Source organism: Solimonas fluminis (assembly GCF_002930645.1).
In the GTDB taxonomy this organism is placed as follows: domain Bacteria; phylum Pseudomonadota; class Gammaproteobacteria; order Nevskiales; family Nevskiaceae; genus Solimonas_A; species Solimonas_A fluminis.
In genome coordinates this window covers 277283-334953 of the sequence record NZ_PSNW01000003.1, presented here as the reverse complement: position 1 = coordinate 334953, position 57671 = coordinate 277283, and the positions used below count along the sequence as shown (strand labels likewise).

Annotated in this window: 45 protein-coding genes and 1 tRNA gene (1 of these 46 cut by a window edge); 19 read left to right on the top strand and 27 right to left on the bottom strand. The window is 66.3% G+C overall.

Annotated elements, in window-relative coordinates; genetic code table 11:
* Positions 1-36 precede the first annotated feature (36 nt).
* A complete protein-coding gene (locus C3942_RS07915) occupies positions 37-684 on the bottom strand; it encodes a TetR/AcrR family transcriptional regulator (RefSeq protein WP_165797376.1) in 648 nt (215 codons plus the stop codon).
* Between the two features lie 121 nt (positions 685-805).
* On the opposite strand from C3942_RS07915, the gene roxC reads away from it, so the two are divergent.
* The 5 genes from roxC (at position 806) to C3942_RS07890 (ending at position 10151) form a co-directional block, all read left to right on the top strand.
* Positions 806-3202, top strand: a complete 2397-nt coding sequence (gene roxC, locus C3942_RS07910; RefSeq protein ID WP_104229833.1) for a putative rubber dioxygenase RoxC — start codon at positions 806-808, stop codon at positions 3200-3202.
* 51 nt (positions 3203-3253) lie between these two features.
* On the top strand, positions 3254-5659 hold the full coding sequence (locus tag C3942_RS07905) for a c-type cytochrome (RefSeq protein ID WP_104229832.1): 2406 nt from the start codon (positions 3254-3256) through the stop codon (positions 5657-5659).
* Complete coding sequence (locus C3942_RS07900) at positions 5656-6057, top strand: helix-turn-helix domain-containing protein (protein WP_104229831.1); 402 nt, start codon at positions 5656-5658, stop codon at positions 6055-6057. The genes C3942_RS07905 and C3942_RS07900 overlap by 4 nt, the downstream gene beginning before the upstream one ends.
* A gap of 150 nt (positions 6058-6207) precedes the next feature.
* Positions 6208-8766 (top strand): DUF1302 domain-containing protein, encoded by a 2559-nt coding sequence (locus tag C3942_RS07895; protein ID WP_243393541.1) that lies wholly within the window; start codon positions 6208-6210, stop codon positions 8764-8766.
* A gap of 32 nt (positions 8767-8798) precedes the next feature.
* Positions 8799-10151, top strand: coding sequence for a DUF1329 domain-containing protein (locus C3942_RS07890; RefSeq protein WP_104229830.1), 1353 nt, complete (start codon positions 8799-8801; stop codon positions 10149-10151).
* 1101 nt (positions 10152-11252) lie between these two features.
* Here the strand turns inward: C3942_RS07890 and C3942_RS07885 are convergent.
* From C3942_RS07885 to C3942_RS07865, 6 genes are all read right to left on the bottom strand, one after another.
* Positions 11253-11489 (bottom strand): hypothetical protein, encoded by a 237-nt coding sequence (locus C3942_RS07885; protein ID WP_104229829.1) that lies wholly within the window; start codon positions 11487-11489, stop codon positions 11253-11255.
* A gap of 106 nt (positions 11490-11595) precedes the next feature.
* Positions 11596-12126: an REP-associated tyrosine transposase gene (locus C3942_RS07880; protein WP_104229828.1), complete on the bottom strand. Its 531-nt coding sequence runs from the start codon at positions 12124-12126 to the stop codon at positions 11596-11598.
* 57 nt (positions 12127-12183) lie between these two features.
* Complete coding sequence (locus C3942_RS07875; RefSeq protein ID WP_104229827.1) at positions 12184-12726, bottom strand: hypothetical protein; 543 nt, start codon at positions 12724-12726, stop codon at positions 12184-12186.
* A gap of 54 nt (positions 12727-12780) precedes the next feature.
* Entirely contained in the window at positions 12781-13311 is a 531-nt protein-coding gene (locus C3942_RS07870) for an REP-associated tyrosine transposase (RefSeq protein ID WP_104229826.1), read from the bottom strand.
* Between the two features lie 498 nt (positions 13312-13809).
* Entirely contained in the window at positions 13810-14253 is a 444-nt protein-coding gene (locus C3942_RS22035; RefSeq protein ID WP_133164267.1) for a hypothetical protein, read from the bottom strand.
* The gene (locus C3942_RS07865; RefSeq protein ID WP_165797375.1) at positions 14250-18644 is read right to left on the bottom strand and encodes an RHS repeat protein; all 4395 of its coding nucleotides are present in this window, start codon (positions 18642-18644) and stop codon (positions 14250-14252) included. The genes C3942_RS22035 and C3942_RS07865 overlap by 4 nt, the downstream gene beginning before the upstream one ends.
* 166 nt (positions 18645-18810) lie before the next feature.
* Here C3942_RS07865 and argJ point away from each other — a divergent pair, with 166 nt between their 5' ends.
* Both argJ and C3942_RS07855 read left to right on the top strand, forming a co-directional pair.
* Positions 18811-20031, top strand: coding sequence for a bifunctional glutamate N-acetyltransferase/amino-acid acetyltransferase ArgJ (argJ, locus tag C3942_RS07860; RefSeq protein ID WP_104229824.1), 1221 nt, complete (start codon positions 18811-18813; stop codon positions 20029-20031).
* A gap of 160 nt (positions 20032-20191) precedes the next feature.
* Positions 20192-21121: a Nudix family hydrolase gene (locus tag C3942_RS07855; RefSeq protein ID WP_104229823.1), complete on the top strand. Its 930-nt coding sequence runs from the start codon at positions 20192-20194 to the stop codon at positions 21119-21121.
* 180 nt (positions 21122-21301) lie between these two features.
* Here C3942_RS07855 and C3942_RS07850 read toward each other — a convergent pair whose 3' ends face one another.
* The 8 genes from C3942_RS07850 to C3942_RS22840 form a co-directional block, all read right to left on the bottom strand.
* Positions 21302-21508, bottom strand: a complete 207-nt coding sequence (locus C3942_RS07850; RefSeq protein WP_207766011.1) for a DNA gyrase inhibitor YacG — start codon at positions 21506-21508, stop codon at positions 21302-21304.
* Complete coding sequence (gene zapD, locus C3942_RS07845) at positions 21505-22281, bottom strand: cell division protein ZapD (protein ID WP_104229821.1); 777 nt, start codon at positions 22279-22281, stop codon at positions 21505-21507. Before zapD ends, C3942_RS07850 begins: the two co-directional genes overlap by 4 nt.
* A gap of 35 nt (positions 22282-22316) precedes the next feature.
* The gene (gene coaE, locus C3942_RS07840; RefSeq protein WP_104229820.1) at positions 22317-22964 is read right to left on the bottom strand and encodes a dephospho-CoA kinase; all 648 of its coding nucleotides are present in this window, start codon (positions 22962-22964) and stop codon (positions 22317-22319) included.
* Positions 22964-23782 (bottom strand): prepilin peptidase, encoded by an 819-nt coding sequence (locus C3942_RS07835; protein ID WP_243393540.1) that lies wholly within the window; start codon positions 23780-23782, stop codon positions 22964-22966. Before C3942_RS07835 ends, coaE begins: the two co-directional genes overlap by 1 nt.
* 63 nt (positions 23783-23845) lie before the next feature.
* A complete protein-coding gene (locus tag C3942_RS07830) occupies positions 23846-25099 on the bottom strand; it encodes a type II secretion system F family protein (RefSeq protein WP_104229818.1) in 1254 nt (417 codons plus the stop codon).
* Between the two features lie 24 nt (positions 25100-25123).
* Positions 25124-26851 carry a type IV-A pilus assembly ATPase PilB gene (gene pilB / locus C3942_RS07825; RefSeq protein WP_207766020.1) on the bottom strand — a complete coding sequence of 576 codons (1728 nt, stop codon included), beginning with the start codon at positions 26849-26851 and terminating at the stop codon, positions 25124-25126.
* Positions 26852-26980: 129 nt separating this feature from the next.
* Positions 26981-27829 (bottom strand): pilus assembly protein, encoded by an 849-nt coding sequence (locus C3942_RS07820; RefSeq protein ID WP_104229817.1) that lies wholly within the window; start codon positions 27827-27829, stop codon positions 26981-26983.
* A 131-nt stretch (positions 27830-27960) separates the two neighbouring features.
* On the bottom strand, positions 27961-28389 hold the full coding sequence (locus tag C3942_RS22840; protein ID WP_104229816.1) for a pilin: 429 nt from the start codon (positions 28387-28389) through the stop codon (positions 27961-27963).
* Positions 28390-28675: 286 nt separating this feature from the next.
* Here C3942_RS22840 and leuS point away from each other — a divergent pair, with 286 nt between their 5' ends.
* A complete protein-coding gene (gene leuS, locus C3942_RS07810; RefSeq protein WP_104229815.1) occupies positions 28676-31276 on the top strand; it encodes a leucine--tRNA ligase in 2601 nt (866 codons plus the stop codon).
* A gap of 13 nt (positions 31277-31289) precedes the next feature.
* Positions 31290-31841, top strand: coding sequence for an LPS-assembly lipoprotein LptE (locus tag C3942_RS07805; protein WP_243393538.1), 552 nt, complete (start codon positions 31290-31292; stop codon positions 31839-31841).
* On the opposite strand, the gene C3942_RS07800 is transcribed toward C3942_RS07805, so the two are convergent.
* Positions 31762-33006 carry a (Fe-S)-binding protein gene (locus C3942_RS07800; protein WP_104229814.1) on the bottom strand — a complete coding sequence of 415 codons (1245 nt, stop codon included), beginning with the start codon at positions 33004-33006 and terminating at the stop codon, positions 31762-31764. The genes C3942_RS07805 and C3942_RS07800 overlap by 80 nt on opposite strands.
* 47 nt (positions 33007-33053) lie before the next feature.
* Between C3942_RS07800 and C3942_RS07795 the strand changes: the two genes are divergently transcribed.
* From C3942_RS07795 to def, 3 genes are read left to right on the top strand one after another with little or no spacing between them, the layout of a single operon-like run.
* A complete protein-coding gene (locus C3942_RS07795) occupies positions 33054-33770 on the top strand; it encodes a DUF481 domain-containing protein (RefSeq protein ID WP_104229813.1) in 717 nt (238 codons plus the stop codon).
* 45 nt (positions 33771-33815) lie between these two features.
* Positions 33816-34151 carry a (2Fe-2S) ferredoxin domain-containing protein gene (locus C3942_RS07790; RefSeq protein ID WP_104229812.1) on the top strand — a complete coding sequence of 112 codons (336 nt, stop codon included), beginning with the start codon at positions 33816-33818 and terminating at the stop codon, positions 34149-34151.
* Positions 34148-34678: a peptide deformylase gene (gene def, locus C3942_RS07785; RefSeq protein ID WP_104229811.1), complete on the top strand. Its 531-nt coding sequence runs from the start codon at positions 34148-34150 to the stop codon at positions 34676-34678. The genes C3942_RS07790 and def overlap by 4 nt, the downstream gene beginning before the upstream one ends.
* Positions 34679-34713: 35 nt before the next feature.
* Here the strand turns inward: def and mltF are convergent, their stop codons facing one another.
* Entirely contained in the window at positions 34714-36186 is a 1473-nt protein-coding gene (gene mltF, locus C3942_RS07780; RefSeq protein WP_104229810.1) for a membrane-bound lytic murein transglycosylase MltF, read from the bottom strand.
* A gap of 93 nt (positions 36187-36279) precedes the next feature.
* On the opposite strand from mltF, the gene C3942_RS07775 reads away from it, so the two are divergent.
* Positions 36280-36370, top strand: a tRNA-Ser gene (locus C3942_RS07775).
* A 341-nt stretch (positions 36371-36711) separates the two neighbouring features.
* Here C3942_RS07775 and C3942_RS07770 read toward each other — a convergent pair.
* The 7 genes from C3942_RS07770 to C3942_RS07740 all read right to left on the bottom strand — a co-directional run bounded on the left by C3942_RS07770 (position 36712) and on the right by C3942_RS07740 (position 49262).
* Positions 36712-37377, bottom strand: a complete 666-nt coding sequence (locus C3942_RS07770; protein WP_104229809.1) for a M23 family metallopeptidase — start codon at positions 37375-37377, stop codon at positions 36712-36714.
* A 16-nt stretch (positions 37378-37393) separates the two neighbouring features.
* Positions 37394-38371, bottom strand: coding sequence for a L,D-transpeptidase family protein (locus C3942_RS07765; protein WP_104229808.1), 978 nt, complete (start codon positions 38369-38371; stop codon positions 37394-37396).
* A 171-nt stretch (positions 38372-38542) separates the two neighbouring features.
* A complete protein-coding gene (locus C3942_RS07760) occupies positions 38543-39436 on the bottom strand; it encodes a hypothetical protein (protein WP_133164265.1) in 894 nt (297 codons plus the stop codon).
* Between the two features lie 62 nt (positions 39437-39498).
* On the bottom strand, positions 39499-44211 hold the full coding sequence (locus tag C3942_RS07755; RefSeq protein ID WP_104229806.1) for a DUF5675 family protein: 4713 nt from the start codon (positions 44209-44211) through the stop codon (positions 39499-39501).
* 56 nt (positions 44212-44267) lie between these two features.
* On the bottom strand, positions 44268-45470 hold the full coding sequence (locus tag C3942_RS07750) for an OmpA family protein (RefSeq protein WP_133164264.1): 1203 nt from the start codon (positions 45468-45470) through the stop codon (positions 44268-44270).
* A gap of 46 nt (positions 45471-45516) precedes the next feature.
* A complete protein-coding gene (locus C3942_RS07745; protein WP_243393537.1) occupies positions 45517-45882 on the bottom strand; it encodes a hypothetical protein in 366 nt (121 codons plus the stop codon).
* Positions 45883-46187: 305 nt separating this feature from the next.
* The gene (locus tag C3942_RS07740) at positions 46188-49262 is read right to left on the bottom strand and encodes a parallel beta-helix domain-containing protein (protein WP_104229803.1); all 3075 of its coding nucleotides are present in this window, start codon (positions 49260-49262) and stop codon (positions 46188-46190) included.
* A gap of 426 nt (positions 49263-49688) precedes the next feature.
* On the opposite strand from C3942_RS07740, the gene C3942_RS07735 reads away from it, so the two are divergent.
* The 6 genes from C3942_RS07735 (at position 49689) to C3942_RS22245 (ending at position 55460) form a co-directional block, all read left to right on the top strand.
* Positions 49689-50405 (top strand): hypothetical protein, encoded by a 717-nt coding sequence (locus tag C3942_RS07735; RefSeq protein ID WP_104229802.1) that lies wholly within the window; start codon positions 49689-49691, stop codon positions 50403-50405.
* A 96-nt stretch (positions 50406-50501) separates the two neighbouring features.
* A complete protein-coding gene (locus C3942_RS07730) occupies positions 50502-52787 on the top strand; it encodes a TonB-dependent receptor (RefSeq protein ID WP_104229801.1) in 2286 nt (761 codons plus the stop codon).
* A 10-nt stretch (positions 52788-52797) separates the two neighbouring features.
* Positions 52798-53130 carry a hypothetical protein gene (locus C3942_RS07725; RefSeq protein ID WP_104229800.1) on the top strand — a complete coding sequence of 111 codons (333 nt, stop codon included), beginning with the start codon at positions 52798-52800 and terminating at the stop codon, positions 53128-53130.
* The gene (locus tag C3942_RS07720) at positions 53123-54130 is read left to right on the top strand and encodes a pyridoxamine 5'-phosphate oxidase family protein (RefSeq protein ID WP_104229799.1); all 1008 of its coding nucleotides are present in this window, start codon (positions 53123-53125) and stop codon (positions 54128-54130) included. The genes C3942_RS07725 and C3942_RS07720 overlap by 8 nt, the downstream gene beginning before the upstream one ends.
* On the top strand, positions 54130-55296 hold the full coding sequence (locus C3942_RS07715; protein WP_104229798.1) for a PepSY-associated TM helix domain-containing protein: 1167 nt from the start codon (positions 54130-54132) through the stop codon (positions 55294-55296). The genes C3942_RS07720 and C3942_RS07715 overlap by 1 nt, the downstream gene beginning before the upstream one ends.
* Entirely contained in the window at positions 55293-55460 is a 168-nt protein-coding gene (locus tag C3942_RS22245; protein ID WP_165797374.1) for a hypothetical protein, read from the top strand. Before C3942_RS07715 ends, C3942_RS22245 begins: the two co-directional genes overlap by 4 nt.
* 109 nt (positions 55461-55569) lie before the next feature.
* Here C3942_RS22245 and C3942_RS07710 read toward each other — a convergent pair whose 3' ends face one another.
* The 3 genes from C3942_RS07710 to C3942_RS07700 all read right to left on the bottom strand — a co-directional run.
* The gene (locus tag C3942_RS07710; protein ID WP_104229797.1) at positions 55570-56085 is read right to left on the bottom strand and encodes a CinA family protein; all 516 of its coding nucleotides are present in this window, start codon (positions 56083-56085) and stop codon (positions 55570-55572) included.
* Between the two features lie 48 nt (positions 56086-56133).
* A complete protein-coding gene (locus C3942_RS07705; protein ID WP_104229796.1) occupies positions 56134-57249 on the bottom strand; it encodes an endonuclease/exonuclease/phosphatase family protein in 1116 nt (371 codons plus the stop codon).
* A gap of 133 nt (positions 57250-57382) precedes the next feature.
* Positions 57383-57671, bottom strand: partial view of a helix-turn-helix transcriptional regulator gene (locus C3942_RS07700; protein ID WP_165797373.1) — the end only. Its footprint extends 512 nt past the window's final position; 289 of the gene's 801 nt are visible here — the last part of the coding sequence; its start codon lies beyond the right edge, outside the window; its stop codon occupies positions 57383-57385.

Here is a 57671-nt window from a genome sequence, read left to right as displayed (position 1 = left end):
TTCCGCAGGACGTGCGCCGATGCACGCGGCTTGCAGTCAGCGCAGCGCCAGCCCCAGCCGCTTCGCCAGGAAGGCCAGCATCACGTCCGCGCCCGCCTGCGTGTACTCCGGCGTCATGCGTCCGTGCAGGAAATAGCTCATGCGGAAGCTCGCCGTGCCGAACTCCACCGCCAGCGCCGCGATGTCGGGCGAGTCCTCGGGCACCGCGATACCGCGCTGCGCGAACAGCGTGCGCGTCAGCGTGCCGAGGCGGGCGATGGTGTATTCCAGCGCGCGGAAGCTGGCATCGGATATGGGTCCGGTCAGCAGCACCACCTGCGCCGCAGGGTGTCGGCTGTAGTAGTCGGCGGCGGCGTGGATCATGCGCGTCACCATCTCCTGCCAGTCGCTGGCCTGCGCGATGCTTTCCGCGTAGGCCGCCAGGTGCTCCTCCAGCGCCGCCAGCTGGCGCTCCGCCAGCTCGTTGAGCAGGGCATAGGGGGTGGGAAAGAACTTGTAGATCGTCGCCCGCGGGAACTCCAGGCGCTCCGCCAGCGTGGGGATCGAGAAGCCCGACAGCCCCGCCTCCAGCAGCAATTCCTCCGCCGCCGCCAGCACCAGGTCCACGCGGTCCTTGGCGCGCTGCTGCTGCGGCTTGCGGGCCACGAAAGCGGGGTTGTGCGGGGGTTTGACTGCTTCGTTCACGATTCATCCTTGACGCCAAACGGCAACTAATGTTACCTATTACAAAAGGCAACAAATGCCCCTTTTATAAGAATAGCGGGACCGGAGGAGAGGAATGCAGCATCAAGCGATGAGGAGGGCCGTGCTCGGCCCATGGGCGCTGGCCCTGTCCGTACTGCTGCTGGCGGCCTGCGCGCCCGGGCGCAGCGACCCGGTCCCGGGCGGCGGCACCGCCGCGCGCAGCCTGGACGAGCACTTCAGCCGCAACGTCCAGCCCGGCCTCGACTTCTGCCGCACCTGCCACGTGCCCGGCGCGCCAGGCGACGTGGAGAACGGCCATGACTTCATGCTGTCCGGCGACAAGTCGCAGGACATGGCCCACCTCAAGGCCAGCTGGGAGCGCCTGGGCCGGAACAACCCCACCTCGCGCATCCTGCTGATGTCCTCCGGACAGGAGACGCCGCACAGCGGCGGCGCGCCCTGGCCGCTGGGCAGCGCGCCGTACAAGAACATGGAGATCCTGCTGAAGTGCTTCGAGAATCCCTCGGGCTGCAGCCTCAGCGGCGGGATCGACGCGGGCGAACTGCTGCCGCTGCTCGGCAGCACGCACGCCAAGACCGTCTGGGAGACCTACTGCGCGAACCGGCCGGACGATGCCGAGCTGCCCATCGACCCGCGCACGATGATCCGGCCGGGCGTCAACGAGAACCGCGCCGTCTACTTCAACGCCTGGTACCAGGACTGCCACGCGAACCTGCCGGAGAAGGAGCGGGCGCCGAAGACCTGCGGTGCCTATCGCGAGCGCCGCGAGCGCGGGCGCATGGCCTTCATCGACACGCTGGCCGCGGGCTCGCAAACCGCCGAGGACTACAACGACAGCTGGAAGAAGTGGGGCCTGGACCAGCGCCCGGCCAACTTCGACGAGCTCTATACCCTGCGCTACGGCTACAACCACGCGCCCTTCCGCAATCCCTACCCGCTGCCGGGCGAGGACCCGAATGCCAGCGACGGCGGTTCCGGCCAGCTGCCGCTGGGCAAGCGCCAGCTCAAGGACGCGCAGGGCAAATGGACCGGCGTGATCGGCGAGGTGGCCTGCTTCGGCTGCCACGGCGGACAGATCGGCGACGCCAGCGACGGCGGCAGCAGGATCACGATGAAGAACCTGGGCCTGGGCAACAACAACGCCGACACCGGCATGCAGGCCACCGACGGCGGCAGCGCCTACGGCGTCTCCATCGGCGTGCCGCTGCTGCTCAATCCCTTCGCGCTGGGCGGCGACCAGCGCGGCCAGAACAACGCCGTGGCCGGCTTCGAGCTGCTGTTCATGCTGCTGGACTACGACAGCCTGGGCCTCAACCCCAACGCGCTGAAGCTGGCGCAGAACTCGGCGCAACCGCATCCCACCGCCGAGCAGCAGGACACGCCGGCCTGGTGGAACTACGGCCACCGCGCGCGCAAGTTCTTCGACGGCAGCCAGTCGATCGACAGCACGCGCATCGTGATGGCGGCGGGCGTGGGCGAACTGGCCGCCGTGATCACGGTGGACGGCAAGGCCTACCGCGATCGCATCGAGGAGTTCGACCAGGACCTGGCGGCCTTCTTCCTGTCGCTGGAGTCGCCGGTCTATCCGGGCGACATCGATACGAAGCTGGCGGAGCAGGGCGCGGTGCTGTTCCACAGCAAGGACCTCTGGGGCGGCGGCGCCAATGCCGGCAAGCCCAAGCCGGCCGGCGGCAACGGCTCCTGCGCGAGCTGCCACGGCGCCTACTCGCCGCGCTACGTCCACGATCCGGCTTTCCTGGAAGACCCGGTGCTGGGCGGCATGGCGGCGCACCTGATGCCGCTGGAAGTGATCCGCACCGACTCCGCGCGTGCCGACGAGCTTTCGCCCTATCTGCGCGAGGCCTACGGCACCACCTTCTGGGGTTACCCCGACGGCGTGGAGGGCTGGACGGCGCCGGATGCGAAGAACCTGGCGGCGGAGTTGGCCGACGATGGCCTGCCGCTGTCGATGCGTCCGCAAGGCGTCTGCGGCTGGGAGCGCGAGATCATCGGCTACCAGGCCCCGCCGCTGCACGGCACCTGGGCCACCGCCCCGTACTTCCACAACGGCTCGGTGCCCACCATCGAGCAGGTGCTGAAGTCCTCGGATCGGCCCGCCATCTGGCGCCGGCAGCTGCAGACCATCGACGAGATCAGCGGCTTCGACCAGAGCCTCGGCCGCGCCTATGACTTCCAGCGCCTGGGCTGGAAGCACGAGGTGCTGGCCTGCGGTGACCTGCCGGGCAACCCGCTGTTCAACTGCAACCCGGTAGCGCCGGAGCAGCCCTCCGTCACGCAGACCGTGATGAACCTGCTGTATTCCGGCTTCAACTGGTCGGCGCTGGTGGTGCTGCCCGACCTGGTCCCGGGAGGTGCCGACAAGCGCTTCGTCTACGACACGCGCAAGCTCGGCAACGGCAACGGCGGGCATGACTTCTCCGACGTGCTGACCGAGCAGGAACGCAAGGCGGTCATCGAATACCTGAAGACGCTGTAGCGAAAAACAGAAACAGCCCCGGCCCCAGGCCGGGGCATCGAGGAGAGCGGCATGAAGATTCGGCATTCCGGCAAGGCCGGCCTGTGGCTGCTGGCGCTGGCGCTGGGGGGCTGCGGCGAGTACGGCGGGCGCAGCGACGGCCTGCAGGGCGGCGGCAGCGTGGCGGCGCGCAGCCTGGAGGAGCACTTCAGCGGCAAGGTGCAGCCGCAGCTCGACTTCTGCCGCACCTGCCACGTGCCCGGCGCGCCGGGCGACGTGGAGAACGGCCATGACTTCATGCTGGCCAAGGATCGCTCGCGTGACCTGGACAACCTCCGGGCCAGCTGGGAGCGCCTGGGACGCAACAATCCTACTTCGCGCATCCTGCGGATGTCCTCCGGCCAGGAGACGCCGCACAGCGGCGGTGCGCCCTGGCCGGTGGGCAGCGCGCCGTACAAGAACATGGAGATCCTGCTCAAGTGCTTCGAGAACGGTGCCGGCTGCGCGGCGCTGCTCGCGGGCGGCGTCGATGCCGGCACGCTGTTGCCGCTGCTGGCGGAAGGCCACCGCGGCGGCCACGCCTGGTCGCGCTACTGCGAGGGCAAGGACGACGCCGCGGCGCTGCCGGTGAGCCCGGTGGCGCTGGTGAAGCCGGGCGTGAACGCCGGCAAGGCGGTGTACTTCAACGCGTACTACAAGAACTGCCATGTCGATGCGGCGCCGGAGGACGCGGCGCCCAGGACCTGCGGCGATTGGCGCGGGCGCATCGAGCGCGGCGGCGTCATCATGAAAGGCAATGGCGTGCAGGGCGCCGCCGGCAACTTCATCGGCAACTATCCGGCGGCGGCGGTGATTCCGGGCTTCCATCTGACGGCGGATGCCTACAACAACATGTGGCGCTCCTGGGGGCTGAGCAAGCGGCCCGAAAACTACGACCAGTTGCTGGCCGCGCGCTGGGGCGTGGTGCTGGGGCCGGAGCGCAATCCCTATCCACTGCCGGGCGAAGACCCCAACCAGACCGATGGCGGCTCGGGCCAGTTGCCGACCGCGTGGACGCAGCTGCGCGAGGCGGACGGGCGCTGGAGCGGCAAGCTGGCGAGCACCTGCCACGCCTGCCACAGCGGCCAGGTCGGCTTGCCGGGTGAAGCGGGCCTGCCGGGTGCGATCTACGGCACCAACAGCCTCAGCGACATCGGCGTGATCGGGAGGGACACCCTGTTCGCGGGATATGCGATCGGGCCGGCGCTGACGGCCTTCACGCAGGTGCGCGGCCTCGGCAACATCACCAATTTCCAGATCTTCAATGCCATCTCGGCCCTGGTCACGCCGGCCAACCTGCTGCCCTACCTGCTGATGCAGACCTCGGGCGGTACCGGCAGCGAGGATCCGCCGGTCTGGTGGAACTACGGGCACCGGCCGCTGAAGTTCTTCGACGGCGGCATGTCCTCCGATGCGCAGCGCATCCTGGTCTCCGCGTTCACGCCGCTGGGCGCCGCCAATCCCATCCCGCTCAATGTCAACGCGGCCTTCGAGTGGATCGAGCAGCATGACCAGGATGCCGCGGCCTGGGTCCTCGACCGGCGCTCGCCGAAGTATCCGGAGCCGGTGGATGTACCGCTGGCGGAGCAGGGGGCGGTGCTGTTCCACAGCAAGGACCTGTTCGCTCTGCCGGCGAATGCGGGGCGCGAGCGGCCCAAGGGCGGCAACGGCTCCTGCGCGAGCTGCCACGGCGCCTACTCGCCGCGCTTCGTGCACGACCCCCACTACCTCGAGACGCCGGAGCTGGAGGGCATCGCCGGCTACATCGTGCCGCGCGACCTGATCGGCACCGATCCGCGCCGAGTGGACGGCAACGACCAGGAAGTGTCGCGGACCTTCGAAAAGGACTGGTTCGGCTACCCCGAGCAGCGCGGCACGGAGAACGATTGCGGCGACCAGAACCTGGACCGCATCCGCGGCGACCGGGAGAACGGCTACCTGGCGCCACCGCTGTACGGGGTCTGGGCGACGGCGCCGTATTTCCACAACGGTTCGGTGCCCAATGCCTGGGAGGTGCTGAAGTCCTCGGACCGCAAGCCGATCTGGCGGCGCGTCTCGGCACCCAATGAGACCGGGCTCGACGTGGTAATGGGCTTCGACCCCAGCTTCCGGCGGGCCTACGACCGGCAGAAGCTGGGCTGGAAGTACGAGGAGATTCCCTGTGGCGTCGGCGGCGCCATGCCCTACCTGGAATGCGACCCCTCGGACCCGATGAAGAACCCGCTGCTGGAGCAGATCCTGTCGGTGATCTACGCCAACGGCGGCCTGGCCTGGAACATCCCCAACCTGCTGCAGACACCGCTGACGAACGCCCAGGTCGAGGAGCGCAAGATCTACAACACCCGGCTCTACAGCCAGGACAACGGCGGCCATACCTTCACCGACGCGCTGACCGATGCCGAGCGCAAGGCGATCATCGAATACCTGAAGACGCTATGAGCGCCGTGCCTGCATCCGGCGGCAAGCGCCTGCGCCGGTCCTGCGCGCAACTGCCGGAGCGGGTCCTGGCGGTGCTGGCGGCCGGCAAGGGGACCTGTCCCGGCCAGCGCGAGGTCGCGGAGCGGCTGTGCATGTCGCCCCGCACGCTCAAGCGCCAGCTGCGGCGCCAAGGCCTGCGCTTCCGCGACCTGCGCGAGCGTGTGCTGCGGCAGCGCGCTGAACAGTTGCTCGGCGGCACGCGCCTGCCGGTGGACCAGGTGGCGCTGCAAGTGGGCTACAGCAGCGGCGCCAACTTCTCGCGGGCCTTCAACCGCTGGCAGGGCCAGGCGCCGGGCCGGTTCCGGCAGCGGCTCGGCGCGGTGGGGGAGAGCCCGATACCTGTCGGAACGGCACCCTGAGGCGTGCCGCTGGCATGGTCACCAATCTCAACACCTTGTCCGCAATTCTCATTACCGCCGGACAGGAGCGGGAGCATGCTCCGCAGAATGCCGGGCGCAGATCCGGCAGGCGTGACGACTACAACTAGAGATTCACGAGGGCCCCCTGCGATGATGGAGAAGATCAAGCCCGCGGCTCGCGCCGCGGCGTTGCTGCTGTCGCTGTTCAGCCTGCCGGCCTGGTCGCTGAGCTTCGACCTGGACGACAACGGCGAGTGGAATGCCGTGCTCAACACCACCATCACTGCCGGCGCCGCCTGGCGCATGCAGGATCGCGCCAGTGACCTGGTGGGCAAGTCCAACCTCGACCCGAACGTCTGCGGCCGTACCGCCGACGGGCGCATGCTCTACCAGGCCTGCCAGGGCCTGTTCCGCACCCAGACCTATCCCGCTCAGAAGCTGGCCAGCTCGCCGGGCCAGTTCACGGTGAATGCCGATGACGGCAACCTGAACTACGACAAGCACGACATCGTGCAGGCGCCGCTGAAGATCACCCAGGACTTCACGCTGACGCACGGCGACTGGGGCCTGTTCGTGAAGGGCCTGTACTTCTACGACTTCGTCAACAACGACTTCACCGAGAACCATCCCAACCGCATCACGCCGGAGAACATGCTCGACGTGGGTACGGTGTCGGTGCCGGGCCGCGAGGTGTTGCCGCTGCCCCTGGGCCTGCCCAACCTGCCGCTGACGCAGCGCAGCGATTCGGTGGCCTGCCCGCCCTCGCGCAACCCCGGCATCGGTCCCTGCGGCCTGGTCTACGGCCCCGGCGGCGTGGTGCGCAGCAAGCGCAGCGACAGCGAGACGCTGCGCCAGATCGGCACCGACCTGCAGCTGCTGGACGCCTTCGTCTACGGCAAGCTGCCGCTGTGGGGCGACAAGGAGCTGACCGTGAAGCTCGGCCGCCAGACCGTGAACTGGGGCGAGTCCACGCTGCTGGTGTTCGGCTCCATCAACCAGGTGAACCCGGTCAACGCCAACAACTTCTACCGCACCGGCTTCCTGGTGGAGGAAGTGTTCACGCCGGTGGGCATGTTCTACGCCTCCATGGAGCCCTTCGACGGCGCCACGCTGGAAGCCTTCTACCAGTACGAGTGGGAGCCGCTGGAAGCGCCCGCGCCCGGCTCCTACTTCGCCTTCCTCGACGTGGGCAGCAACAACGCCATCGACAACGTCAACCTGAGCTTCGGCGGCGCGGCGGAGGACCCGGAGGCCGTGGGGCGCCTGATCGACAACCCGCTGTCCGGCATCACCAACACCTCGCTGACCGCGCAGCGCCTGAAGGACAAGGAGCCGGACGGCGGCGGCCAGTACGGCCTGGCGCTGAAGTACTACTCCGAGGACTTCAACGCCGGCACCGAGTTCGGCTTCTACTTCATGAATTACCACGCGCGCAATCCCTACGTCAGCGTGATATCGGTGGACGAGAGCTGCGCCAAGGACGTGCGCAGCACGCTGGGCTTCATCGCCAGTTGCCCGGACGTGCCCCTGCTGCACACGGTGCTGCGGCCCAACGACCCCAACGGCGCCACCAGCAACGCCGTGCCCTTCGACACCCTGAAGGTCCAGCTGGAGTACCCGGAGGACATCAAGCTGTTCGGCCTGTCCTTCAACACCACGCTGGGCGACTTCTCGCTGCAGGGCGAGGTGGCCTACCGCCCGGACGAGCCGCTGCAGGTGGATCTGGAAGACCTGGTGTTCGCCGGCTTCGGCCCCACGCTGAGCAACTGCCACCTGCGCGACGAGCAGGGGCAGGGCTGCGCCGGCACCGGCTCGCTGACCGGCGCCCTGCTGGGCGGCATCCCGGCGCTGTCCGGCGTGGTGGACCGGCTGCTGCAGTTCTTCGGGGTGGACTTCCTGGGTGGCCTCGGCGCCATGCCGGACGGCAGCATCGGCCTGTACCCGGGCAGCGACTACGTGGTGGATGCCAACGGCACGCCGGGCGCCTACAGCGATACCTTCGACCTGCTGATCGGCCATGTGCCGGGTTCGGGCCGCGCCTTCCCGTCGTTCATCATTCCCTACCGCGGCGGAGTGGTGGGCAAGAACCCGGGCAACAGCTATATCCGCGGCTGGGAAGAATTCGACAGCTACCAGTTCAACCTGGGCGCCACCCACGTGGCCGGCGCCACCGACAACCCCTTCGGCGCCGACCAGGTCATCACCCTGCTGGAGCTGGGCGCCACCTGGGTGCCGGGCATGCCGGACCTGGACGAGCTGCAGCTGGAAGCGCCGGGCACCTACACCCACGCCAGCGCCGGCGCGGACGGCAGCGGCGCCGACCGCTCGCGCCAGGCCTGTTCCACCAACGAGGCTTGCTCCTGGGGGCCGGACGGCCTGCGCTTCAACCCCCACCAGCAGGACCTGGGGGGCTTTCCGGACAAGCTGTCCTGGGGCTACGTGATCATCAGCCAGATCAAGTACGAGTCCGTGCTGCCCGGCATCTCGCTGATGCCGCAGCTGACCTGGAAGCACGACGTGAAGGGCACCGCCCCGGGCCTGGCGACCAACTTCGTGGAAGGCCGCAAGAACGGCGACATCGGCCTGGAAATCCGCTACAAGTCCAGCCTGTCGTTGAATCTCGGCTACACCTGGTTCACGGGCGGCGGCTCCTACAACCTGTACCGCGACCGCGATACGGCACGCGCCTTTGTCCGACTGCAGTTCTGACGCACCCATACCTACAGATGAGGAGACGGAAGATGCACAGCAGGATCACGATCACGGCGGCGCTGGCGGCCGCGCTGTTCGCCGGGGCGGCCGGCGCCAAGGTGGGGCCCGACGAGGCCGCCAAGCTCGGCAAGGAACTGACGCCCGTGGGTGCCGAGAAGGTCGGCAACAAGGAAGGCACGATCCCGGAATGGACCCCGGGCAAGCAGCGCGGCAAGCTCAAGGGCGAGTACCCCAACAACCCCGAGACCGACGGCGACAAGCCGCTGTACACCATCACCAAGGGCAACATCGGCCAGTACGTGGGCAAGCTGAGCGAAGGCCACAAGAAGCTGCTCAACACCTACGACAGCTACAAGATGAACGTCTACCCGAGCAAGCGCGTCGTCGCCTGGCCGGACATCATCTACCAGGCCACCGCCGCCAATGCCACCACCTGCGAGATGGTGGGCACCGATACGCCGGACAACTGCAAGCTGGGCTTCCCCTTCCCGATTCCCAAGAGCGGCGCCGAGCCGGTCTGGAACCACAAGCTGAAGTTCCGCGGCGAGGCGGCCACGCGCTACAACAACCAGTTCATCGTGCAGCCCAACGGCGCCTACCAGCAGACCAAGATCATCGAGGACGTGACCTTCGGCTACGGCTCGATCAAGAAGCCGGTGCCGCTGACCACCACCTCCGGCGAGTTCCTGAAATACCTGTCCAAGACCGTGGAGCCGCCCCGCATGGCCGGCACCTACATCCTGGTGCACGAGAAGGCCGGCACCGGCGCCGCGGGCCGCGCCGCCTGGCTGTACTCGCCGGGCCTCAAGCGCATCCGCCGCGCCCCGACGGTCTGCTGCGACAACCCGTACGAAGGCACCGACGGCCACCAGTTCTACGACCAGGTGGACATGTTTAACGGCGTGCTGGAGCGCTACAACTGGAAGCTGGTGGGCAAGAAGGAAGTCTTCATCCCCTACAACTCCAACAAGATCGCCGGCAACACCATCAAGTACAAGGACCTGATCCGTCCCAAGCACATCAACCCCGAGTTGCCGCGCTACGAGCTGCACCGCGTCTGGGTGGTGGAGGCCACGCTGAAGGAAGGCACCAGCCACACCTTCAAGAAGCGCCGCTTCTACATCGACGAGGACAGCTGGAACATCGCGCTGGTGGACGACTACGACAACCGCGACCAGCTCTACCAGTTCCAGGAAGGCCACGTGGGCTTCGCCGCCAACGTGATGGCGAGCTTCACCGTGCCGGAAGTGATCTACCACTTCACCTCGGGCCGCTACTTCATCACCGCCGCCTTCAACGAAGACAAGCCGTATGACCTGACGGTGAGCTTCAGCGACGACTACTTCAGCGCCAGCTCGGTGCAGAAGATGACGACGAAGTAAGCGAGGCGATCGGCGAGAATTGCCGTTCGCCCTGAGCCTGTCGAAGGGTGAACGACCAACTCCCACCCCCTCTCCCCGCAGGCGGGGAGAGGGTAGGGGTGAGGGGCGATCCCGCGCTGCGGCGAAGCTTGAGGTCTCGAAGTGGTGACATAGCTACACTCAAATCCTCGTCTGCACTGGGTATCAGGTGCGACGTCTTTACGGAGCATGCCGGGGGGCTTGCTCCGTTTTTTTATTCTCAGCGCTACGCAAGCCGGCTGTAGAACCCTTCTCCCCTTGGCAGCAGGAGAGAGGTGGTGGGGGGAAGGCCTCGCGGGGTAGGCAATGCATGGATCAATGGCCCAGGAGCGACGAGAAATGATCAGCCGACCCGTTCGCCCTGAGCCCGTCGAAGGGTGAGCCGGGGCTGTCGTGGAGTGCCTTGAATGGCACTCCACGCCGGCGAACGCCCGGCCATGGATGGCCGGGCTGGGGCTCGATCAGGAAGTGAAGTCCGGCCACGGACGGCGCCCCCAAAAAACGGAACTCCGTTATGAGTTCCGCCTCTGCGCGCGTAGCATATTCCTCATCGACCCAGGCTCCACGTTGGAAAGCCCAACGACCGAAGCCCACGGCATACCGGGATCGATCTCACCCACCCGGCCCATGCCTCTCACGGCTCCAGAACTTCCCCGCAGTAGAACGATTGCCGGGCTAACCCAGTAGGGCTCTGCTAGCGCATCCGCGAACGAGTCCCGGGTCCGCCTGCTGTCGGTGCTCATTAACAACACGGTATTGCTGCCCGCCGGGCTGTCTCCACCAGGGGAGCCCGCGCAGCGTAACGGGCGTGCCTGGACGAGGCGCCCGCGGAGACAACGGCTGGCCGCAAGGCCAGGACTGGCACGTGGCGAGCGCCATCTCTCCGGAGACGGCCCGGCGGAGCAGGTTTCTTGATCTATTAGCGGCCTTCTCGACCAACCGAGTCGGAACTGTTCGCGACAAGCGGGTCAAGACCCGCCCTACGCTCGCTGTAATCCCGATGCCAGTTCTGGAACAACCCGCTTTCGGAATCAAAGTACTGCCCCGGATGCCTGAGGTTGTAGACAACCTACTTAATTCAAGCTACGGAATCGGCCCCCGCGAGATGAGTTGAAGGTCGGGCTCCGGATTCTCGTAGTGAATCAGTCCGTGAAGTGGAAAATTGATCACTACCCCTGTCTTCAAGTATTCCCACTCGGTTTTCGGATACGCATCGCAGTATTCCCCCGTGTCGATAGAGCACACAACGACACCGCCTGCGTCTTGGACGAGTTTGACCTTGTCGCCGAGCTTCACCTCTTGGCCGTCTAGATACTTCATCCCATGCTCCTTTTAGCAAGCGTAGGGTGGGCTTTAGCCCGCGCGAAGGCTCCCCTCCGAATTACCGCCCCAGCAAGCGTAGGGTGGGCTTTAGCCCACGCGAAGGCTACTCTCCAAACTTCTTGGCAGAGCCGGGATCAATGCCACCCCAGTCGGGCGCCAACATTCCCTGGCGAGCATATCGATGAAAGCTTGAATGTGGCCAATCGGCCACCTTGGCAACCAAGCCATGCTTGACGGGATTGTAGTGAATGTAGTCGATATGACGCTTCAAGTCTTCGGCGTCGCGTATCTGATGCTCCCAGAACCGGCGCTGCCAGATGCCCTTCTCGCGCTTGACCTGCTTGCTGGCGCTGCGGTTGGAGGAGACGGGCAGATGCCTGGAGAATCCACTCTTGATCGCGCTCCAGCACAGTGAATAGTCAGCATCGCCGGAAGGCAGTTCCAAAATCGCATGCAGGTGATCCGGCAATACGCAGATCGCAATGGTCTTGAACGGCATGCGTAGGGAGACGGACCTATAGGCGGCACGAAGGTTTTTAACCTGACTCGCCAACAGGGCGCTGTCTCGCTGCGCGAGCGCTACCGTGAAGAAGAAGGTGCCACCTGCGACTTTGGCGCGTCGATATCGAGACATGGCCTCATTGTGCGATGCCTCGCGTGGGCACGCTACGCTTTGCCCACCCTACGCTTGCTACGCTTCGAACGATGACGCGGGAGCATATTGATTTGTCACTCCTAGCTTCTCAGAGAATCGTTTCACCTTCTCCTTCGGATACTGAGAGAAACTTGCCGTGCGCAATGCATGGCATTCCTCAATTTCTGCCAGCGAACGGTCCTCTGTACAAACACCAAAAAGCTCCAAATGCCGCAAATTTTGCATAGACCGCAGCGGGGCTAAAGAACCCACCCGTTGAATTCGCCCTGCGGCGTCCCACGCCGGAGATGTTGCCAAGCTAAGCACTTCTAAATTCTGAAGCCGCCCCAGGGGGGAAAGATCAGTGATTTTCGGCAAGTGAAGCAGGCGCAGATAGCGCAGAGACCTAAGCTCCCCAATAACTTCCAGCGTCTCATCTGGAAATGAAGCAATGATCAGTTCCTCCAGCTTCTGAAACGCAGAGAGCGGGCTCAATGTGCGGTACTTGCAATGCCAAATTCGCATGCGAAGAACGCTGTCAGGTGTATCTACGATGGGGAATCTTTTGCTCGAATCCCTGACGAAGTCTAAGCGGCTCATTTAGTCTCCGAGACCCTGCAGCAAGCGTAGGGTGGGCTTTAGCCCACGCGAAGGCTACTCTCCAAACTTCTTGGCAGAGCCGGGATCAATGCCACCCCAGTCGGGCGCCAACATTCCCTGGCGAACATATCGATGAAAGCTTGAATGTGGCCAATCGGCCACCTTGGCAACCAGGCCATGCTTGACGGCATTGTAGTGAATGTAGTCGACATGACGCTTCAAGTCTTCGGCATCGCGTATCTGATGTTCCCAGAACCGGCGCTGCCAGATGCCCTTCTCGCGCTTGCCCTGCTTGCTGGTGCTGCGGTTGGAAGAGACGGGCAGATGCCTGGAGAACCCGCTCTTGATCGCGCTCCAGCGAAGCGAATAGTCAGCGTCGTCGGGAGGCAGTTCCCAAATCGCATGCAGGTGATCCGGCAATACGCAGATCGCAATGGTCTTGAACGGCATGCGTAGGGAGACGGACCTATAGGCGGCACGAAGGTTTTTAACCTGACTCGCCAAGAGGGCGCTGTCTCGCTGCGCGAGCGCTACCGTGAAGAAGAAGGTGCCACCTGCGACTTTGGCGCGTCGATATCGAGACATGGCCTCATTGTGCGATGCCTCGCGTGGGCACGCTACGCTTTGCCCACCCTACGCTTGCTTTCGGAGGTGTCGGAGGCGCAGCCTCTGACGCACCCCACGAGTGCCCGGCAGGGCCCTCGTATGTGGTGCCTGTCGTCGGGAGACGACGGGCCGGGCCCAGGCAAGAGCAGACCTTTCCGAGCGCCAGCGAGCCGGCCGGGCCGGGATGCCGGGCATGGGTCAGGCGGCAAGCCACGGCCAGGGGCCAGGCAACGGACCGCGGCGCCGGGCGGCGCGGCGGGCAGCAGACCAGGCGGCGGCTGAGAAGCGGCCGCACGACAGCAGGCAAGACAGACAGTGTCGCCCATACGTCCTCCGGTGAGGGGCGACACCTACTCTATGACACGCGATATCCCCGGTGCGCGAATGCGGCGCGGACCGAAAACCCGGCTACTCGGCGGCTAAGAAAAAGCCCGGCGCAGGGGCCGGGCTGGGATCATCGAGCAGCAGAAGGGTAGTTCAGTTCCGACCGGACGGAAACAATTCAACTGTCTTTATCTCGTATGGGCCGCGCGGATAAAACCGTCGCTGCGGAGAAAAATACTCCATGCCCACAAAGACACCTTCGGATAGAACGAAATGCACCTCTATCTCTGCGTCAGACTCAACAACCAAAGCCTTGGCTAGAAGCTCCTCTTTTGCAGCCCTGCCAGGAAAAGCCCTTGGAGGCTTTATCTGCTTTGCAGGCTGATAAAAAAGGGTTCTTCCCTGTCTAATGCGGTCATCTTCCTCATTGATTATTCGGTCAACCCTGGTGGCCTTCGAGAGCTGATCTTCAAAGATATCTAGCGACCCCGGGTCCATTTTTTCCTTGAGGTGCACAAGCAACCTTTCCTCGAAGAAAGTCAGGTTAAACATTCCTAGCATGTACTTTACAAACTGAAGTGGCGCAAGCTTTTTCATTGGCACTCACATGAGTTCATCGCAGCGGAGCCCGTGCCATATACGGCCGCTCCAGGCGTGTACGGTACGCGATTTGGCAATTGCCGCAGAGGAGAGAACGGGGGAGTCTTAGCGGCTTCCGCGACCGATTTTCCTACGCTGTTCGCCACGGGGTCGATTAGGTCGTGCATTTCCGGAGGGACATGATCGCCGTTTAGCCTGTTTCCGGTTTTGTTCAACCATCTGGCGAACGGATTGTTAAAGCGCTTTAGAACTGATCTCGGAACTAGCGTATGTGAGAAGTTCTGCCAGTTGTTCAGACTAGAAGCTTTGGCAACCGACTTCGTTCCCGCGAGGTAGCCGGTGGCAATGCTTCCGACAACGCCAGCAACCTCTCCATAGGCGTATGCGGACGAGCAGCGATCAACTGTTCCGATATCTGTTAGCTCACGGAACTGGGCCGTTAGGCCAAAAGTGAGTACGTCACCGGCACCTGCAGAAAAATCCACGAAACCCTGCGGCAGCAAGCCCTCCGGGTCGGTGAAGCTCAGCGGATTCTGATTGGCATAGGTATACGGCGACAAGCTACCGCCAAAAAGCCCCAGCGGATCGACCTCGGTGTACCTACCCAGTGGCGGGCTGTACTCCCGATGATGATTCTGATGCAGCCCCGTCTCCGAGTCGTAATACTGCCCCGGAAGCCGGAGGTTGTAGACGAATGCCGTCCCGGTCGCCAGCGGATCCTCATCCGGACTCGATCCGCCAAAGGTGATCGTGTCCCACACCCACACCGGATCGCCGGCCTGGTCGTTGATCTGCCGGGGGGTGTTCAGGTGGTCCGCATGCACGTAGTACGTGCCGGAGCCCTTGACCACCGCCAGGGGCGTATCGCCCATCCAGACCGTCTCCTGGATCGGGTTGCCGGTGGCGGCGTCGTACTCCCCCACCAGGTGGCCGGCCTCGTCGTAGGCGTAGACGGTGCCGGTGCCTGACGCGGTCTTGCTGACCCGCTGGCCCAGGCCGTTGTAGGCGTAGGCGGTGCTGCCGTCGACGCTGGTCAGCCGTCCGGTCTTGTCGTAGCCATAGGTATGGCTGCCGTCGGCGGTCAGGCTGCCGTTGGCGTCGTAGCTGAAGCCCTGGGTGGTGACGCCGTCGGTCAGGCTGTCCAGTCGGTTGCTGGTGGGGCTGGTCGTGTAGTCGGTGGTACCCGCCGTACCGGTCTGCTGGCTGCGGTTGCCGTTGGCGTCGTAGCCGTAGCCGATGTGGAAGCTGGCTCCCAGGTAGCTGGTCAGGCGGTCCAGGGCGTCGTAGCCGTAGGTCTTGGTGCCGGTCAGGTGGGACAGGCCGCCGTGGGTCAGGCCGGTGATGCGGTCGGCGGTGTCGTAGCCCAGGGTGCCCAGGCTGTGGGCGGTCATGCGGCCGGAGAGGTCGAAGCTCTTCTGCACCTGCTCGCCGTTGGCGAAGTCCCACTGCTTGATGGGGCCGAAGGGTTCGTCCTGGAGGTTGCTGGCCACGGGGTTGCCGTCCAGGGTGACGCTGGTCAGGCGGTTCAGGGTCCAGTGGTAGCCGACGACCTTGCCGGAGGGCAGGGTCTGGGTGGCCAGGCGGCCGGCGCTGTCGTAGCTGTAGCCGGTGACCAGCGTTCTGGCGCCGACCACCTGGGTCTGGCTGGCGACGCGGCCGTGGGGGGTGTAGGTCCAGGCCAGCGAGGCACCGGGGCCGTTGATGCCGGTGAGCCGGCCCTTGCCGTAGGGGCCGGCGTCGTAGCTGTAGCTGATGCTGGGGCCGCCGGTGTAGGCGGCCTGGGTCAGCCGGTTGAGGGCGTCGTAGCTGTAGGTGACGACTTGGCCCTTGGCGTCGGTGCGGGTCTTGAGGTTGCCGGCGCTGTCGTAGGTGGCGGTGCTGGTGCCGGTGTCCGGACTCTGCAGTTGGGTCACTTCGCCAAACGTATTGACGGTATAGGCAGTGGACAGGGTGCGCGGATCCGTGACGCTGGTGAGTTCGTCCCAGGCGCTGTAGCCGTACTGCGTGAGGCCCGAGGCAGGGTCGGTGATCCTGGTCAGGCGCTCGAGGGGGTCGTACTCATGAGTGGTTGTGCGGCTGTCGACGGTCTGGGTGAGCAGGTTGCCATTGCCGTCATAGGTGAAGGAGCGAATCTGTCCGTCGGCGCCCTGGATTTCCTTGAGGCGGCTCAGGCCATCGTAGATTCGAGTCTGGCTGCGCCGCAGGCTGTTGGCGGGGTCGTAGACTTTCTCGGCGGTGCGGTTGCCGGCCCAGTCCAGGGTGTACTCGATCCGGTTGCCGTCCGGGTCGGCGATGCCGGTCAGGCGGTGGGCGGCGTCGTAGCTGTAGGCCAGCCAGGCGCCGTCCGGGGTCGTGACCTTCTTGAGCTGGCCGACCTTGTCGTACTCAAGCGTGGTTGTTTCGCCGGCGGTGCTGGTGCTCAGCAATCGCTGGCGGGCATCGTAGGTCAGCAGGGTCTCGACCCCGTTGGGGTCCAGAATGCGCAGTGGCTGGCCGGAGGCGTTGTAGTGCGTGATCTGCGTGATCAGGTTTCCCGGGCGCGTGACCTGGGAGACGTTGCGCTGGCTGTCGTAGGTGAAGTTGGTGACGTCCGAGATATCGGTGCGCGGGCCGTTGATGGAGATCAGACGCCGGCTGGTGTCGTAGCCGAAGTTGGTTATGAGGCGGGAGCCGCCGGTGGTGGTGTAGTGGTAATCCTGCGTGATCTGGCCGAAGCCATTGTAAGAGCGATAGTGATAGCGGCCTGCCTGGACGACCTGTATCGGTTGCTGGAAGCCGTTTCGGCCGGTGCTGATGGTACGGCTGAGCGGGGTGTTCTTGGCCTCGGTACGGCTGATCTCATAGCCGTAGTTGGAGAAAATGTAGCCGGTGTTGATGCCGCGCCTGTCGAGCTTGTTGGTCAGCCACCCATTGCTGTCGTAGGTATAGCTTTCGGTGTTGCTCGCAAGGCTGCAATCTGGACATTGCGTATAAGCGATAGAGGTGACCCGGGGTCCCCTCTGCGAGGCTGGGGTGCCAAACGTGATTTCACGTTCGGTATAACGAGTGGCGTCAAAATATTCTCTAACCCGGGTGATAGCGGGGTCGATATAGTCGAAAGAGTGGCGACCCGCTCCGCCAGCGTGCTCGGAAAGAACGGTCCGGCCATGATTATCGTACGCGTAGGTCGCGAAGCGGTCCCCGTTTTCGTCGATGATGCCGGTGAGCGCCTTGAGATTAGCGCTGTCTTCATACAGGTACTGGCGGACGGGGTTGTCCGTGCTAACCAACGGAGTGTCGTCCGGGTACGTGACAGTGGCTAGTCGGCCCTGAACGTCCCAACTGTAGTAAATGCTGGCTCCCGCCGGATTGACGAACTCTGCGATTCGTCCGTTGGCGTCGAAAGCCATTTGGTAAACGTGACCGGTGGCGGAATGAGTATGGACTTGCGTTGTTCCCCCATAAGCATTGCTGGCATAGCCGACATCGAGTCGGCGCCCATCAACCTCAATGCGGGCGCTCAGGCGGCCAGTGCTGTCGAATTCGTACTTGCGCCCGGTGGCCGTCCTGAAGACCTGCTGACCATTGACCTGCAGCAATTCGCCGTCATCGATGCGGCTGCTGGTCCAGTTGGTTGCACCTGTGCTGCGCAGGAAGACGCGACGCCAATTGCCCAAGGTAAATACAGCAACGTCGTAGCTGAGCGTGGTGGTCACCGATAGCTGTGGCCTTGGGAAGCCCCAGCCCGCCGGATCGTTACTGGTCAGCCACTCGGTGCTGTAGCTGCGTTCCATCCGGAAGTCTGCATCAGCATAGTCCACTTCAGTTTGAATCTTGCGGCCGGTAGTGCAGTCGACCGGATTTCCAAACTCTTTCTGGCCGCCCTTTGCATTCTGCTCGCCTGTTACAGAACAGATATTGTTATTGGCGGATTGCCGTTCTTCGCGTACTGGTGGCGGAGCAGGACAAGCCGCACTACTGTTGGTGTTCCGGTCATAGATGCGCAAGGTGTCCTTGCTCCAGACCGCGCGATCACCCATCCAGACTTCACAGAAGTGATATCGAGCTAGGAAGTACGGCGGCCCTGATGATGGGCCGGACGGTCCCAAGCCGCCGGCCCCGTAGTAAGCGGAGCCGTCAGGCCCGACGCTGGTGTTGCAGAAGCCGTTTATGGGGTAGCCATGGGCGATGACAAAATCCCAGCAAGCCTGCCGGGCTAGATCTCTAGAGATCAGTTCGCTTCCGCATTGGCCGACGGTGGCGTAGTAGGGGGGTGAACTGGAAAGGAGTGTAGTGACGCTGGGGCAAGCATGCGAGGTTGGCGTATATCCCAGCATGCCCATTGCCAGCAGTAAAAGCAGGCAGGGCATCAAGATGGAACGCGGGAACCTCAGCAGTCCGTTGCGCATGGCAAGTCCGTTTGCAAGATGGCGGGCTTGCAGTAGAGCCGAGGGGGCGTTGCGCTGCAACGTGACGAGTGAGTCGGGTATTTCCACGGGCATGCCAGCCGCCCGAATCTGGCCGATACCCGCTAAAATCCGCCCCCAATCCCCTGCTTTCGTCCGGTACCCCGCCATGGCCGTCAACCTCCATCCCCCTGCCTCCCTGCTGCCGGTGGCCGGCGCCCGCCTGGGCAGCGCCGAGGCGGCGATCAAGAAGCCGGGTCGCAAGGACCTGTTGCTGGTGGAACTGGCGCCGGGCTCGCGGGTGGCGGGCGTGTTCACGCGCAATGCCTTCTGCGCCGCACCAGTGCAGCTCTGCCGCGAGGCGTTGGGCCAGGGCACGGCGATCCGGGGGCTGCTGATCAATTCGGGCAATGCCAACGCCGGCACCGGCACGGCGGGCCATGAGGCGGCGCGGGAGACGATGGCGGCGGCGGCGGCGCAGCTGGGTTGCGCGCCGGAGCAGGTGCTGCCGTTCTCCACCGGCGTGATCGGCCAGAAGCTGCCGGCGGACCGCGTGAAGGCGGCGCTGCCGGCCGCGAAGGCGGACCTGGCGACCGAGGGCTGGATGCAGGCCAGCCGCACGATCATGACCACCGACACGCTGCCCAAGGGCGCGAGCCGGCAGGTGCGGACTTCGCAGGGCCTGGTGACGGTGACAGGCATCTCCAAGGGCGCGGGCATGATCTGCCCGGACATGGCGACGCTGCTGGCTTTTGTCGGTACCGATGCGCGCCTGACGCCGGCGGCGACGCAAGCCTGCCTGGATGCGGCGGTGGGCAAATCCTTCAACTGCGTGACGGTGGACGGCGATACCTCCACCAACGATTCCTGCGTGTTCTTTGCCACCGCCCAGGTGGGTACGGCCGACGTGGACGAGCAGCACCCGGACTACGCGCTGATCGTGGCGGCGGTGACGGAGGTCTGCATCGAGCTGGCGCAGGCCATCGTGCGCGACGGCGAGGGGGCCACGCGCTTCATCACGATCGAGATCGCGCAGGCGAAGAGCGAGGCGGAGGCACGCCTGGCGGCCTACGCGCTGGCGCACTCGCCGCTGTTCAAGACGGCGGCCTTTGCCGGTGACGCCAACTGGGGCCGCATCCTGGCCGCGGTGGGACGCAGCGGCATCCCGGGGCTGGACGTGTCGCGCATCAGCGTGCGCATCGACGACGTAGAGCTGCTGGTGAACGGCGAGCCGCACCCGGACTACCGCGAGGAGCGCGGCGCGGCGGTGTTCGCCAAGCCGGAGTACCGCATCCGGATCGACCTGGGCCGCGGCGATGCCGGCGTGACGGTGTGGACCTGCGACTTCAGCTACGACTACGTGAAGATCAACGCGGAGTACCGGACTTGAATTCCGTGGTGGCGGGGGCAGCGGGTGATGGTTCTCGATTGACCCTTGTCCCTCACCTCGGCAACTGCTCCATGCGTTGCCCCACCTCGGGCATCCATGCCCTCGCCACTCCCCTCTCCCGGTGGGAGAGGGGAGTGGCGCCGCCGCGGCTCCTCGGCTGATGGACGCCATCAAGCCGGTGCTGGCGGTGGCCTGCGGGGTGCTGGTGCGTGGCGGGCGCGTGCTGCTGGCGCAGCGGCCGGCGGGCAAGGTGGCGGCGGGTTACTGGGAGTTTCCCGGCGGCAAGATCGAGCCGGGCGAGACGACGCGGCAGGCGCTGGAGCGCGAGCTGCACGAGGAGCTGGGTGTGGAGGTGCGCGCCGCGCGGCCGCTGATCCGCTTCCGCCATGAGTACACGAACCGCACGGTGCTGCTGGATACCTGGCTGATCGACGGCTTCGACGGCGAGCCCCACGGCCGCGAGGAGCAGGCGCTGGCCTGGGTGACGGCGGAGGAACTGGCGGCGCATCCGCAGGTATTGCCGACGGTGTTGCCCATCGCAGGCGCTCTGCGCCTGCCGGCCGACTATGTGTTCACGCCGGCCGACGCGGGTGGGGATTTCCTGCTGGAGCGCTTGCCGCGGCTGCCGGCGGGGGCGTTGTTGCGCCTGCGGCTGCCGGGGCTTGGCGACGAGGCCTATGCGGCGCTGGCACGGCGCCTGGCGCCGGCTGTGCGCGGGCAGGGGCTGCGGCTGGTGCTGGATCGCGATCCGGCGCTGTCGGCGGAGCTGGGCGCAGGCTGGCATGCGACGTCGGCGGTGCTCGCGGCGCTGGAACGCAGGCCCGAGGGCCTGGAGTGCCACGCCTCCTGCCATGCGCCGGAGGAACTGCAGCACGCGGCGCAGCTGGGCTTTGCGTCGGCGGTGCTGGGGCCGGTGCGGGCCACGGCGACGCATCCGGACGCGGCGCCGCTGGGTTGGGAGCGCTTTGCGGAGTGGACGGCGCCTCTGCAGCTGCCGGTGTACGCGCTGGGCGGCGTGGGGCCGGCGCAGAAGGACGAGGCCTTTGCCGCCTACGCGCAAGGCGTGGCGGGGATTACCGCTTACTGGTGAGCGGGGCTTTCCTGCAGGAGCCAGCTTGCTGGCGACTGCCAGTGGATGTCGCCAGCAAGCTGGCTCCTACAAGCGGCGGGGCGAGATGCGACCTGTCGGGGCTTGCAGGACCTCCGGGGCCGTTCATGCTTCGACAGGCTCAGCACGAACGGGGGCGATCTTTCCGCGCTGTTGCCCTGGCTACTGTGGCCGCGGGCTGTTCGGCGGCGGCAGGTCGGCGGCTTCGCTGAAGTCGTCCTGCGATTCGGCGGGGATGCTGTAGCGCTCGCCGAACCATTCGCCCAGGTCCAGCGTCTTGCAGCGCTCCGAGCAGAACGGGCGCCAGGGATTCGAGGGTTCCAGCAGGGCGGGCTTGCCGCACTGACGGCAGGCGTACTTGCGGGTCACAACGCGCAGCACTGGATCTGGAAGGGGACGTCGGTGGCGGCCTGGTGGCTGCGCGCGTTGACGTCGCCGGCCGACATGAAGCGCACCGTGAAGCGGTGCTTGCCGGCGCTAATCTCCGGATAGACGCGGGCGTCCACCGGGACCGTGACCCGAAGCAGCACGCAGGGCGCCTGCGGGGTCTGGATGTAGATGCCGCCGCGCGCCACGGCCTGCTGGGCCGGCACGCTGTTGCGCAGCAGCTTCAGGTACAGATTGATGGCCTGCTCGAAGGGGCGCAGGTCAGCGAACCAGGCGTCGAGGTCGGCACGGTTCTGCGACTCGGGGCGCGACAGCCAGTGGTGGTAGATCGGCAGGTCGAAGGCACAGGTGCCGCCGGGGATGCTGGCGCGGCTCAGGACCGTGGTCAGGAAGTCGTTGCCGCGCAGCAGGGAGTTGGCGAACTGCGTGGCCAGTTGCTGCATGCCGTTGACGGCCTGGGTGATCTCGGCGAGCACGCCCTTGAGCAGGGCCGGGTCCACGCCGGGCTTGCTGGCCAGGCGCGTCAGGTGGGCGTGCTGGTCGGTCAGTTCCTTGAGGATCTCGTTCTTGAGGTCCGAGCGGGAGATGACCACCAGGATGTCCAGCAGCGCATGCAGCGTGGCGCGCGCACCGAACGGGGTACCGTCAGCCCGGTGGTGCTGGTGCTGGGCGAACAGGAATTCCAGGCGCAGGAAGGTCCGGACCTTCTCGGTCAGCGGTTGTTCGAAGGTGACCAGCTCGGATGCGGGGGTCACGGCTCAGGGTTCGCCAGGGAAGGGGGAATTGTGTCCTAGATCACAGTACGGGGCAAACTCAGGCCGCGTGCGTAAATCTCGCCGGTACGGGCGATGGACAGGTAGTAGGCATGCAGTTCCTCCACGGCGGCTTTGGCGGCGGCCATGGAGCCGGTGTTGGCGATGACGTCATGGGCGGCGGCCAGGCGCTCGCGGCGCGAGGCCTGGGCCTGCAGCATGCGCTGGGCCAGGTCCTCGTTGATGCGGTCGCGGTCCTGCAGGCGCGCCAGCTGGGTCTCGGGGGCCACGTCCACCACCAGCACGCGGTCCACCAACTCGCGCATGCCGGATTCCACCAGGATGGCGACACTGAGGATGCAGTAGGCGGAGGCCTGGGCGTCACGCCACTGGGTCATGCGCTTGCGGATGTGGGGGTGGGTGATGTCCTCCAGCGTCTTGCGGGCCTCGGGCTCGGTGAAGACGCGTTCACGCATCTTGCGCCGGTCCAGCTGGCCGTCCGGCGCCAGGTACTGGCGGCCGAAGGTACGGGCGATCTCCAGCAGGGCGGGGGCGCCGGGGGCGACGACATCGCGCGCCACCTGGTCGGCATCCAGCACCGGGACGCCCAGTTCCATGAAGTAGTCCGCGATGAGGGACTTGCCGCTGGCAATGCCCCCCGTCAGGCCGACGGTGAGACGAGGCATCAGAGGGTTCCGAGATAGGCCGTGGTCAGGGTATCGCCCCAGAGCAGCCAGAGCCAACCGGCTGCCGCGAGGTAGGGACCGAAGGGAATGGGAAGCTGCCGGTCACGGCCCAGGGCCAGGATCAGGGTGATGCCCACCACGGCACCCACCACCGAGGACAGGAGGATGATGCCCGGCAGCGCGGCCCAGCCCAGCCAGGCGCCGAGCGCGGCCAGCAGCTTGAAGTCGCCATAGCCCATGCCCTCCTTGCCGGTGAGCAGGCGGAAGAGGTGGTAGACCGACCAGAGGCTGAGATAGCCCGCGGCGGCACCGATCACGGCGCTGCGCAGGTCGGTGAACACCGGCACCAGGGCCAGCAGCAGTCCGAGCCACATCAGCGGTAGGGTGATGGTGTCGGGCAGCAGCATGGTGCGCAGATCGATCACCGTGAGCGCCACCAGGGCCCAGGTCAGCACCAGGGTGCCGGCCAGCGGCAGGCCCCAGCCGAAGTGCCAGGCGCAGGCCAGCGACAGCAGGCCGGTGATGGCTTCCACCAGCGGATATTGCACCGAGATGGAGGTCTTGCACGAAGCGCAGCGCCCCCGAAGCATCAGCCAGCCCAGCACCGGGATGTTGTGCCAGGGCTTGATACCCGTACCGCAGGAGGGGCAGGTGGACGGCGGATGGGACAGCGTCAGCCTTTCGACCGGTTCCTCGGGCAGTTCCAGCACCTGCCGGGCTTCCTGCTTCCAGCCGATCTCCAGCATGCGCGGCAGGCGCAGGATCACCACGTTGAGGAAGCTGCCCACCATCAGGCCGAGCAGTGTGCAAAGGGACATCAAAAGAACGGGGCTGCCTTGCAGCCCCTCAGTGAGCGTCATGACGAAGTCTTGAGCTGGTTGTCAGATGGCCTGGCCGAGCTTGAAGATCGGCAGGTACATGGCGGTGACCAGTCCGCCCACCACCACGCCCAGGAAGGCCATGATCATGGGCTCCAGCAGGCTGGAGAGCGCGTCCACCATGGCGTCCACTTCGGCTTCGTAGAAGTCGGCCACCTTGGCGCACATCTCGTCCAGGGCGCCGGATTCCTCACCGATGGCGACCATCTGGACGGCCATGTTGGGGAACAGTCCGGACTGCTGCATGCTGAGCTGCAATTGCTGGCCTGTGGAGACGCGATCCCGCATCTGATAGATGGCTTCTTCGAAGACGATATTGCCCGATGCCTTCGCCACCGACTCCATCGCCTCCACCAGCGGCACGCCCGCTGCAAACATCGTGGAGAGGGTGCGGTTGAAGCGGGCGATCGCCGATTTGTAGAGAATCTCGCCAACAACCGGAATCTTGAGCATTACCCGGTCTAGGAATCGACGAAAATTTCGGGAGCGACGCTTCCCCTCGTAGAAGCCATAACCTGTCCCACCTACGATCCCGAGGATGAGCCACCACTTCGCCTGGATGAATTCTGACAGGCTGATCACCATCTTGGTGAAGGCCGGCAGGTCGGCTCCAAAGCTCTGGAACAGCTCGGCAAACGTAGGCACCACGAAGTACAGAAGAATGCCCGTCACGATGAAAGCGACGACGATGACTGCCGCCGGATAGGTGAGCGCCTTCTTTACCTTCTTCTTGATCGCCTCGGTCTTTTCCTTGTAAGTGGCAATCTTTTCCAGCAGTGTTTCCAAAGCGCCGGATTTTTCGCCAGCATCGACCAGGTTGACGAACAGATCATCAAAGTAGAGAGGATACTTTGCCAAGCTGAGAGCAAAGGAGTTGCCGCTCTCTACATGCGTCTTGATACCCAAGATCATTTCGGCCATGGACGGATTCTCGTGGCCGCGACCGACGATTTCCAGTGCCTGCACCAGAGGGACGCCAGCGGCCATCATCGTCGCCATCTGACGGGAGAAGATGGCGATGTCTACGGCTTTGATCGCTTTCTTTCGGGAGGCGGAGAATAGTTCGGACTGCTTTCGCACCGAAATAGGGTTGACACCCTGCTTGCGCAGTTGCGTCTTGATCATGCTCTCGCTGGGGCCCACACTTTGCCCCTTTACGCGCTGCCCCTTGCGATCCACGCCCTCCCACTTGAAGGTGTGTTCCTTGACGACCTCGACCTTGGCGGTCCTGGCCTTTGATGCTGCTGCTTGCGCCATGTAGAAGCTCCCCTCAGCCTGTCCTTAGTCGCCTGCGGTACAGGCATTGGCCTGCGCAAGATCTATGTGTCCGTCCCTGACCTTCTTGAGTGCCGACTGTCGCAGGTCCAGAACCCCTTCCTTGGCCGCCTGATCAGCAATGTCTATGGCGTTGCCGCCTTCCATGATGATGCGCCCCATGGCATCGCTGAAGGGCATGACCTGATAGATACCGGTACGCCCCTTGTAGCCGTTGTCGCACTGATCGCAACCCACTGCCTCGTAGATCGAAAAGCCTGGTGCGCCAATCTCGGCTTCCGTGAAGCCCTGCTTCAGCAGTTCGCTGTGCGGGATGCTGGCGGGGCGCTTGCAGACCTTGCAGAGGCGTCGAGCCAGACGCTGGGCGATGATCAGCGTTAGCGTGGAGGCCAGATTATACGCGGGCACGCCCATGTTCATCAGGCGGACGATGGTCTGGGGCGCGTCGTTGGTATGCAAGGTCGACAGCACCAGATGCCCGGTCTGGGCTGCCTTGATGGCGATCTCGGCAGTTTCCAGGTCGCGGATTTCACCGACCATGATCACGTCCGGATCCTGGCGCAGGAAGGCTTTCAGGGCGGCGGCGAAGGTCAGGCCGACCTTGGGTTGCACATTGACCTGGTTGATGCCCGGCAGGTTGATTTCTGCCGGATCCTCGGCGGTAGAGATGTTGATGTCCTCGGTGTTGAGGATGTTCAGGCCCGTGTAGAGCGACACGGTCTTGCCGGAGCCGGTGGGGCCGGTGACCAGGATCATGCCCTGGGGCTCCGCCAGCGCCTTCATGTAGGCAGCCTTCTGTTCCGGCTCGTAACCCAGCGCGTCGATGCCGAGCTGGGCACTGCTTGGGTCCAGGATACGGCAGCAGATTTTCTCGCCGAACAGCGTCGGACAAGTGCTGACGCGAAAATCGATGGCCTTGGTCTTGGACAGGTGCAGCTTGATGCGGCCGTCCTGTGGAACGCGTCGTTCCGCCAGGTCCAGGCGTGACATGACCTTGACGCGGGCGGCGATGCGCACGGCCTGGCTGCTGGGGGGCTGGGAGATCGTCTTGAGCTCGCCGTCCTTGCGGTAGCGGATGCGGTAGGTCTTTTCGTAAGGCTCGAAGTGAATGTCCGATGCGCCCTGATTGATGGCGTCGATCATGATCTTGTTGACGAACTTGACGATCGGGGCGTCTTCGGCGTCGGACCGGGTGACCTCTGTCCCCTTGTCCTCCTCTCCGTCGCTGATGTCGATGTCGGCGAGATCTTCGTCGTCCACCTTCATGTCCGAGGCGCTGAGCTGGTTGATCGCCTGCTCGATCGCCTTGGTCAGCTTATCTTCCTCCACCAAGATCGCTTCGGTCTGGTTGCCGGTGGCGAACTTGATTTCGTCCAGTGCCGCAAGATTGGTGGGGTCCGAGACGCAGACGTACATCTTCTTGCCGCGCTTGAAGATCGGCAGGGCGTTGGTCTTGCGCAGGACCTTTTCACTGACCTCCTTGTAAGCGGCAGCGTCGATTTCGATGGTCGAAAGGTCGACCAGCGGTACGCCGAACTCGGTGCTGGCTGCTTCGGCCACCCGGGCGGGGGTTGCCAGCTTGGAATCCACGACCAGGCGGACGAATGGGGTGTTCGACTTGATGGCTTGCTGCTGCAGCTCCCTGCCCTTGTCTTCGGTCAGCAAGCCGTCAGCCACCAGTCGGCGCGCCAAGCCGCCCAGGAACGTGCCGGGTGCCGTAGTCTGGGGGGTGATGGCCATAGGGAGTCTCCGTAACTCCTTGAAGACTATACGATGCGGATAGCGGAGATAAAGGCTTTTCCGCTACAGCGGAGCCAGGCGCGAATGATGGTTCGCCCGATGGACGGCCTTTCTTGGATTCCCTCAGGAGAGGCTGGCCGGAGAGCGCTGATCTGGCGGCCTTCGCGGCGCTTCAGCGGGAAGCTGTGCCCGCAGGAATCCGGCTACCTTCCCCCCAGGTGCCAGGATGATTAGCCAGCCGTCCTCGCGCGCGTCCAAGGAGAGGTAACGGCCCGTGGAGGGGGTGGCGCCCAGAGCTTCGAGCCTGCGCTCCAGGACGGTGCGGTCGTTCCCGGGCATCTCCAGCAGAGCATGGACCGGCTGGGCCTTGTTGAAGGCCTCCATGCGGGACTGGTCGTAAGCTTGCCAGAAGATCGGGCGTTGGCCGAGATCGTAACCACCGAGCGCAATTTCCAGGGCATGCAGCTGCTCATCGCCGGGCCTGGGTTGGCGCGTACCCAGCAGGAGGGGACCCGTCAGGGGCAGGGCGTGATAGCGGGATTGCGGGTCGGCCAGTTCCTGCAGGCGGACCTCATTGGCGGCGATGACCCGGAAGCGGTCTGTCTCGAAGACCAGCGCCACCGGGCGCGCTTCGAACAGCGTATGGATGCCGTAGCCCAGGGCGCCGAGTTGTATGGCGGCAATGACCGCGAGGTCGCGCGCCAGTTCCCGCCAGGCCTTGCGGCGATCGAAAACCACGGCGGTGAGGGTTGGACCCAGGACCACGTCGATGGCGCCGACCAGCAGCAGCAGGTCGAGTCCGCCGGAGTGCCTGCGGTAGTCACCGGGGTACCAGACCGCCAAGGCCAGGGTCATCATCAGCAGGGCGACCAGGGTGGAGCTGCAGAAATGGATCAGGAAGGCGACCCGGCGGGGCGCCCGGTTCAGTGCCTGGTCCAGCCAATTGCGCAGGGAAGTCAGTGAGAAAGGCATGCAAGTTGGCCAGCTATCGTCGGGCGTTCCGGGGTGCCGGAAATGGTGAGGCTCTCCAAAAAAAACGCCACCCGAAGGTGGCGTTTCCTGCTGCCGCCGAAGCGGCTGCAATCCAAATCACCCGAGGGTGATTAGCGGCACTGGGCCGGGACGTGCTTGGCAAGACCAGCGGTCTGGCCGCAAGTCCAATCAATCGGGTCTTCGAGAGCGGTCTGGTTCGGCGTGAGGGTGAGGACCGGATCGACCGTGGCGCCGGTCGCCGTGGTCGTCACGGTGATGACACCGGCATCACCGGCAGCGATCGACGCAACGAACTTTGTCGCAGCGCCGCCGCAGCCGGCGACGTCCGCAGCAACCAGGTCACCAACCACTTTGGCGTCGCCAACGGCGGTCTCGCTCACGCAGGTCTTGGCCTCAGCGGCCAGGCCGATGCCTTCGGAGACGCGGGCGCGGATGGTGTAGTCCTGGTAGGCCGGCAGCGCGATGGCGGCCAGGATGCCGATGATCGCCACCACGATCATCAGTTCGATCAGCGTGAAACCCTTCTGAATCTTTTGCATTGTATTCGACTCCTTGGATCCAATTGGAATGAGCTTGGGCTCGGGAGAAATGACGCAGGCTGTATGCCAGTCGGGATTTTGCGGTGCAACCTATAAATTTCAGTGGCTTGCCAAGTTGAAAGGGCTGACGGGGTGACAGATTTTGTCGAATGCTGACAAACTTTGGGCTGTCCGTAGGCTGGAGTGAACGCAATCTCCCTGGAACTTTGGAGAAGGCGGACCCCTCTCGGGCCAGGGGCGGCCGCTGGTAGACTACGCCCCCTTTTGAGTCCACCCCCTCCCTACGATGCAAGAGCAGTACGCCCCCGCCGAAGTCGAAAGCGCCGCCCAGGCGTTCTGGGCCGAGAACAAGTCCTTCGAGGTGAAGGAGGAGGCCGGCCGCGAGAAGTACTATTGCCTCTCGATGTTCCCGTACCCCTCGGGCAAGCTGCACATGGGGCATGTGCGCAACTATACGATCGGCGACGTGATCAGCCGCTACCAGCGCATGCTGGGCAAGAACGTGCTGCAGCCGATGGGCTTCGACGCCTTCGGCCTGCCGGCCGAGAACGCGGCGATCGCCAACAACACGCAGCCGGCGAAGTGGACCTATTCCAACATCGACTACATGAAGGCCCAGCTCAGGCGGCTGGGCTTTGCCTATGACTGGTCGCGCGAGCTGGCGACCTGCCGGCCGGAGTACTACCGCTGGGAGCAGCTGCTGTTCACCCGCCTGCTGAACAAGGGCCTGGTCTACCGCAAGAACGCGGTGGTGAACTGGGACCCCATCGAGCAGACGGTGCTGGCCAACGAGCAGGTGGTGGACGGCCGCGGCTGGCGTTCCGGCGCGCTGGTGGAGCGCCGCGAGATTCCGCAGTGGTTCCTGAAGATCACGGCCTATGCCCAGGAACTGCTGGATGACCTGGACCAGCTGGCCGGCTGGCCGGAAGCGGTCAAGACCATGCAGCGCAACTGGATCGGCCGCTCGGAAGGCCTGGAACTGCAGTTCGCGGTGGAGGGCGGCGGCGAGCCGCTGACGGTCTACACCACGCGCCCGGACACGCTGATGGGCGTGACCTACGTCGCCGTGGCGGCGGAGCACCCGCTGGCGCAGCGCGCCGCGGCGGGCAACCCGGAGCTGGCCGAATTCCTGAAGGATGCGTCCCGCTCGGGCGTGGCCGAGGCCGACGTGGAGACGATGGAGAAGAAGGGCATGCCGCTGGGCATCTCCGCGATCCATCCGATCTCCGGCGAGAAGGTGCCGGTCTGGGTCGCCAACTTCGTGCTGATGGGCTACGGCACCGGCGCGGTGATGGCGGTGCCGGGGCATGACGAGCGTGACTTCGCCTTTGCGCAGAAGTACGGCCTGCCGATCCGGCAGGTCATCACCGTGGGCGACGAGGCCTACGACGCCACGCGCTGGCAGGACTGGTATGCCGACAAGACCCATCCGCAGATGCGGGTGGTGAATTCCGGCCGCTTCGACGGGCTGGACTACGCGCAGGCCTTCGCGGCGATGGCGCAGCATTTCGAGCAGGCCGGCACGGGCCAGCGGCGCGTGAACTTCCGCCTGCGCGACTGGGGTGTTTCGCGCCAGCGCTACTGGGGCTGCCCGATTCCGGTGATCTACTGCGCGAAGTGCGACGCGGTGCCGGTGCCCGAGGACCAGCTGCCGGTGGTGCTGCCGGAGGACGTGGCCTTCACGGGCGTGAAGTCGCCGATCAAGGCCGACCCGGAATGGCGCAAGACGAGTTGCCCCTCCTGCGGCGGCCCGGCGGAGCGCGAGACGGATACCTTCGACACCTTCTTCGAGTCGAGCTGGTACTTCGCCCGCTATTCCTGCCCGGACAACATGCAGAAGATGCTGGATGAGCGCGCCGACTACTGGCTGCCGGTGGATCAGTACATCGGCGGCATCGAGCACGCGATCCTGCACCTGCTGTACGCACGCTTCTTCCACAAGCTGATGCGCGACGAGGGCATGGTGTCCAGCGACGAGCCCTTCACCAACCTGCTGACGCAGGGCATGGTGATCAAGGAGACCTACTACCGCGAGGACGCTTCCGGCAAGAAGACCTGGTACAGCCCGGCCGACGTGGACCTGGAGCTGGACGCCAAGGGCCAGCCGGTGAAGGCGATCCTGCGGGCCGATGGACAGCCGGTGGTGATCGGCGGCATCGAGAAGATGTCCAAGTCGAAGAACAACGGCGTGGATCCGCAGGCGCTGGTGGACGAGTACGGTGCCGACACCGCGCGCCTGTTCGCGATGTTCGCCGCCCCGCCGGAGCAGTCGCTGGAGTGGCGCGACGACGGCGTGGAGGGCGCGACGCGCTTCCTCAAGCGCCTGTGGCGCGGCGTGCAGCAGCATGCGCAGGGCGGCCCGGCCGCTGCGCTGGACAAGAATGCGCTGACAGCGCCGCAGAAGGCGCTGCGCCGCAAGCTGCACGAGACCATCGCCAAGGTGGGCGACGACTACGGCCGCCGCAAGACCTTCAACACGGCCATCGCGGCGGTGATGGAGTTGATGAACGAGGCGCTGAAGTTCGACGACGCCTCGCCCCAGGGCCGTGCGGTGTCGCAGGAGGTCTGGCAGAGCGTGGTGCTGATGCTGAACCCGGTGGTGCCGCACATCTGCCACGCGCTGTGGCAGGGCCTGACCGGCCGCGACGACCTGCTGGCGCAGCGCTGGCCGCAGGCCGATGCCGCCGCCCTGGTGCGCGACAGCATCGCCCTGGTGGTGCAGGTCAACGGCAAGCTGCGCGGCAACATCGAGGTTCCGGCGGGCGCCGGCCAGGACGAGATCGTGGCGGTTGCGCTGGCGGACGAGAACGTGCGCAAATTCACCGACGGGCAGGCGATCAAGAAGAAGATCGTGGTGCCGGGGAAACTGGTCAACTTCGTCGTCTGACACGGAAGAGCCCATGCCGAAGATGAGCCGCTGGATCGTGCTGAGTGCAGCCCTGCTGCTGGCGGGCTGCGGCTTCCACCTGGCCGGCAAGCGGCCGCTGCCGCCGGCGCTGTCCTCGGTCTACATCGACAGCGTGACGCCCTACCAGGTGTCGGAGCCGCCGCTGGAGACGGCGCTGCGTGCCGGCCTGCGCCGCCGCGGCGCGGACGTGGCGAGCGACATGGAGAAGGCCCGGACCGTGGTGCGCCTGAGCGAGCTGAAGGACCGCCGCGAGGTGCTGTCGGTGGGGCCGGACGGCAAGGCGATCGAGTACCTGCTGGTCAGCTCGGTGCGCTACGAGGTGATCAGCGGCGGACGTGCGCTGCTGCCGCCGGACACCCTCAGCGCCTCTCGAGACTACAGCTTCCAGCCGCAGCAGGTGTTGGCCAAGGAAGCCGAGGAGCAGCGCCTGCGCGAGTACATCCAGGGCGAGCTGGCGGAGCTGATCATGCTGCGCCTGGAGGCGAAGCTGGCCCGAGCTGGCGATCCAGCAGCGTCAGCGGATGTAGTACCTCCGGCGCCTTGAGGCCGGCGCGGCGCAGGCCCGCCGCGAGATGCAGCGAGCAGCCGATGTTGCTGCTGACGATGTAGTCCGGCCGCAGTGCCTGCGACGCTTCCAGCTTGGGCTGCAGCAGGCGGTCCGCGTCTTCCGGGTGGGTGATGAAATGGCTGCCTGCGGCGCCGCAGCAGGCCTGCCGCGGGTCCAGTTCCACCAGCTCGATCTCCGGGATCTTCCGCAGCAGGGCACGCAGCGCGTCGCCGCCGCCGGTGACGTTGCGCTGCGTGCAGGGCTCGTGCACGGCGACCCGCGCGCGCAGGGGCCTGGGGCGGAGTCCGGCGGGCCAGCGCTGCAGCAGGAAGCGGTGGATGTCCTGCACCTGGGCGCGCAGCGCGGCACCCTGGGGCTTGCCCAGCAGGTCCGGGGCGTCGAGCAGCGTGGCGCTGCAGCCGCTGGCGGTGGCCAGCACGGCAGGGTAGCCGGCGAAGGCCTCGGCGTTGTGCTGCATGCAGGCCCGGGCTTCCTCCGCGAGGCCGGCATGCTGGTAGACGGCGCCGCAGCAGCCCTGCTGCGGCGGCAGCGCTACCCGCAGGCCGAGGCGCTGCAGCAGGCGCTGCGCGGCGGCCAGGGAGTCCGAGTCCGCCAGGTCGCCGGCGCAGCCGGTGAAGAGGGCGGCGTCGGCGGGGCCGTCCACGCCGCGGGCGCGGACGCTGAAGGGCAGGGCGGGCAGCGGCGGCAGCAGGGAGTCCAGCCGGGCGAGGCGGCCGCCGCCGAGCAGCCCCAGGCGCCGCAGCAGCGCCTGCAGGCCGCAGGCCTGGTAGAGCCAGAGCAGCAGCCCCAGCGCGCGGCGCGATTCGCGGCCGGCGAGCGCGGCGCCGATCAGCCGCGGCAGCCGGCGCCGCTGCGGCAACCGCTCGTTGAGGGCGGCGCGGCCGGCGTCGATCAGGCGGCCGTAGGGAACTTTCGCGGGGCAGACGGACTCGCAGGAACGGCAGCCCAGGCAGCCGTCGAGATGGGTTTCCAGCTTCGGCGTCGCCGGGATGCTGCCCAGAGCCAGCCCCTGCATCAGCGCGATGCGCCCGCGCGGCGAGTCGCCCTCGTGCTGCGTCAGCCCGTAGGTCGGGCAATGGGGCAGGCAGAGCCCGCACTTCACGCACAGGTCGGCATCGGCGATCGGGAAGGAAGCGGCCATGTCACATAATAGGCGTTTGCCCGTCCCGAAAAATAAGGAACCCCCCCATGAACCGAGCCGTTCTCGCGCTTGCGCTGTCGTCCTGCTCCCTGGCCGCCCAGGCGGCTCCCTGGTCGGGCGAAGTGGGGCTGGGCTACCTCGGCACCAGCGGCAACAGCGAGACCACCTCGCTCAACGGCAAGCTGGCGCTGGACTATGTCGATGGCGCCTGGAAGAACGCCTTTGCCGCCTCGGCGATCAACTCCTCCTCGGACGACGAGGGCAGCACCGCGGAGCGCTACACCGTGGGCGACAAGCTCGACTGGGGATTCTCGGAGCGCGACTACGTGTTCGGCGTGGTGGAGTGGGAAAAGGACCTGTTCGGCGGCGTGCGCGAGCGCACCTCGGAGGCCGTGGGCTATGGCCGCCATGTCCTGACCGGGCCGGTGCACCTGCTGGATGCCGAGATCGGTGCCGGTGCGCGCCAGCTGCAGAACAACGACCCGGGCCGCACCCGCGAGGACGACCTGATCGGCCGCGCCTTCGCCAAGTACCAGTGGAAGCTGTCGGAAACCAGCGACTTCATCCAGAGCCTGAAGCTGGAATCCGGTGCCGACAATACCTTCACCGAGTCGGTGACCGAGCTGAAGCTGTCGGTGGTGGGGAACCTGTTCGCGTCGCTGAGCTACACCATCAAGAACAACAGCGAGGTGCCGGCCGGCACGGAGCAGACCGACACCTTCGCGGCGGTGAACCTGTCCTACGCCTTCGGCAAGGACGGGTAAGGGCGTAGAATCGCAGCCCAGCCGCGAGCCGGAGCCAGCCCAAGCATGAGCAGCTACTACCAGCACCACGTCTTCTTCTGCTGCAACCAGCGCAAGCCGGGCGAGCGCACCTGCTGCAACGACAAGGGCGCGACCCGCGTGCGCGACTACGCCAAGAAGCAGATCAAGAACCTGGGCCTGGCGGCGCCCGGCAAGGTGCGCATCAACATGGCCGGCTGCCTGGAGCGCTGCGAGGAAGGCCCCTGCATCGTGGTCTACCCGGAAGGCGTCTGGTACACCTACGTCGACGAGGACGACGTGGACGAGATCATCGAGCGCCATATCGGCAAGGGCGAGATCGTGGAGCGGCTGCGCCTGCCGGACGCGCCGCCGGGCGCATGATCCGCCAGGTGCTGCGCATGGGCGACCCGCGCCTGATGCGGGTGGCCCAGCCGGTGACGGAGTTCGGCACGCCGGCGCTGCGCGCGCTGGTGGAGGACATGTTCGACACGATGCGCGATCTCAGCGGCGCGGGGCTGGCGGCGCCGCAGATCGGCGTGGACTTGCGTGTGGTGATCTTCGGCTTCCAGTCCAGCCCGCGCTATCCGCAGGCCGAACCGGTGCCGGAGACGATCCTGATCAACCCGGTGCTGACGCCGCTGTCCGACGAGATGGAAGATGGCTGGGAGGGCTGCCTGTCCGTGCCCGGCCTGCGCGGCGTGGTGCCGCGCCATGCGCGCCTGCGCTACCAGGGGTTCGACCTGGAGGGCCGGCCGATCGACCGCAGCGTCGGCGGCTTCCATGCGCGGGTGGTGCAGCACGAGTGCGACCACCTGGACGGCATCCTCTACCCGATGCGCATTCGCGATTTCTCGAAATTCGGGTTCAACGAGGTCTTGTTTCCCGGGCAGAACATCGCGGACGACTGAGCTTCCACCCCTCTCCCGCTGGGAGAGGCGCAGGACTACAGCAGCGGGGAATTGATGTTGAGCGGGTCCTTCTGCGGCGGCGGTGCGGCCGGCTCCTCGGGCTTCTCGTCGAGGGTCGGCTCGCCGGTGAGGAAGCCCAGCATGTCGTAGTAGGTGCGGATGTTGCCGACATAGGTCATCGCCTCGTAGCCGCGGGCGTAGCCGTAGCGGGTCTGGCTGAACCAGCGCGGCTTGGTCAGCAGCGGCAGCGAAGCGCGCACGTCCACCCAGTGGTTGGGGTTGCCGCCGTTCTTCTGCGTCAGCACGCGGGCATCCAGCAGGTGGCCGATGCCGAGGTTGTAGGAGGCCAGCGCCATCCAGGTGCGGTCCGGCTGCTTGATCTCCGGCGGCAACTCGTCCATCAGCATGCGGAAGTAGGCGGCGCCGCCGCGGATGCTCTGCACCGGGTCTTCGCGGTTGGCCACCTTCATGCGTGCCGCCGTGCTGGTGGTGAGCTGCATCAGGCCGCGTACGCCGGTGGGGCTTACGGCATGGGGGTTCCACTGCGATTCCTGGTAGCCCATGGCGGCGAGCAGGCGCCAGTCGAGGTTGTGCTTGGCCGACCACTCCTCGAAGTGCCTGCGGTAGGTGGGCAGGCGCGTCTCGGTGTGCATGGCCAGCGTCAGCGCGCCGAAGCTGTTGACCTGCTCGATATGGCCGAAATGGCGCTCGCGGATGCGCGCCAGCTCGTCGCGGTCGAAGTTGCGCAGGTAGTCGCTGACCGGTGCGAACAGGCTGTCGTCATCGCCCAGCGGGAAGGCCCAGGCGATGTCCTCGGACACGGCGATGGGGAAGGCCACGCGCAGGTTGGGGTAGTAGCGCTGGTTGATGGCCAGCAGGTCGGAGTTGGCCACGGTATAGGCCAGTTGCTCGTTGGCCACGGCATAGAGCAGGTCTTCGGTCGACTGGTCCGCCACCTCGTCGAACACCAGGGCCGGGAAGACGGTTTTCTGCAGCTGCCGCAGGCGCTCGGCATGGACGCTGTCCTTGGCGACGCTGAGGTGGCCGCGCAGGGCGCCCAGGTCCTTGGGCTTGGGCTCGCCCATCCGGAAGACCAGCTGCGGCACCACCTTCTGCACCGGCGGGGTGAAGCGCACCAGGCGCTCGCGGCCTTCGCTGACGGTAACCGCCGCGGCGGCGAAGTGCGCCCGGCCGCTGCGCACCATCTCGATGGCCTGGGGGGCGGATTCCGCCAGCACCACCTCCAGCTTCAGCCCGAGCCGGTCGGCCAGGCTGCTGGCCAGGTCGTATTCATAGCCGGTGGCGCCATCGCCGCTGACGTAGTAGGTGGTCGGGCTGTTGGTCATGGCCACCCGCAGGATGCCCAGCCGCCGGGCCTGGTCCATGGCGGTCAGCCGGGGGGAGCAGGTGGACAGTGTCAGGTACCCCCCGACGACCAGCCCCAGCCCGATCCAGGCCAGGATCCGGCGAAAGGTCGAGGGAGGAGTAGGCGTTTCGGCTGGGTTCATTTAGAATTCGCGCCTTCGCGGCGTCTGGCCTTGGTCCGAACGCTAGCACAGGGCCTTGGATTCTCGCAGAAAACCAGCCCTGGAAGCCCCTCCGGAGAGGTGGCAGAGTGGTTTAATGTACCTGACTCGAAATCAGGCGTACGTTTATAGCGTACCGGGGGTTCGAATCCCTCCCTCTCCGCCAAAAAATGAAAAAGCCGACTCAATGTCGGCTTTTTTGTTTTTCAGGATCTGAAGAAAGAGGGAGGGATTCGAAGGCGCGGCAGCGCCCGGCCCGCAGGGGAATCCCTCCCTCTCCGCCAAAAAATGAAAAAGCCGACTCAATGTGGGCTTTTTTGTTTTCCGGGAGCAAAAAGGAGAGAGGGAACCCCCGGTATGGAGAGGGATCGCCCCTCGCCGTGCAGAAGCGACGGCGCAAGCGTGGCGAGCCTGCAGGGCAGCCGCCGCCAGTGATGGTGCGCCACCGCGAGGGGCGGGGCTTCGGCTTGCAGGAGCGCCCGGCGACGGCGGGATGGTTCGCGGCGTTCAGGGCCGCGGACCGCGCGAGGTCAGCAGGGGGTAGGGGTTGATCGCCGTCCCCTGCCACCAGTGCTTTTCCGGCCCGAGCATGAAGATCGCGAAGTGCAGGTGCGAAGACGCCGGGTCCGCGTTGCCGCTGGAGCCGACATGGCCGATCACATCGCCGCGGCGGACCTCCTGGCCTTCCGCCAGGCCGTCGGCATAACGCTGCAGGTGGGCGTAGTAATAGGCCAGGGTTTCGCCGCGGTCGAACTGGTAGATCGTCAGGCCGCCCGGCACGCTGGTGAAGAGCTTGACGATGCGTCCGTCCGCGGCCGCCAGTACCGGCGTACCCGCCGGCGCCAGGATGTCGATCGCTTCATGCACGCGCGTGCCGCCGCGGCCATCCGCGAAGCTGTCCTGGAGCTGTTCGGCGGCGATGCCCTCGACCGGAATCTGCAGCGCGGACGCCGCAGGCCTGTGCTCGGAGGCCAGGGAGCGTTCGGCGTCTATCGGGGTGTCGGGCGATTCCGGCTGGCGCGGGATGTCGGCCGGGGGCGGCGCGGCGGCCGGTGCGGCGGCGATGGCGGGTGTCGCCGTCCCGACCGAGGCTTCGGTCGGCGTCGTGGCCGACCACAGGGCCAGCATGCCGCCGACGATGAGGCCGGCGAGCAGTGTCCAGAAGATGCGCATGGGCGGGTGCTCCGGTTCAGCGCTGCAACAGGGCCGGCGTGCCGGGCTTCACGGCATCGGCCAGCAGGGCCGCATCCCAGTTGCTGAGGCGAATGCAGCCGTGCGACTGCGTCTTGCCGATCATGGCGGGCTCGGGTGTGCCATGGATGCCGTAATGGGGCTTGGAGAGGTCGATCCAGACGACGCCGACCGGGTTGTTGGGGCCAGGGGGAATCCTTGCCTTGGCGTGGCCCTCCTCCGCATCCCAGAACAGCTGCGGGTTGTAATGGAACGGCGGGTTGCGCGAGACGCCCTTGATCTTCCAGCGCCCCAGCGGCAGCGGATCGTGGCGGCTGCCGATGGTGGCGGGGAAGCGGGCGGCGGTGCGGCCCTGGTCGTCGATCAGCGAGACCGACAGGTCGGAGCGATCCACCACGATCCTGGATGCCGCAGGCAGGGCGGCACGCGAGACCTCGGGCACGACGATGTCCTCTCCGGCGCGGCTGAAGTCCTTCTCCGGGTTGAGCAGGCGCAGCAGCTCCGGGCTGACATGGAAGCGCTCGGCCAGAGCTTCCTCCGGCGAGGCATGGCCCAGTGCCGGCAGCCTGGACTTCTCCATCATGTCCTCGGGGATCGCCTGGAAGGGGCCGGCGACATCGGCTTCCGTTATGCGGTAGTTCACCAACACGGGCGCGTTGTCACGGACGAGAGCGTTCCAGCTGGGCGCATCGAGGCGGCCGGTCGGCTTCAGCAACTGCCGCCGCTGCCAGGCGGCCAGCGCCCGCTCCATGTTGGAGCCGAATTGCGCGTCGATCTCGCCCGTGGGGAAGCTGGCACGGTCGAGCAGCACCTGGGCGCGCAGCACCGGGAGGCCCTTGGCGCCGCGTGACAGCTCCGGCCTGCTGTCGAGGCTGTCCGGCGCAAACGTCGCATCCGGGGTCGGCAGGGCCGGGCTGCTGGCCAGCGTCAGGGCGCAGAACGCCGCCAGGAACCGTCCTGGTTGTCGTGAGGCCATGTCCCGTCCTTGGGAGCTGTTTCTTTCGCTTCGACCGATGTGTACGGCTGCAGGTTCAGGAAGCAGTGTCCGCTGTCTGGTAGATGAACGAACCCGCCTTCCGCTGCCGTACGCATCCCGGTGGCCGTCGGGTACGGCTGCTCGCCCATAGATCGAGGAAGGGAAGCGGTACTATCGGCAGTCCTTCATCCACGGAATTTCGAATGTGCCTTCGGCCGACTCCAGCACTTCGTCAAAGCGGAACTTGCCGAGGCGATTCCTGCCGCTCTGTTGGAAGCGGACACGTAGTTCACCATTGGTGGAGGTGGCTGGCAGCGGGGTCACGCTGCCCTTCCAGGCGAAGCACTCCTCCGGAGCGGCCTCGCATTCCTCCTTTCCCCTTTCGCAGGCCGAGATGAATCCATGGTCGCCCAGCATGGCGGTAATGCCACGTCGATGGATTTCGTACCATTCCTCCCACTCGGATGATGTGCCACCGATCGAGTAGGCTTGGTGGAAGCGCAGGGCCAGCCGGCCTTGGCCGAACTCAAGGACTTCAATGCCGGGGCCATTGCCGTAGCTGCCGCCGCCGGCAAATTCCTCGACACGTTTGACTCTCTTGTAGCCCTGCTCCGTCTTTTCCGCCACCAATAGCGTGTAGCTGGCACCGCAGGCATGGCAGTCGTTGGGCAGTTCACCGTCGTTCTCGTGTCGCTGCGTTTCCAGCACCAGCGCATGGAGTTCGGGGGCTCCCGTACCGAACTTAAGTGACAGGACCAAGCGCGTCTTGTCGCGTCCCCCGCCGTCCGACTCGGGGGCAGGCTGAAAATAGGCGCATTCGGGGTTCGCGAGACGCGGTTCGACGGCCTGGGCGATGCTGCAGTCGGGAGGCTGCTCCGTGGCAGTGGGTGGCGACGGCGCGACCGCCGGCTTGGTGGCTGGTGCTTCCGCTTTGCTGCAGGCTGCGAGAAAGACCAGCGGCAGGACGCTGCAGCAGACCGCATGCGCTAACGGCAGTGAGTTGCGGGAACTTGCCAGGAATTTCATTCGTTCTCTCCGGTATTTCTTCGTCAGCAGGATTGCCATGCCTCTTGCATCGGGCCGGAGCCCCGTGGCTTGCGATTCGGGGGCTCACCAATCCCGCGGGATCAGCTCCAGCCCGGCATGCCTCCACCGTCGATGTGGACGAGGATGGGGCGATCGTTGTTCTCGCCATAGAGGTTCCGGATGGACCTCAGCGCGCCAGCGGAGTCGATCGTTCTTCCCTTTTCCCCGCGGGAAATGCCAACCATGATGCAGCCCGTGGAGTTCAGTATCGTGTTGCCGATATGGAACTGGACGTGCTTCTGATCGCCGGTGTCCAGCAGTTCGATCCGCCAGGCGTTCTGGCCCCACTTGTTGTTGTCGTTGTCGGTTCGAACCTTGGCTCGATAGTCGCCGGCCGGGACCATGCTGTACTTGAGGCGCCACACGCGCCGCAGGCTTTCGAGTTGGGAGCCCTTGGCGCTTCTCAGGATGGCTTTGCGAACCTGGTCCAGTGCTGCCTCGACTTCCTCCTGATTGCGCCCTCCGCTATAGGGGTGCTCCAGAGTGTAGGCCAGGAAGGTCATCGGCGTGCCGACGGGGCCCGGCGCGCCCGCATAGAGTTCGCCGGTTACCCAATCGTTGTAGCCGAAAAGTGTAGCGAGGTTGCTATCGCGCCTCAGCGTGAGATGGAATGGCGCCAGGATCGAGGCGCTGGCCTGTGGCGACGCGGCATGGGCGGGCTGGCCAAGCAGGAGGCGCGATACGGCGCGCCTCATGCCGCTGCCGGACCTGACAGGAGGAGGGTCCGAGGGACCTGCTTCCGGCACAGCGGATCCACCGATGTCGATGGAGCTGTCGCCCCTGGCGACGCGGACACTCTCGCCACGGCGGCTGGCGGCATCAATGGCATTGCCGAGATTCGGGTTGTCCAGCAGCGGGTTACTGCGGGGATCGGCTGGCAGGTCGCTCAGCGCATCGTTCAGCTTGCTGAGAGAGCGTTGCGCCTGCTCGGGCGTGACGCGGCCCTTGGCGGCGTCCTTGTTGATGGAGCCTTTGATCTTCTCGGCATGGTCGATCAGCATTTTCTGGCCCATGAGCCCTGCGGCCATCTCGCCGAACTTGCCGGCGCCGTTGAAAGCACCTTCCAGGGCGCGGATCGCATTCTGCTGAGTACCCTCCAGTCCTGCCATGTCGCGGAAGGTTCCGCCCTGGCCCAGGACATCGAGGACCTTCGACAGCCCGCTGGGGTCGGGTGCGGAGGGCACGCCAGTCTGCACCTGGTTGATGATCGGCGCGGGGAACGACTTGGCCTCCATGTCCGGAGTCGTCTGTACCCGCGTGGCAGTGGAGGTGCTGTCGAGCGCGGGCAATTCGTCCGGCAGGGCCTGGTCCCAGAATTGCCTGCGCGATTCATCAACCCTCTCGCAGCTGTTGCAGCCGCCCATGACCGCTTCGGCAAATACACCCTTGGTGGGGATCGAGATGCGGATAGAGGGACTGATCACGGTGGGCCGGTACAGCGACAGCAGGTCGCCGGCTGAATCGGTCTCTCCCCCGGCGCCTCCTTCCTTGCCACACGGAAGATCGTCGCGGTAGCGGTCGAGGCGGATGCCGGAGGCCACAGGCATGACGAGGCTGTTGCCGACAATGGCAACGAGACGATTCTCGACCACGGAGGCGACGCTGCGCCCCCTCGAATGCGGCGCGAGGAAACCGTCGAGCAGCGTGAAGCGCCGGTCCGGATCCATCAGCCACCAGATCGACTTGTGGTAGTACTCGATATGCTCATTGAGGTGGCGAACCAGCCGGGACTGCGCCACGATGTCCTCCTTCTTCGGATCGCGGTTCTCGACGGCGTCGGTTGGTGTCAGCAGGAACGCGGTGTCGGGGCCGGCCGCGCCTGCTGCCTTTGCACGGATGCTGTTGTCCTCGGCGTCACGCTTTACCAGGACGTGGGACAGCCGTGCGGTACGGTACCGGACATGAATGGATTTCAGCAGGGTGTTGGCATTGGGTGGCGCCGGCTCGCTGCTCGAGACGGTGATCGAGCGGATCCGGCGGCGTTCGATGTCCAGCGGCGTGTCGGCGGTCTGGCGGATGCTGACCTGGTGGATGCCGCCGGCGGAATAGGGGCTCAGCAGGGCGGCTTCGAGGGCGAGATCCACTTCCTTGCCGTCGTCCAGCTTCGCGACGAACTTCAGCCGGGAAACAAAGCGCTGTGCCACATACGGCGCGACCTTTTGCTGAAACACGGCCTCGCGCGCGTTGCGATCGACGACGATGACGATCAGCGTGCGCCAGATATAGGCGAAGCTAGTCCACAGATAGGGCGCGTAGGCCTGCTCGATGTCCGCCGCGTAGGTGTCGCCGGCCAGGGCATCGGCGGGGCCTGGGAAGGAGAGCAGCAGCGACATCTCGCCCTCGAAGCCCAGTATCGGATCGGAGGAATAGGTGCCGCCTGGCGGATAGATCCCAGGATCCTTCGCACTCTCCACGAGTCGTTCACAGGCATCCAGTGCCGGTCCCAGTGCCGGTTTGCGCAGGGCCTCGGCGATCTGGCTGCGCCAGCGCAAGGCCTTGTCGCGATCGAAGATGGTCATGGGCAGCGGGATGAACAGGCACTCCTGTACCGAGGCCAGTTCATGTTCGACCCGGAAATGCCGCAGTACTTCGAAGTACTGCACGGTCATTGCATGGCAGGCATTGCGGTTGGCCACGCTCTCGGTAAGGTAGGTGGCTCGCTCGCCCTGCGTGCTCTGCTGGACGGAGGTAACGCGCTGGTTGCGCACCGCTGCGGCACTCTGCATCGTGCGCTCGCGGAGTTGGTGTATGGAATCGGTGGATAGCTGCTTGTTCGACTCCTGACTGGCGCTGGAGCTGGCACTGGACGAGCCCCCGAAGATTCCGCCGAACACTGCCCCGACAAAGAAGCCGATGCCGGCTCCGAAGCTGCTGGATCCGGCCCCGGAGCGTCCGCGCAGGGTCTCATTCAGCGTCGCCCTGACGATCTCGCTGATGTCACGCTCGCGTCCCCAGCGGTTCTCCAGCGCTTCGTCGTAATGCAGGGCCTCGGTGCGCTCGACCGCATCGCGGCGGTCCCAGTCGATGACGACGATGTTCTTCTTCTGCAGCGGGGCCAGGGGCAGCGAGTAGAGCAGGTCGCCGAGTGAGTATCCGTCGGCACGCCATACCTGCTTGATGCTGAGAATGCGGCCATGACTGATGGTTTGCGCCTCGGCGATCGTCGGCGGTTCGTCCCAGGCCACGGCGTTGCTGCGATCCAGCGGGGTCCGGAACAGGGCGTCCGCTCCGATGCTTTGGGGCTTCGAGTCGGATTCGTGATAGGCAACCGATTTTCGCACCACCAGCGGATCGGTGGTGCGAATGATGCTGTGGAAGGTGAATTCGTCCAGCGCGCGGTTGGGCTGATCGAAGGCAATGCCGCATCCGGCCTGACTTTCGTCGTCCAGCCATTGGATGGGTTTGGCGATGGTTCCGGCTTCCGGGGCCAGCAACACCTCTTCGATGGAAAGCAGCAGGGGTTCGGGAAAGCCGTGAGAGGCGGGTGCGTCGGGCAGCGTGCGGAGTTGCACCGCCACGGACGCGATCACTCCGGAAACGTTGATCAGGGCGCGGTCGCAACCCGCATTCTCCTGGGTCATGAGGTATTCGAAGGAGAAGTAGCCGCTGTCGTCGCTTTGGGCGACGGCGAGGGCGACGGGCACCTCGATTTCGGGCCTTGCCGGCAGCAGGGCCTCGTGGTCCGCGCAGCAAGACCCCGGGCCGCCGGGCCCCTGCTCGCGTGTGTCGGAAGGCAGCGCGCGAGGTCTTCGCGGCGGCAGATAAACTGCCAGCATGCGATCTGCAAGGGGCTTTCCGTTGGACAGGAAAATGCGGCCTCGCACGATCATGGAACGGGCGCTGGCCTGTGTTCCAGACGAGCAGTGCAGCGCTCCGGTCAGGTCCGGTGCGTAGGAGACGTCGAAAGGCTTGCTTCCGCCGTCCATCCAGTCTTCGAGGGATTCTCCGTCCAGCCATGCCGTGAACAGCTGGCCGCCGTCAGGGCCCAGGATGTCGAGCCGACCGCGCAGATAGCGTGCGTTGAGGAAGCAGGGGCCCGTGGCGTGGAAGCTGTAAATCTCCTTGGGGCCGTCCCGGTCGTGCTGCTCGGGATCGGCGAAGTCCAGCCAGCCGTGGAATTGCCTCAGCTCGACCTGGGGTTTGGCGACAGTCTTTTTGCCCTTGTCCTTCTTGCTCTCCTGCTCCTTCTCGCCGTCCTTGGCTGCGGGATCGCCAGTGTCACCCCGCTCCTTCCTGCGGTTCTGCCATTCCTCGGCGACGGTTTCGAAGAACCGGCGCCATTGCGCCGGCGAAAGACCTTCGGGGATATCGCTCTGGTCCAGCGATCGCAGGAAGCGGTTGAGGCGGCTGACCGTGGGATACCCCTGGTCGATCAGGGCGGCAGCCTCCTCGAAGGCCATCGTGACCTCGGCATCGGCCCGGCTTCGCAGGGTCTCCAGGGCCTGCAGCAGCAGCGTTCCGGCGGTTCCGGTTCCGGTGACCGCCTGGGACAGGAGCGGAACGAGCTTCATCAGGAGCTGTCCCAGCCCGCTCAGCAGGTTGTCGGCCTCTGCTTCCTCTTCGAAGCTGACGATGACGGGAAACCACCGGAGCGCTTCCTGCTCTGCGCCGCAGCGGGCTTTCAGGAAGTTCTGCTGCAGCGTCTGTATGGCGCTCTGCAGCGAAGGTGCGAGCGTAGCAGGGGCGGCATTCGGGTCGCCGCCGTCCGTCAACCGGCCGTGAACCGTCTTGAGCGTCGTCGTTGCATTGTTCATGTCGTGCTGCCCGTGATTCCTGCTGATGGATACGATCCCTGAGCCTGAGGCATCCGCTAGTGCTTGGCCGGCGTGATCCTGGTGTCGGCGGGGAGGCGGAGCGTGCCGTCGATGCCGATATCGACGCGCCGCATGGGTGATAGGCAACCGATGAGGTTACGCTGGTGTGCCGCCCTCAAGGCCAGTTCCCTGGCCTTGAGTCCGGCGGGATCTATCGGCGCGAGATACAGATCCGGGTAGGGTGGCGAGGGTTCGACGCTGCAGGTCCTGACCGGGGCTCCCTTCTGCCGCTGATTCGTCAGCGGACGCTCGGATGCGGGATGCCGCAGTTGGTGGCTGTCGAGGCAGTGATTCCACAAAGGCATTGCGGACTTCTCGGGATATCCCGCTTCCACGACGATGTCCGAAGCGAGCTCGATTTCGATAGCGCCGCGCTCTGCGAGCCTGCCAATGAGCGCACGCGCGACGTTCGCTCGCCGCTGCGACAGTTCCTCGTTATAGCAATAGCCGCCGATGGGATCGGAATAACCGCGGATGCTGGTCACCTTGATCTTGGAATAGCTGGACAGGCGCTGCTCCAGCGTATCCAGCGCACGCGCCTGCTGCAGTTCGCCGAGATCCGCGCGATCGTACTCGAACAGCACCTCGGAGGGGATCGAAACGATCGCCGGCGGCACTTGCACATCCACAGGCACGCGAACCACGTAGGGGATGCGCTCGACGAGAAGGGGTCGGTCGCAGGCGCCGCAATAGGCAAACCAGTACAGGGCAATGAGGCCCGCCAGAAGCAGGATGGCGACGATGGCGAGGTTCGCGACGTCCGCAAATCCTCCTTCGGCAAGGCGAGGGCGAGCCTGGGCCTCAGAAGGGGAATCGTTGCGAGGTCCAATCAGGATCGCCTGCAGCTCGCGCAAGGCCTCGAAGTCGGCGTCGCAGATCAGCCGGGCCTGTTCGGGCCAGCTTTCATAGATGTCCCTGCGCGGCATGTCGCAAGGGTTGTCGCGGAAGGCCGGCCAGAGCTTTCGTTCGATGCACTCCGGCCTCATCTGCATAAGGTGCAGGGGGCGAGCGCATTCACCCAGGGCCTTTGCGCATGCGGGCGTCAGGCCAAGGATGCAGGGATGCGGGCAAGGCGGCGGAGTTGGCGGCGGATCAGTCTGTTCGGGTGCGTCGTCACGGCGATTCAGCAGCCATCCCAGCAAATAGCCGATCCCCGCACCCAGCAGCAGCAGCCACAGCAGGCAGATGTATAGCGGCACTCCAGCCCCCTAGCGGGCCCCCGGCCCTTTCTGAAGCACCTGGATGTCAGGTCATCTTGTCGATCTTGACCATCCAGTACGGATTTTTCACAGAGTTCCTTTCGTGCAATTCGTTGCGGGCGACCGTGTACTGGAGCTCGCCGTAGTGCTCGATCTGATTTGCGAATTCAGCATCGCCGCATTGCGCGAGCTGCTTCTCCAGCGAGGCGAGCATCTCGAGTTCGCGATCTCCATCGGGGGCGCCGTTCCAGGCGAGTGTTTCGAGCAAGCCGCCGATGGCACGCACACCAATGCCAAGTGCGCCGCGCTGGCGGACGGCAACCCGGGAAAGGAATTCCTTGATCTGGAGGTCGCTGCCATTGAAGACGTGACAGTGCGCGTCAATCGTCAGTGGCGCACCCAGGCGGCTCACCAAGGGGGAACCGGGGCATATCGCTCTAGGGCGGCAACTCAGGAAGCAGCCCGGCAGCGCAAGGCCCGCGCCGGACGCAAGCGCTGCGCCCAGGAACGACCGACGGCTCATGCTTCCCCCGACGACGCCCATTCCCAGCCCCTTGATTTTTGCTGGTGACGGATTTTGGTACAGCCCCCTGGAACGGAGAATGCGCCGCTGCTTGGGGCGCTGCAACCTGATCGAACTGTCAGGTCCTTGCGGCAGGAAGAAAGAGAAAGGCCCGCTTGCGCGGGCCTTTCGGGACGGGAGTACCGCGATGCCGCTCAGTTCTCGCCGCAGCTCGACGAGCCCGGGTACTTGGCCTCGTCCACCACGACCACGTCGCGGATCCACTGGCTGACCAGGGCGTAGCCTTCCTCGTCGACCACGCTGCGCGCCAGCGGCGGCATGCGGGCGGCCGGGGTGGTCGCCGTCGGGCCGATGCGGAAGGGCAGGATCGAGTCGTCCAGGTTGCCCGGGTTGATGTCGTGGAAGCGGCGACCCTCATCGGTGCCTTCGCGGCCGGTGGCGGTCGGGCGCTTGCAGATGCCGTAGGTGCTGTCGACCTTGCGGATGGAGTCGAGGTACAGGCCGGTGCTGGCGGCGAAGCCGCGCACGTTGTGGCAGTGCTGGCAGTTCACTTCGATCCAGGCGCGGGCGCGGGCCTCGATGTCCTCTCCGGAGCCGGCCGGGTAGCCGGCGTCGCCGGGCTTGTTGAAGGCCGGGATGCGTTCCAGCTTGGTGGCGATCTGCGTCACCGGGTCCAGGCCGCGGTCGGAGGGGCAGCCGGCCAGCAGGCCGTTGCTGCACCACCAGTCGATCTGGTTGTGGCCGGTCACCGCATGCGGCGCCGACTTCACGAAGTTGGACTCCGGACGGTAGGGCTTGTTGAGGAAGCGCGCCTTCAGGCCGATCGGTGCGGCGCCCGGCTCGCCATCCTCGCGGGAGTGGCAGCTGAGGCACTGGTTGCCGTTCGGGATCAGGTAGCTCGGGGTCGAGCCGGTATGGGTCACGCCGGAATCGACATCGGTGGTCTTCCAGTGGACCGAGGCCGTGCCGCCGCCCAGCGCGAGCTTGGCGACGCGCTTGCCGTCCACGTCTTCCCAGATGTACGGCAGGCCCACCCAGCGCACGGCGCCCTTGGAGTTGACGCGCTTGATCAGCAGGCGCGTTTCCACCGGCACTTCGGTACCCGCGGCCTCGTCGGCGAAGGTGAAGGTCTTGGCGATCACCGTGCCCACGGGGAAGTCGAAGGTCATGTTGGCGCCGGTCACCGCGCCGCCTTCCTTGGCGTCATGGTAGGTGGCGGTCTTGCCTTCGGGGATGAAGACCTGGCGGTACTTCACCGAGTAGTCGGAGAACAGCTTGCTGTTCAGCGAGAACGGCGTGCCGCGGCCGTTGGGCGCGCTGCGCGGGTCCTGCGCGTTGGCGAACAGCTGGTACTGGTCCAGCGTCGGGCAGTTCACGCGCGCGGCGGCGGCGAAGTTCACGGTGCCGGCCTTGCCGGCGCCGCAGAGCTTGGCGGTCTCGGCGTCGCTCGGGGCCGGGTCGAACTGGCCGCTGCGCTTGAACTCGGAGATCACCACCGGCGGCAGCTTCTCCAGGTTCTTGCCGTAAGCCGTCACGCACTGGTGCGGCTTGATGTCGTAGCTGGAGGCCAGCTGGGTCAGGTCGGTGGCGGTCAGGCCCGTCAGCACGTTGCCGATCAGGCCGGCGGGGTTGCTGGGATCGGCGGTGGCGGCGGCGATCACCAGTTCCAAGCCCTTGAGGCCGTGGAAATTGGCGAAGCGGGCGCCGCGGCCCTCGAAGACGTTGTCGTCGTCGATGCAGGAGGCCCACCAGTCGGGGACGATGCGCTCGTGGCTTTCCTTGTCGAACTTGTACTGGTTGTAGTGGCACTCGGGGTTCGGGTGCTCGCTGCCCAACTGCGGCTTGCCGCGGTTGTCGGCCGGCACCTTGTTGCCGTTGGCATCCAGCGGGTAGGGGCAGTCGGACCAGGTGTCGAGCAGGCCGTCCCACATGATGTGGGCGCCGCGGTAGCCCAGCGCGCCGGCACCCAGGCAGTGCTGGAAGTTCAGCGGGTTCAAGCAGGCGGCGGTGTTCTTCAGGCCGATCAGCACCGGCAGCAGGCGCGCGACGTCGCCGTTGATCAGGTCGCCGACACTCGGCACGGGCAGCTTGTTGCCGTTCTCGCGGAAGGTGTTGCCCCAGATGTGGAGGCCTTCGGTGTACCAGTCGATGCGGTTTTCCACCGGACGGCCCAGGCCTTCCGGGAACAGCTCGTAGCTGGCGTGGATGATGCCGGCGGTGTTGTTCTTCTCGAAGACGTTGTTGAAGACGTCGATGCGGTCGTAGGACAGCGTGATCATGCCGCTGCCCGAGGGCACGTTGCCGACGAAGCCGCCCGAGGTGAAGTTGTAGGTGTTGTTCATGCGCGAGGTGTTCCCGTGCATGCGCGAGCTGTCGCCGTACTGGCGCAGGCCGTCGAGGTCGTAGATCAGGAAGCCGCCGGTGTTGCACTCGGCGAGGTTGGTGTCGTACTCGCCGCCGCGGACGTTCTCGATCTCGAAGCCGAAGACGTTGAAGGCGGCGCGGCTGTTGCGGATGATCGCGTTGTTGGTCTGGCCGACGTAGATGCCGGCGTCGGAAGCGCCGACCGATTCGGAGTCCTCGATCAGGATGTTCTCGGACGAGACCGGGTAGATGCCGTAGCGGCCGGACTTGGGGCTGACGGTGTAGTCCGGCGAGGTGGTATCGCCCAGCGGGGTGCCCGGGGGCTGGGTCGCAGGGTCGGTGCAGGGTACGTTCAGCAGCCGGGCCTCATTGGCGAAGGCGTTCTCGCCGGTGATCGGCGTGGGGCTCTCGCGGCCGCCGTTGGACGACCAGATGGCGCGCACGCGGCGCAGCGAGGCATGGTCCACGCCGCGCAGCTCGATGCCGTTGCCGCCGGTGTCGAGCACCGTCAGGTCCTGGATGAACAGGCCGTGGACATTGACGCCGAGGATGCCCTCCGGCGCGTTGTTGTGCTTGAACGACAGGACGGTCTTGTCCTTGCCGCAGCCCTTGACCATCACGTCTTCGGTGTCGGTCAGGTTCAGGGAGGAGCTCAGCTCGAAGTAGCCGCAGTCGAACTGGATGGTGTCGCCCGGGGCGGCCTGGACCATGGCGGCCACCATGTCGCGCGTGGCGTTCTCGCCCGGCTTGATCAGGAAGGTGCGGCCGTTGCGCGTGCCGATGTCCTCCTTGGGGCCGCCGCTGCTGCCGCCAGCGGAATCGCTGCGGCTGCCGCAACCGGCCAATAGGGTCAGGGCAAGGGCTGCGGCCAAGGCCGCGCGTACCTGGGGGGTTTTGAAAATCATCGTCATTTCCCTGGGTTACGGAACGAAAAGCGTTCCGTGAATATGGTTATGCACAGTCATTCTAGGCCTGCTCCGGGGAGGCCAACCAGGGTGTCGATGGTAAATGTGACTTAAGCATGACAGCGGGGGCGGCCCCCGCGGACGGGCCGTCCGCCGCGCAACCCTTGCTGGCGCCCGGTCATCGGCTGCGTCGCACCACGGCGGGAGTCCTTGCTACCGTGGATGCGGCAGGGGCGGGGCTTGTTCCGGGGTGTTCGGCGGCATGGTTCGGATGGGCGATTTGCAAGGCCGGCGCGGTGTGCGCCAGCGCGCGGAAACAGTGGTTCGCTTCCTGCATCGTAAGCATGCATGTCCCGCGAAGGGCGGGACGACGGGGGCTGTCATGGGGCATATCCGGGGGGCCGTGCAGCGCACGGCGGTGCGGGCTTGAGCGCGGGCATTTCGGGAGCCGTCGCCCTGCTGCTGGCGACGGTGCTGGAGGCCGCACTGCCGGCGCCAGCGGTGGACATCGCCGCGGCGGGGCCTGACCGCTACTCCCTGCGTGAATCGGCCGACGGCCGCAGCCTGGTCCTGAACTGGAACGGCACCGACACGGTGATCGGCAGCTGCGGCGAGCGCCTGCTGCAATGGGTGGACCTGCGCCGCGGCGGACTCAGCGCCTCGGTGGTGGAGCGCAACTGCGGCGCCACCGTGGACTATGCCACCCAGGTGGTGGTGGACAGCCCGGAGGGGCGCAGCACCGTGGCGGTGTTCCAGGGGCGCAGCCGCGTGACCCTCGCCTGGGACGGCCGGCGCCTGCAGGTGCGGCGGCCTAGGCTGCCGCCGGAGAAGGTGTTCCTGGAGCGGCGCGGCATGGCCGGCTTCGGTGTCGACTACGCCACGCTAGGGCTGGCCGCCCTGCCGACCTCGCAGCGCACGCTGGACGAATCCAACCGCGGCTGGGGCGCCCACGGCCGTTCCGTGGGGCTGCCGGAGGAAGTCCTGCTGCGCTGGGCCGGCTGGGCCCAGCAGGCTTCCGGCCTCTATCGCGCCGACTGGGGACGCTGGGACGGGCCGGCGCCGTATGGCGATGACCGCCAGGGCCGCGAACGCATCCGGGAGGGCATGCAGGACTACGCCAGCAACGGCGACTCGCCGGGTTGAGCCGCATTTCCCATGTATCCATGGAGGACAGGCCGCCTCCCGGACCCTCCACTCCGTTACAATTGAGACGCATTATCAATTGTAACGGGGGATTCCATGGGATCGAGCGTGCTGCGCTGCCTGCCTTGGGCGGCGCTGGTGATCACCGGCATGGCGCAGGCGCAGCCCGCCGGCGAGGCGGGCACCCTGCAGACGATCCCCCTGCAGCAGGAGCCCACGCCGGTTCCCGCGACTCCTGAGCCCCCGCCCGAGGCGGTCCGGCTGGAAACCATCGTGGTCACCGGCGAATTGCTGAAGCGCGAGGCCGAGCGCACCACCGCCAGCGTGGGCGTGAAGACCGGGGCGGAGATCGAGCGCAGCAGCGCACGCGATGTCTACGACGTGATCCGCTCCACTCCCAACGCCGGCTGGCATGACAGCGAACTGGGGCTCAGCACCGTCAGCATGCGCGGCATCGGCAGCTACGGTGCCAGCCTGGTCGGTGCCGGCACGATCTACGGTACCGCCACCACCATCGTGGTCGACGGCGTCGGCCTGCCGCGCGGGGCCATGGGCTTTGCGGACCTCTCGGCCTTCGATCTCGACCAGGTCGAGGTCTTCCGCGGTCCGCAATCCACCAGCCAGGGCCGCAACGCCATGGCGGGCGCGGTGGTCATCAACACCGTGGAGCCGCAGGTGGAGGGCCGCTTCATTCCCGAGTTCCGCGGGCGGCTGGGTGCCGGCAACGACAATACCCTGCAAGGCGCCGCGGCGTTCGGCGCCACCCTGTGGCCGGACCGGCTGGCGATCCGCCTGGTCACCGACTACCGCAGCAGCGACGGCGAGATCCGCAACGAAACCCGCGACGAGGACGACTGGGCCGGCGATCGCAGCCGCGGCACCCGCCTGCGCGCCAAGCTCACGCCTTTGGGTGCCGACGGCCCCTACGAGGTGCTTGCCGGCATCGCCGACAACCGCCGCAGGATCGGCAACCGCTACGTCGTGCAGGAGCGCGAGGCGGAGCGTGTCGCCACCGCGGACGAGCCCAGCGAGGTCGACGGCGAGGCCCGGCTCTACTCGCTGGACCAGCGCCTGCGGCTGGGCCAGGACTGGACCCTGCGCGCGGTCAGCGCCTGGGCGCGCTCCCATACGCTGCTGCACCTGGACGTCGACTACACCGAGCGGGACGATGGCTACATCGCACAGGTCGCGGACTCGCGCTCCTTCTCGCAGGAACTGCGCGCCAGCTTCACCGGCGAGGCCTGGCGCGGCACCCTGGGCCTGTACTACTTCGACGGCAAGGATGGCGAGTACTCGACGGGCCTGACCGCCTTGACGGGCCTGCTGGATGCCAGCCAGCTCTGCCTGCTCGATATCCTCTGCACGCTGCCCCTGGGCGGCGTGACGGTGGTGTCGGACAATCCGGCGCGCATCGAGAACAAGGCCCTGTTCGGCGAAGTCGACTGGCAGGCCCGCGAGCGCCTGACCCTGACCGCCGGCCTGCGCGTGGATCACGAGCGCAACGGCCGTCATTCGGTCAACGACCTCGGCGGCGACAATCCCGCTGCGGCAGCGGCCGTGGCATTGCTGCAGGGCGCGGGCGTGCTGGGGCCTGACGGCGAAACCGATGTCAGCCGCAGCTTCTCGGCGGTGCTGCCCAAGGCGGCGGTCAGCTACGAGCTGTTCGAGGGTGGTTTCGTCGGCGCCGCCTACACCGAGGGCTATCGTCCCGGCGGCGATGGTTACCACCTGGCCTGCGGGCAGCGCTACAGCTTCGACGCGGAACGTACGCGCAACTACGAGCTGTCGTTCAAGGGCCGCCTGCGCGGCGGTCAGACGCAGTTCGCGCTGAACCTGTTCCACACCGACTGGGACGACATGCAGGTCCCGGTCGGTCCGCTGACCTGCCAGATCATCGAGAACGCCGGCCGCTCGCGCATCCGCGGTGGCGAACTGGAGCTGGGAACCTCCATCGTCGAGAGCCTGCGCCTGACCGGCAGCCTCGGTATCGCCCAGGGCAAGTTCGTCGACTTCGTCCGGCAGGAGGGCAACGAGGAGGTGGACTACAGCGGCAACCCGCTGCCGAAGTCGCCCGAATACTCCGTGACGCTGGCCCTGGAGTGGGCGCCGATACGGAACCTGCTGATCCGGCCGGAGGCCCAGCGCGTGGGTGCGACCTCGGCGCAGATCGACAACCGCTCCGATCACCAGATTCCGGCCTATACCCTGCTCAATCTGTCGCTGCGCTGGCACTACCGCGGCCTGGGCCTGTTCTTCAACGGCAGCAACCTGGCCGACCGCGACTACCGGCTGGATGCCAACACCACCGCGCTGCGCGGCGATGCAGTGGCCGCGCTGGGGTATGGCCGCCGCCTGCTGGGCGGCCTCGAATTCCAGTTCTGAGCCGACGCGCATGGCCTCCCGGACCGCCGTCGACCTGGTGCTGTTCGCCGCCATCGCGGTCTATCCCGTCGCCTGGTGGTGGCGCCGTCTGCCGGGGCGCCGGGCCCTGCCGTGGCTCTCGGGCCAGCCCCGCTCCAGGGGCGGGCCGCGCGGCTTCTTCGACCACCGCCCGCGTGGCCTCGGCAACGGCTTTCCCGCGGCGCAGTACCGCCGCTACGATGGCTGGGTGCAGCGCCGTGACAATTCGGCCTTGCCGGCGGACCGGCGCGAGTCCATCACGGCCCGCATCGCCGCACGGAAGGCGAAGCTGCCGCCCGCCGCAACCGGAGTCGCCCATGACTGAGCGTATCGAGACTCTCCCCGCGCTGGAGGCCGTGGTCGGCAAGGTGCCGGGGCCGCGCGACCTCAAGGTCATCGACTTCCTCGATGCCGCTTCGCGGCGCTGGCTGCAGACCTCGCCGCTGCTGTTCGCCGCCTGTGGCGACGGCCGCGCCATCGGCATCACGCTCGGCGGCGGCGAGCCTGGCTTCGTGCAGGCGCCGGACGCGCAACGGCTGCGCATTCCGCTGGCGCTGCTGGATCATCCGGAGCTGGCGCAGCCGGGCCTGGGCTTCGGCGGGCTGTTCCTGTCGCCCAGCCTCTGCGAGACGCTGCGCGTCAATGGCCAGGTCGAGTCGGTGGCGGAGGGCTTCGCCGGGATATCGGTGCGCGAGTGCTACCTGCATTGCGCCAAGGCGCTGATGCGCTCGGACTTCTGGAAGGGCGAGCCGGGCGGCGATGTTCCCGGCGAGGCCCCGGCCTTCGTCGACGCCAGCCGCTTCATGGCGCTGGCGACGGTGGACCCGCAGGGCTGGGCCGACGTCAGCCCCAAGGGCGATCCGCGCGGGGCGATGCTGCAAATGCGCGGCGGCGACGCCTGGTTCGCGGACCGGCCGGGCAATCGCCGCGTCGACAGCTTCCGCAACATCCTGGCGCAGCCGCAGGTGGCCGCAGCGGTGCTGGTCCCGGGCAGCCATCGCGTCGTGCGGCTGGCGGGGCCGGCTCGCCTGACCACCGATGCGGCGATGCGGTCGCTCTTCACCGTCGCCGAACGCCTGCCCAAGCTGGCCACCTGCGTCGCGCAGCCGCGGCTGGAACTCTACGACAGCGCCGCGCTGGCGCGGGCGCAGCCCTGGCCGGCACAGCCGGCGGCGCAGGACCTGGATCCGGCGGCGATCTTCAAGGCGCATGTGCTGCACAGCAAGTCGGGCGGCCTGATGGCCGGCGTGGCGCGCACCGCGCTGAAGCTGCCGGGCCTGATGGAAAAGACGCTGAAAGACGACTACCAGAAGAATCTCTACTGATGAATACCGCCACCCCAGCCGGCAACAGCGGCCCAGGCCGCTGGTTCCGCTTCAACCTCTGGCTGCACCGCTGGACCAGCCTGATCGCAACGATTCCCTTCCTGATCCTGTGCCTCACCGGCACGGTGCTGATCTTCCACGAGGAGATCGACGAGGCCCTGGGCACGGTGCCGGTGTCGCAGCATGCGGCCGAGACGCCGCAGCGGCCGGCCTCGGAGTCCATCGCCAACGTGCTGGCGGCGTATCCCGGCGAGCGCGTGCTCAGCACCGGCCTGGACCCGGAACACCATCCCGGCGTGATGCTGGTGGTGACGGGGCCCCGGGGAGCAAGGAGCTTCGAGGATGCCAAGGTCCGCTTCACCGACCTGGTCACGGCGCAGCCGGCGGGCGATCCCGATCCGGGCATGACCTTCACGGGCTTGCTGCTGGAGCTGCATGCGGAGTGGTTCCTCGGCCCCGCCGGCGAACTGGTGGGGGCGCTGATCGCGCTGCTGGTGTTGCTGTCGCTGCTGTCCGGCATCGTGGTCTATGCGCCCTATGTGCGGCGCATCGCCTTCGGCGTCCTGCGCCGCGGCAAGGGCGCGCGCCTGCTGCAGCTGGACCTGCACCACTTCATCGGCGCCCTGGTGCTGGGCTGGGCGCTGGTGGTGACCGTCACCGGCTTCCTGCTGGGCTTCAACTCCGTGGCTATCGGCATCTGGCAGATGACCGAGCTGGGGCCGCTGCGCGCCGAGGCCGAGCGCATGGAGCCGGTGGATGCGCGTCATCCGCCGGTGGGCGTGGACCGCGCCTATGCCATCGCGCAGGCCGCGGCGCCGCAGGGCTGGACGGTGAGTACGATGATCTACCCGCTCACGGAGTTCTCCACGCCGCGCCACTACACCGCGCTGCTGGTCGGCAGCGAGGGCGTGGACGAGCGCCTGTTCCGCGTGGTGATCGTGGATGCGAAGACCGGCGAGGTGCCGATCGTTCCCCGGGTTCCCGGCTACATCAAGCTGATCTCGCTGTCGCAGCCGCTGCATTTCGGCGACTACGGTGGCCTGGCGCTGAAACTGCTGTGGACCGCCTGTACCTGGCTGACGCTGTTCATCACCGCCAACGGCGCCTGGCTGTGGTGGGACCGCCGCCGCAAGCGCCTCCCGCTGCCCGACGGAGTACCGGCATGAGGGCCCGCAAAACCCTCTGGCGGGTGCTGGCCATGGCGCTGCTGAGCGTCGCCGGCATCATCGGCATGCTGCTGGTGGATTCGGGCTGGGACGGGGCCTTCCTTGCGCTGGCGGCGCTGCCGCTGGCGGTAGGCGGCTGGCGCTACGGGGTGGAGCGGCATTGATCCATCCCTGCCTCTGAAACTTTCGCCCTGAGCCTGTCGAAGGGCGACCGGTTCGGCTGGCGGACCGTTCATGCTTCGACAAGCCCAGCACGAACGGTCTTCAGGCGGGCTACTTCTCCTTCACCCACCTTGGCGCCGTCTCCAGTGCCTCCACCAGCAGCGCCAGCGCCGCTTCGGCGAAGGCCCACATGTTCTCCACGCGGTCGTCGGCCCCGGTGCGCAGCGTGCGCACGAGCTGCAACGGACCGTGGACCGCCAGGCAGGTATGGCCGGCGGGATCGCCATAGGGATTCCCCTGCGGCCCGGCCGCGCCGGTCTCCGCCAGGCCCCAGGCGATGCGCCCATGCTTGGCCCGCACCGCTTCCGCCAGCCATTGCGCATAGGGCTCCGAGCTGGAGCGGATGCCGCGCTCGCGCATCTCGTCGGTGGAGATGCCGACCAGGCCGCGGATGGCGCGGGCGGAGTAGGTGATGGCGCCGCCGGCGAAGTAGGCCGAGGCGCCGGGCTGGGCCAGCAGGCTGGCCGCGATCAGGCCGCCCGCGGAGGTCTCGGCCACGGCGATCTTCTCGCCGCGTTCCTTCAACAGCAGGCCGGCCTCGCGGCCCAGGACCAGGATGTCGCGCATGCGCTTCTCGTGACGGCAGGTGAGGCGCGATGCTAGCGGGATTGGCCCTCAGACGTCGAAGTCCACCCACAGGGCCGCATGGTCGGAGGCGGCATCCTTCTCGCTGAGCATGGTGGGCAGGTGCGGGAACAGGGTGCCGTTCTTGCCGCCCCAGACGCCGCGGCGCTCGATGCCTCCGGCGCTGACCCTGGCGGCCAGCTTCGGCGACATCAGGATGTAGTCCAGCTTGGCCGAGGCGGTGCCATTGCCGTGCGTGCCCTCGCGGCCGTCGCCCTCGAACTTCCCGTGGGCCATGACGTCGACCAGGTCGGAGCCGTTGCGCAGCAGCGGGTCCATCGGCGGTTCATCGGGGGTTTCGTTGAGGTCGCCGGCGATGGCGATGTACTTGAAGCCCTGCTTGACGCGAAGCTCGTAGATCTCGCGCACGCGGGCGGCCTGGCGGCGGCGTTTCTCGGCCGAGGCCGCGGCACCGCCGTAGCCCTTGCTCTTGAAGTGGTTGACCAGCACCAGCAGGCGGTTGCCCTGGGGCGTCTCGATCTCGTACTCGGCGCAGTCGCGGCTGAACACGCGGCCCTCGACGTCCTCGTCATCGACGTGGCTGCACATGGAGACGATGTCGTAGCCCTCATGGCTCATCAGGCCCGCGTCGATGCCGCGGTCGTCGTTGCCGTCGATCAGCATGACGTGCGCGTAGGGCTTGGCGGTGACGCCGGGCAGCACGTCGTCGTTGAAGCGGCGCAGGCCGGTGCGGTCCTCGGCCTCCACCACGCAGAGCACGTCGGCGCGCAGCAGGTCCACGATGCGGGCGGTGTTCTCGGTGGCGGTCTCCTTCACCGCCTCGGTCACCAGCTCGAACCAGCCGATCCAGTCCAGGCGGCCGGAGGCCTCCACCTGAGCCGCCTGTCCCTTGGGCTTGCGCAGGAACTTGCCGCGGATGTCGCGCAGGCGGATGTAGGCGCTGGCGCCATTGGCGATCAGGCCCTTGTGGCGCTGCATGATCGTCAGGATCTTCTTCTTGGTCGCCGCGCTGTAGACCGGCTCCTGGATCAGCTCGTTGAGCTGGGCGTAGTCCTGGAGTACGGTCTTGCCGTCCTTCCAGTCGTCCAGGTTCATCACCTTGGCCCGCTGGAACATGTTCTCGACGTTGAAGGTCGCCAGGCGCATGACCGCTCTCCCTATGGCGCCGCCCCCCGGCGGCAATGAAGAACCTAACCCGGGGCCCGCGGGGGTTGTCACCTCGCGCTCGTCATATTCGAGGTGAAAACGAGGAAAAAGTCGCGCTTGGACCCCGGATTCGTCAGGGCCGGGCCAGGATCAGCGGGGCGCTGGCGCCCGCCAGGACGCTGGCCGGGGACACGCCGAACATGGCCTTGAAGGCATGGCTGAAGTGGGTGGAGCTGGCGAAGCCGGCGTCGAAGGCGGCCGTGGTCAGCGATGCGCCGGCGGCGATGCGCTCCAGTGCGCGGCGGAAGCGGATCCAGATGCGGAAGCGGCGCAGCGGCACGCCGGTCTGGTCCTGGAACAGGTGCTGCAGGCGGCTGGGCGACAAGGTACTGGCCTCCGCCAGCGCGGCCAGCGGCAGGTTC

Coding starts and splice junctions, on each gene's coding strand:
- C3942_RS07710 (WP_104229797.1), bottom strand. CDS start 56,085: ATGCGCGACATCCTGGTCCTGGGCCGCGAGGCCGGCCTGCTGTTGAAG.
- C3942_RS07820 (WP_104229817.1), bottom strand. CDS start 27,829: ATGCCTTTCTCACTGACTTCCCTGCGCAATTGGCTGGACCAGGCACTG.
- C3942_RS07720 (WP_104229799.1), top strand. CDS start 53,123: ATGACTGAGCGTATCGAGACTCTCCCCGCGCTGGAGGCCGTGGTCGGC.
- C3942_RS07855 (WP_104229823.1), top strand. CDS start 20,192: ATGGACGCCATCAAGCCGGTGCTGGCGGTGGCCTGCGGGGTGCTGGTG.
- C3942_RS07835 (WP_243393540.1), bottom strand. CDS start 23,782: ATGTCCCTTTGCACACTGCTCGGCCTGATGGTGGGCAGCTTCCTCAAC.
- C3942_RS07875 (WP_104229827.1), bottom strand. CDS start 12,726: ATGAGCCGCTTAGACTTCGTCAGGGATTCGAGCAAAAGATTCCCCATC.
- C3942_RS07830 (WP_104229818.1), bottom strand. CDS start 25,099: ATGGCGCAAGCAGCAGCATCAAAGGCCAGGACCGCCAAGGTCGAGGTC.
- coaE (WP_104229820.1), bottom strand. CDS start 22,964: ATGCCTCGTCTCACCGTCGGCCTGACGGGGGGCATTGCCAGCGGCAAG.
- C3942_RS07805 (WP_243393538.1), top strand. CDS start 31,290: ATGCCGAAGATGAGCCGCTGGATCGTGCTGAGTGCAGCCCTGCTGCTG.
- C3942_RS07790 (WP_104229812.1), top strand. CDS start 33,816: ATGAGCAGCTACTACCAGCACCACGTCTTCTTCTGCTGCAACCAGCGC.
- def (WP_104229811.1), top strand. CDS start 34,148: ATGATCCGCCAGGTGCTGCGCATGGGCGACCCGCGCCTGATGCGGGTG.
- C3942_RS07800 (WP_104229814.1), bottom strand. CDS start 33,006: ATGGCCGCTTCCTTCCCGATCGCCGATGCCGACCTGTGCGTGAAGTGC.
- C3942_RS07715 (WP_104229798.1), top strand. CDS start 54,130: ATGAATACCGCCACCCCAGCCGGCAACAGCGGCCCAGGCCGCTGGTTC.
- C3942_RS07900 (WP_104229831.1), top strand. CDS start 5,656: ATGAGCGCCGTGCCTGCATCCGGCGGCAAGCGCCTGCGCCGGTCCTGC.
- C3942_RS07880 (WP_104229828.1), bottom strand. CDS start 12,126: ATGTCTCGATATCGACGCGCCAAAGTCGCAGGTGGCACCTTCTTCTTC.
- C3942_RS07770 (WP_104229809.1), bottom strand. CDS start 37,377: ATGCGCATCTTCTGGACACTGCTCGCCGGCCTCATCGTCGGCGGCATG.
- C3942_RS07705 (WP_104229796.1), bottom strand. CDS start 57,249: ATGCGCCTGGCGACCTTCAACGTCGAGAACATGTTCCAGCGGGCCAAG.
- C3942_RS22840 (WP_104229816.1), bottom strand. CDS start 28,389: ATGCAAAAGATTCAGAAGGGTTTCACGCTGATCGAACTGATGATCGTG.
- C3942_RS07905 (WP_104229832.1), top strand. CDS start 3,254: ATGAAGATTCGGCATTCCGGCAAGGCCGGCCTGTGGCTGCTGGCGCTG.
- C3942_RS07740 (WP_104229803.1), bottom strand. CDS start 49,262: ATGATTTTCAAAACCCCCCAGGTACGCGCGGCCTTGGCCGCAGCCCTT.
- C3942_RS07755 (WP_104229806.1), bottom strand. CDS start 44,211: ATGAACAATGCAACGACGACGCTCAAGACGGTTCACGGCCGGTTGACG.
- C3942_RS07760 (WP_133164265.1), bottom strand. CDS start 39,436: ATGGCAATCCTGCTGACGAAGAAATACCGGAGAGAACGAATGAAATTC.
- mltF (WP_104229810.1), bottom strand. CDS start 36,186: ATGAACCCAGCCGAAACGCCTACTCCTCCCTCGACCTTTCGCCGGATC.
- leuS (WP_104229815.1), top strand. CDS start 28,676: ATGCAAGAGCAGTACGCCCCCGCCGAAGTCGAAAGCGCCGCCCAGGCG.
- C3942_RS07765 (WP_104229808.1), bottom strand. CDS start 38,371: ATGGCCTCACGACAACCAGGACGGTTCCTGGCGGCGTTCTGCGCCCTG.
- C3942_RS07795 (WP_104229813.1), top strand. CDS start 33,054: ATGAACCGAGCCGTTCTCGCGCTTGCGCTGTCGTCCTGCTCCCTGGCC.
- C3942_RS07870 (WP_104229826.1), bottom strand. CDS start 13,311: ATGTCTCGATATCGACGCGCCAAAGTCGCAGGTGGCACCTTCTTCTTC.
- C3942_RS22245 (WP_165797374.1), top strand. CDS start 55,293: ATGAGGGCCCGCAAAACCCTCTGGCGGGTGCTGGCCATGGCGCTGCTG.
- C3942_RS07885 (WP_104229829.1), bottom strand. CDS start 11,489: ATGAAGTATCTAGACGGCCAAGAGGTGAAGCTCGGCGACAAGGTCAAA.
- C3942_RS07730 (WP_104229801.1), top strand. CDS start 50,502: ATGGGATCGAGCGTGCTGCGCTGCCTGCCTTGGGCGGCGCTGGTGATC.
- C3942_RS07895 (WP_243393541.1), top strand. CDS start 6,208: ATGATGGAGAAGATCAAGCCCGCGGCTCGCGCCGCGGCGTTGCTGCTG.
- argJ (WP_104229824.1), top strand. CDS start 18,811: ATGGCCGTCAACCTCCATCCCCCTGCCTCCCTGCTGCCGGTGGCCGGC.
- C3942_RS07890 (WP_104229830.1), top strand. CDS start 8,799: ATGCACAGCAGGATCACGATCACGGCGGCGCTGGCGGCCGCGCTGTTC.
- C3942_RS07725 (WP_104229800.1), top strand. CDS start 52,798: ATGGCCTCCCGGACCGCCGTCGACCTGGTGCTGTTCGCCGCCATCGCG.
- C3942_RS22035 (WP_133164267.1), bottom strand. CDS start 14,253: ATGAAAAAGCTTGCGCCACTTCAGTTTGTAAAGTACATGCTAGGAATG.
- C3942_RS07865 (WP_165797375.1), bottom strand. CDS start 18,644: ATGCGCAACGGACTGCTGAGGTTCCCGCGTTCCATCTTGATGCCCTGC.